The following is a 57,671-nucleotide window of genomic DNA, read 5'->3' as shown; positions in this document are numbered from 1 at the left end:
TTCTAATAAGTGCTCAAATGTATAGCTTTCTTTCTGATCCGAGAGATAAAGCGAAACATGACTTTCAGGGTAAATTGAACACAAGTGTTCTGCTAATGTTTCGAGTTTCTCAGTGTGGTGTTGAGTGGGAATAAAATGAGTATTTTCGCCATGATCAATTACAATCACGTTTAAGTGATGACACAACAGGTGGTGAGTAATATTATCCAGTGCAATTGCATATTGAGTTTCAAAATCTATTTCGTCATCATCTTCAAATAAGCTGTCATAATTAAATTCTGCAGCAGAATCGATTTGATCGAGTTCCAAATTTTCTTCAAGATTTTCATATTGTTCAAAATAATTGAAAATTTTCTCTAAAATGATCGAGATATCATAGTTCGCGTCTTCTATTACATTTAAGTTTTTGAATTTTTTCTCTAATAACCAACTAAAATTATTAAACTCGCATCCAGCTAAGATAGAATTTGAAATTTCGAAATCTGACATCCATGTCATCATCCAATCTGAAGCTGATTCTTGTTCGTTAATTTGGGGGAAGTCTGTGAAATTAAGGGTTGGAAAATTCTGGATAAAGAGTGTTCTTAGTTGTTCTTGTGCATTCATTTCTATATCTCATGCTCATAAAAATATATAATTTTAAGCTTATATTTAACATTCAAAGGTTTGTATGGCAAATAAAAAAAATCTAAGTATTGGTGTGGCGTTGGTAATAATTGTGGCTGCCTTTTTGGGCTTAGATTTAACTACCAACAAGCCATTGGAGCAAGCGACCAGTTCGGCAACGCAAGTTGAGCCAAGCCAATCAACTAAACCAGCGAAGAATAAAGCCGAGATTGAAGTTGGATTGGATTTAATTCGAGAGGCTTATGATCGCAAGCAAAGCAATGTACAGGTCAAAGCATATGGTGGTGTTAGAGCGGTATTACCTGATGATCATGACGGCTCACGGCATCAAAAGTTTATTTTAGGATTGGAAAATGGGCTGACCGTATTGGTGGCGCATAATATTGATCTTGCACCTCGAATTAAAAATATTCAAAAAGGGGACAGTGTTGAGCTTTATGGTGAATATGAATATACCGATAAGGGTGGCGTGATTCATTGGACACATCATGATCCTCAAAATCGTCATGTGGGAGGTTGGTTAAAGCACAAAGGTCAAGTCTATCAATAGAAAAATCCCTGCAGGGCTATTCCACTAAGGCGCTACAATCATCTTGCTGCTGGGAAGGGGATACTTTGCAGTGTATGAATCAAGAGTTTAAGGAGGGGTAAGTTGATTTAATAAATCAAGCTGTTTAAATGCTTTTGAAACCAGGAAGTCAGCATGTCCCACCTCATTCGAGAAAATAATTTTTTAAAAATTTTAGAAATAAATCTATCGGTTATTTTGATTTGTTTTAATTGTATCCACGTATATTTACCATTCCACGATTCGAAAGGTATCAATGGCTTTATTCGATATTTAAAGTGATGAAAATTTTTTTATGCGAAGTCTTATTCATCACTTTAAAGTAGATCGTATTCTAAATGCTCGTCATTTGCGTTTTTTGGCGTGATTTCCAGCTTGGGACAACTTTACCGATATAAGCATCAACACACCATAGCGGTCCAATCAGAAGAAATTGGAGGTCTTTGAAGAAAGAAGGTTTTTTACCTTCAACTTTGTGTCCATAAAACTGTCCAATCCATGCAATAACAAATACACCAATATAAAAACCGACGCCAACAGGTAGAACCCAAATTAACCATGCCATGATTAAAATCAAAGCAGACATTGCTACGGCTAATACAAGATCTAAACGAGCATAGAATACTAAAGTGAGGATGATCAGTAGTGCAGTGAGTAATGCGCTAAAGTGAGCCAGCATACCAATAATCGAAAATAGAATTGCGGGTACGCAAACCCAGTGAATAGATTTATTGGTTGGATCTTGATGGCTTTCACTATATTCATCTAACCATTCAGAAATCGTCTTCATCAGCCACTCCTTGCATACAGTGCTTATTTTTAAATGTAATTAGTTTTATGTTTATCAATATAGTTTAGATTTTATATTTGGTCAAAACCCAAATGGGTTGAAATGAACTCAAAAAGATCAATGGGGGAGAGGAGAGTTTGATTTTAAAAAAGCTCAAGCATTGATTAAATCGAAGCCATTAAAAAAGCCACTGTTAAGTGGCTTTTCCGTATAAATGCATGCTTCAAAATTGATTAAGAATTTGGACCATCTACACGTTCAATACTTACACTTGCTGTACCAGCATTGGTAATACCAAGTGATTTAGCTGCGCCATAAGATAAATCAACAACACGGTTACCATGGAATGGACCGCGATCGTTTACTTTAACGATTACGCTTTTACCATTGTTCTTGTTTGTCACGCGGATATAACAGTTCAATGGCAGGCTACGGTGAGCAGCGGTTAATCCATTCATATCGAATGTTTCACCACTCGCAGTTTTGCGACCGTGGAATTGACGACCATACCATGACGCAACGCCAGTTTGGCTGAAGCGACGAACAGTATTAGAAGCAACGTCATTTAATTTATCAATAACTGAAGGTTCTTCTTTAGGGACTTGGATTTTCGCAGCGATTGTTTCACGACGAATTTTGTCACCTGAGCGCTCAGTGATTGCTAAACTGTTCAAGTTTGAAAAGTGTGAGTTAAAGCTACTGGTGTCTTTACTAATGACACGAGAAGCAAGACTCGAGTTTTCAGCATCATTATTTAAATATGATGACTGAACAAGTTCTGCATTTGCCTGAGTCATACTCAGACCAATCGTCAGAACAGATAAAAATTTAAGCGAAGCATGCATCGTTTAACTCCTTGGAACCACAATCTAATCTTCTAAGTCGCTGAAAATTAACCACTATGGTCTGTAAATTCACTTGTGCAACTGCATTTAACGGTAAAGGATAATATTCATGGTGGCATAAAGGTGTCTAGCTTTATTTTAACTTTAGTTACAAAAACCACAAATTATCACAAAAAACGGTTATAAAATAATCAATATTGTAACATATTATGTAAAAAGTACATTTTGTGATCTTATTTGCAAAAATAAATATTGACTTTTGTATTTTATTTGAAATAACCAGTCTTAACGACTGGCAATTTCTGTCCCCAAAAGCCATAAAGCGGTGGCATACATACGGCTTCGATTATAGGTAGTAATCACTTGAAAGTTAGGGTAGGTGATATAGTAGACAGATCCATAACTCTCTTGTAATTGAATGACATTGACCATATCCAAGTCATCAATTTTGACAATTGGGTTCATTGGACTGATGCCTTGAGTCTTAAGTGCACCATAGGGTGTTGGTAAGGCTAAATCTTTAGCGATCACTCCTTCAGGATTTGATCCGCTATAACGTGCTGGAAAGGCAATCGGCTGATTACGTTGCCAACCGTGTTGTGCCAAATAATTTGCAATTGAGCCAATCGCGTCTACAGCTGAATTTCTAAGGTCAATATGACCATTACCATCGTAATCAACACCAAATTTAGGAATATTACTTGGCATGAACTGAGGATAACCTACAGCGCCAGCATAAGAACCAACCACTGAATTAGCTGGAATTCCATCTTTATAAGACCATGCAATCAGTGCGCTCAGTTCGTCTTGGAAATATTGTGCACGACGCTCATAACCAAAACCAAGTGTGGCTAAAGCATCACGAGTCACGAAATTACCTTTATTTGCACCAAATCCAGTTTCCACACCCAGAATCCCTAGAATGATCGACTGTGGTACACCAAACTGTTGTTCTGCACGATTCAGCGTATCTGCATATTGTTGCTTAAAGCGAACACCACGTTGAATCGTCCCCTCAGCTAAAAAATTCGTTTTATAGCTATACCATGGCTTGCTTTCACCCGGACGGTTCATAATATTGATGATATTGGGGATATTTTTGGAGCCATTCATAGCCCAATCGACTTGTTCTGCGGTCAAGCCATAGGTCTGCATGGTTTTTAATTTGAAATTGTTATAATTGGGATCAGCAGCAAAATCATTCGCTTGGCAAAAACTTGTAACTGTAAAAGCACCTAAAATTAATGAAAGTCGCTTAAATTTGCTGAGAAGATTTGGTTTTAACATAAGGGTAGATGTTCCAAAATTATTATCGATGCGTATGTCTTAACATAATAAAGCCAAAATTGGCTTTTAAAGTAGATTTGGGATTGAAACCATCAGGTCAAAATGGAAGAGAATTTCTATACCTATAAGATATCATTGACTCTACTTATATTTACAAATGCTTAAACAAAAAATCATAAAGCTTTTTGTACAGTAAAATTGATTCATCAAGTACAAACTTAATGAGATAAACAGTGTACGCAAAAACACATCTGAAATACATGTGCAATACATCAATTTATTCATTTTCCATATGATTCTAACTTAATCGATAATCATGAATTTTCGATGAATATTGATCATTAAAAGCTATGTTTTATTGAATTTTTTCTAGATTTTAAATGATGCTAAAGAATCATTTGTAGATTTGGGGAAAGTTAGATTAAAAAACATATTTAAGTTCACTGAGACATAAAACGATTGGTGCAACTGTATATGGCATTATTGTAGTGATTTAAAAGCGTCAGGAAGGGTTAATATGCTTGATTTCGGATGTGAAAAAACATTTTGGGGCTTTTTCTTTTTGAGTAGAGGAACTTCTTTACTTTACTTTTATTCATTTCAAACAACAATTTAGTGTTATGACATATCTATATGCATGGACTAATTCATTAAAAATAATTTTTATCTTGATGCATAAAAAAGCCTTACTTCGGTAAGGCTTTTTAGACGAATCATATTTTACAGCAATCATATGAGATTATTGAATAAATAAAGTATCATGATACTCAGAAGCTGCGTAGAGCTCTTCTTTGGTAAAGTTAGGAATGAGTTTATCAATCGCGATATGAACAGCTTTTATCACGGCAGATGAGCCTAAATCTGCAGCTTTACGTTTGATCATGCCTAAATCAAGCGTCTTATTAAAGTCATTCATAAAGTGACGAACCAATGCTTCAGCAAATTGTTTGTAATATTCACTGAGCAATGTACGATTGATTTCATTTCCAGCTTTCACTTCTGCAAATATATTCTTAATATTTGTCACAAGCTCAGGTTTTAGCGCTGCCCCAACACGATAATTACCTTGCGGATCTTTAAATAAACTTTTCTCTGAAAATTCAATGGAGTGACGAACAACATCATTCGGTGATTTACTGAGTAATTGTTTAAGCAAAACAGCAACAGTTGACTTGATATAACCAGCCAACTTTTCAGCAGTATCTCGTTTGTCACTTGCTGGGAAGCGACGAACAAGTTCAACTAAAATTGCATTAATGATTTCTTCATTAATCGCAAGCGCAGTTTGATCACGTAAAGGATAAAGTGGCTCGTTAGAGTTTTTTTTCTCTATTCCTGTTTGAATGCTTTTAAGGAGTGCATCAGAAGGAATAAAACCAAAATAGGACATCGTTAAAACCTCTACATTTATTCATTTTATTGTCGTGCCAATCGAATTGGCTTAGGCATCCATGCTAAGTCAGATACACGGCAGGGGTTAATGTCTAAACCACCACGTCTTGTATAGGTCGCATATACCATGAGTTTCTCAGGATTAAAGGTTCGCCACAAGTCTGCGTACATTTGTTCAACGCATTGTTCATGGAAGCCATTATGCTGACGAAATGAAATAATATAAGCTAAAATGCTTTTATAACAAGGCTTTTGACCTTGATATCGGATGAACACTGTTCCCCAATCGGGTTGACCTGTGACTGGACAGTTACTTCTTAATAAATGTGAATATAGTTCGATTTCAACTGATTCAGGATTTTCCTCTAATTTAAGTAAACTCGCGTCAGGATGATTTTCTAATCGTTCTGGCACTAAGTCATCTATACATAATCCTTTTGGTATACTGATCAATAATTCATCTGCTTGGAAAAGCCTGAGTTTTACATCGGCTTGAGCTGATTTTGAAAGATCATTTTCAACAGTCTGTATAAAAGCTTCTTTGGACTCGAACTTGGTAAAGTTCATACTATTAAAGTAGAGCTTTAAAGATTTTGATTCGATTAAATTAGGCGAAGTCGCAGGTAACTCAATACGTCCAATCGCAACTTGAGGAATCCCTTTCGCATTTAACCAAGAGATTTCAAAAACATGCCACCAGTCTTTACCTTGGTAAATGCCTTCGATATTCGCATAATTTTCACGCGCTTGAGCACGAGAAATAGGGAAAAGAATACTGGGTTGATATTCAGTTGGGTAATGGGTGTCTTTACCCAATAAAGATTGTTCTACACTCATTATTCACGCATTCCTGAACCACGAGAAAGTAAATAGTAGGCGATCGCATAGAGAATGCCACAGCATACTGTTACAAAGATTAATGAAAGAGTTACGTTTACATCGCTATGACCTAAAATACCGTAGCGGAACGCATTGACCATATACACGATTGGATTGATTAAGGATAAGTTTTGCCAAAATGGGCTAAGCGCACTGATGGCATAAAAAACACCGCCTAAATAAGTCAGGGGGGTTAATACAAATGTAGGGATAATTGAAATATCATCAAACGATTTGGCATAAACTGCATTGATCAAACCACCCAATGAGAACAATAATGCAGTCACAACCACGGTGTAGATGGTAATAAAAATATTGTGGATCGCGAGATCTGTAAAAAATAGGCTCATTAACGTGACAATAAGACCGACTAAAACACCGCGACAAACACCACCAATCACATAGCCCCATAAAATAAGGTGTAATGGGACTGGGCTCATCACCAGTTCTTCAATACTTTTTTGAAACTTAGCACTAAAGAAACTTGAAGAAACGTTTGAATAGCTGTTAGTGATAATCGCCATCATGATCAAACCTGGCACGATAAATTGCATATAGCTAAATCCACCCATTTCACCAATACGCGAGCCCACTAAGTTACCGAAAATCACAAAGTATAGGCTCATCGTGATTGCAGGCGGTAACAGTGTTTGAGGCCAAATTCGCATAAAACGACGAACTTCTTTTTGCACTAAGGTGAACAGCGCAACTTTGAGCTGGTTAAAGTTCATTGTGCAGTACCTTCCAGATTTTTTTCGACCATTTTTACAAAAAGTTCTTCTAAACGATTCGATTTATTACGCATGCTTGAAACTGTAATACCTTGAGATTCAAGCAATTGGAATAAATCATTCATGGAATGAGATTTGTCTAAAGTGACCTCGAGAGTAACAGGATCAATCAAATTGAAACGTACCCCAATGATCTCGATGTTGATTGGTTCAATTGGAGATTCTAAATCGAAAATAAAAGATTCTTCATTGAGCTGATTTAAGAAAGACTTCATTGAGGTGTCTTCTTTAATCACACCACGATCAATAATGGCAATACGACGACAGAGTTGTTCTGCTTCTTCTAAATAATGCGTTGTCAGAATAATAGAGGTACCGTTATTGTTCATTTCAGTTAAGAAATCCCACATTGAACGACGTAATTCGATGTCCACACCTGCCGTGGGCTCATCTAAAATCAAAAGCTTAGGCTCATGCATCATCGCACGTGCGATCATCAAGCGGCGTTTCATACCACCAGAAAGCATACGCGCTTGTACGCCGCGTTTGTCCCATAAACCCAATTTTTCTAGATAATGTTCAGCACGTTGTTCAGCGAGTTTCTTCGGAATGCCGTAATAACCTGCTTGTGTCACCAAGATATCAAAGGTCTTTTCAAAATGACCAAAGTTAAATTCTTGAGGAACAATCCCAAGGCATTGCTTTGCTTCTGAAGGATGGGTATCTAGATTATGTCCAAAAATCTCAACTGTACCTGACGTCTTTTTAGTCAATGAGCTGATAATGCTGATCGTTGTAGATTTCCCTGCGCCATTTGGACCCAATAACGCATAAAATTCACCTTCAGGTACACTCAAGTCGATACCTTTTAATGCCTGAAACCCATTTTTATAGGTTTTGGATAATTCCCGCAACGTCAAAGCTTCAGTCATAGAATTCTCTTGGCTTAAATAATAGGGATATTGTGAGCGATCTACTCTAATAAACCAAGTAATTGCATAGGAATTATGTGTTGCATTTTTGGGATGTTGTATAAAGTCTAAGCAATGAATTGAAGGTCTGAGATATAGTTGCTTTACCTATTGGTTTTTTTTGTTATGATGTGCGCAATCTAAAATGCGCTCATAGCTCAACTGGATAGAGTACAGGTCTCCGAAGCCTGTGGCGTGGGTTCGAGTCCCGCTGAGCGCACCAATATTTATTCAAAATAAAACAAAATATAGATATAATGTATTGAAAATCAAATACTTAATTAAGTACACATGCCAAAATATACCTAATCTTATCAGGATATAGTTGTAAGAAATAAGGATACAAATAAGGATATAATGGATTCGATAAATTTTTGTATCCTTATTTGATATGGCTAAACAGATTACACCTCTAACAGATTCGAAGTGTTCAGGCGCAAAACCGAAAGAAAAAGACTATTCTTTATATGATGGGAATGGCTTAATTTTGTTCATTCGAAAATCGGGTACTAAGGTTTGGCGTTACAAATATAAAAAAACTAATGGCAAAGATGGACTAATGACTTTAGGTAATTTTCCATCTTTGACCTTAAAGCAGGCGAGAGATAAACGTCGTGACTATGAAAAGTTACTTGCTCAGGACATAGACCCCATTGAACATCAAGCCACTCAAAAAATTAAAAAGAGTGATGCTTTTAGTTTTGAGGCAGTAGCTAGAGATTGGCATAAGGAATATACCAATACAGGCAGATGGATTGAACATACTTCTTTTAAGGCTTTACGTGTTTTAGAAAGCTATGTCTTTCCTTTGATTGGTGATACACCAATTGATGAAGTGAAGTCGAAAGATTTAGTTGTTGTCTTGCGTTCAATTGAGGAAAAAGGCTTAACTGAAGTCTTAAAAAAATCACGCCAGCGTTTTAATGCTATTTTCGCCTATGCCATTTCTAGAGGTTTGATTGAAGACAATCCAGCATATTTCTTAAAGGATGTTTTTGTGCGCACTAAAAAGACAAAGCATTATCCTCAATTACCTTTAGAGAAATTGCCTGAATTACTGCAAAGACTGAAAGTAGATAATGGCTATCCTTTAACAAGGTTATGCACCGCATTTACTTTGCATGTGTTTGCTCGTTCAAGTGAAATACGTTTTGCACGTTGGACAGAGTTTGATTTAAAGAATGCAATGTGGACGATTCCAGCAGTGCGTAAACTGGTCAAAGGACAGCGTTTTTCTGATCGCGGTGCAAAGATGAAAACTGAGCATCTTATTCCTTTGTCACCTCAAGTTATTTCAATTTTAGAAGATATTAAAGTTTATAGCGGAATGACGAACAATGTGTTTCCTAAGAATGGTGACCCTCAAGGTTTTATCTGTGACAAGGTTGTAAATGATACTTTGCGCCGTATTGGATATGACACTGAAAAGGATGTTTGTGGGCATGGCTTTAGGGGAATGGCTTGTTCTGCTCTGGTACAAAGTACATTATTCCAAAAGGAAGCTGTAGAGAAACAAATGAGTCATCAAGAGCGTGATCAAGTACGTTTGGCTTATACCCATCAAGCAGAATATATGGAAGAAAGAAGGGCTATGTTGAATTGGTGGAGTGATTATTTGGATGCCAATAGAGAAAATTATATAAGTCCTTATGATTTCACTCAAAAGTTTTTAAATGAAGAGGTTATAAATTTTAGATATGCAAAATTATTAAAATAAGATCGAGTAAAAATTTAAAATGTTAAAAATAATTTAAGTTTATCTTAATATTTTAAATTTCATTAATTTTATTTTGTTTAAACCATATATTGCTAAAAAAAGATATTGACAAATTTGTCCATGGGGTTGTTTTGTCGAATGCTTAAAACAACCCTGATTTTTGAAATTATTTTAGTTTGGTGAGGTAGTGTGATCAAATTTTCTTCAATATACTGTTTAGTAAATCTTAATATTTTTTTGATTTATATTGATTTTTAATATTTAAAATATGTGATTTTTAAATAATAAATATAGCAAAATATAGTTTATATTTTTATGCCTTTATTTTTTTGTAAGTCAATGCTCTATGTTTATGTTTTTAGGAATCAATCTAAAAAAAGAAGGTATTCAAAAAATGTTTGAATACTTTAAGACAGCCATTGATGACTGTGAGTCAATTACAAATACAATCGAAAAAAAATATGCTCAAAAACATGTAGAGAAATTAAATGGTCAAAATGATGATGGAACGTATAGTTATCAGATTGGAGTTTTAGTCTATACGGAGCAATACAAGCTAATTAGAGCTAAGCAATTATTGGAAGATGATTTACAGAAGTATTTAGGACGTAATTTAGATTTTTATTCACCTATGCTTGATCTTGTTTTCGAACCTGATGCTTCTGAGCAGATTTTAGAAAAAGAATCTGAATTCCTTCAATCTTTAGGTGATCCTAATAAATATATTTATAGTCAAAATCTGGCTGTTCATGTTGAGTATTTATTCAGAATTTTGATAGCTGTTCACTTCCTAAAAGTGATTGAAATAGAATTGTTTAAACCAGATGTTAAAGATATAGAAATTCACAAAGTGGCTTTGTATTTTGATTTTTATTATCGTTTATTGCCAGCATTTAAAGGGGTGGATGAGTATAAGAGTATTCGAGCTAGAATGAATAAATATAAACAAAATATAAAATTATTTTTAGCTGAAAAACTTCAAAAAGACTATGTGCTAAATGAATATCGAAAAGGTGTATGGAAAAATAAAGCTCAATTTATAGATTTTATATTAACGAAAATTAATCATGATCTAGCTGATGAAAAAGATCATATTAAAGAATCGACTGTAAAGCGGTGGTTACGCAAACAAACCTAAGTTTTTTTAGGTAGTTTGCTAGCAACGTGTTTTACTCAAAGATTCACGTTATACAAAATGAACCCATATTTATGTATCTATGGGTTTTTTTATGTCTATTCAGCCAATGCGTGTGCAATTCAAAAATGTTTGCAAAATTTTAGATGTTAGTCGTGAATCACTACGACATATTATTCGAACTGACCTTACTTTTCCTCGCCCAATTAAAATGGGTGAATCTAAACAATCACCAGTCTATTTTGATTATGCCGATCTAATGGAATGGCATAACAAGCAAAAAGCCAATGCGCTTTCTGAGGCTTGATAATGCAACAACACAGTAATCACGAAAAAGCAGGATTTATCAATCCTGCTAAGGGGAACGTTTACCCTACAATTTCACTCCAAGAACAGCTTAATCAGCTTTATCTTGAATATAGCTTCTCCTCACATTGGGCAAGCATAGCAGCGAAAACTTTACGTCATGAGGGGCAAATACGTAAACCATATTTAAAGAAGAAAATAGACAGTTTGAAAGAGAAAATTCAGCTACCACTTGAATTTACTGAGGTGAAATAGATTGAAAAACATCCTTTTAAACCTCGTTAAGCTTGTCTCTATATGGTTTATCACAGTGTTGCTTCTTGCAAGCTGTGGTTTACCTGCTTATGCTAAGCACGTTCATCAAAAAGCAGATGAATTAGCTTTGGTCGGCTATAACTTACAAGGCGTACAACTCAGCAGAGTGATTGTACGTAATATCTCTATGCGTTCGCATTTTATGGTGAGGCTGGAGAGGGACACGCTTGCGTGTGCAGGAAACCTTGTAGTCCTGTCGACCAACCCTTTTCAGTTTTGCCACCATCATTTGGTCGTGATTGGCAAAGCTTCTTATCAACTACAAGGAGCACAATTTATCGTGCCTATTTCTAGCGATTACGCAAATAAAAAGGCGGTGACATTATGACGAATGCCACCACCTTAGAACCTAAATTAATTATAGCAAATAGTGTGCTCAGCCAAAATCCTAATGATCTTGAAAATAATGGAATTTTTGAGAGATTTGGCTTTTCTGATCAGCCTTTCTATTTTGATCCTTATAGTATTGATATCAATGGCTATAAGATTTGTCACCCTTTAAATATGCCTGTCGTAAATGGACATTTAGAGTTGATCCAATGTGCTGTTTTAGAGAATGGTAAACGAGTTCAGGTCATACCAGATGGTGTAGTACATGGCTTTGCATACTACGGCGAACTTAAAAAAGATCAGCCTGTCATAGTGACCTATGGTTTGGAGGCTTTTTTTAAAGTCGGTCAAACAGGTTACGCCGTGGTTTTAGTGATTTTACCTCACCTATGTTTGGGTCATTTACCTGAGTTGGGCAAGGCAGATTTTAAGCAAGTGGAACAATGTATTCAGCAACTTGAGCAAGCAGGTTATGAATATATTTATTTGCCAATTCGACCAGAGCATAAGCGATTGATAGAGGATATAGAGCACAATACACATGCTCGAATTATTGATCAATATACGCATGACTACTCTATAGATTTATCTCAGTATGATCTAACAGAGGAGGTTTTATACTTTTTAGATCAGGCGACTACTTTAAATCATAGCCCCGTAGATTCATGGGAAGAGCCTTTAAAAATCACCTCTGAATTATTGCCTGTAAAGCTTTTAACATCTGATATGTTGCCACTTGATCTAGATATGTATTGTCGGGATGAAGCGAAACGTGCGGATAATATGACGCCTGATTTTGTTGCTGTTTGCTTACTAACTTCATTGGGTGCATTGATTGGAGCGAGAGTTGCGATAAAGCCTAAGCAGTTAGATGACTATGCTTTAGTGCCAAACTTATGGGGTGGCATTATTGCACCACCAAGTAGTAAGAAAAGCCCAGCGATTAAAGCAGGAACACGTCATTTAGACCGTTTGGTAAGCCAAGCTCAGGAACAGTTTAAAGAAGCTAAAGCAGAAAGCTTTGCGAATGAGCTTGTGGCAAAGGCGACAGAGAAAGAGCTGTCTAAGCAACTCACTAAAGCAACTTCAGATGATGAACGAAAAAAGATTGCTTTAGAAATTGCCAAATTGCAGGAAGAGATAAATACACAACCTGTATTAAAGCGGTATTTTACTAATGACTCGACACCTGAAGCACTTGCGGAGCTAGAACGAAGTAATCCGAATGGTATTTTGGTTGTTCGTGATGAATTGGTGGGTTGGCTGAGTTCCTTAGATCAAAATGATACAGATACTGGTCGAGCTTTTTATTTGGAGGCTTGGAATGGTACAGGAAGTTATCAATTTGATCGGGTAATGCGTGGATCAGGGCTGATTGAAAATCATTGTTTGTCTGTACTTGGTGGTATTCAACCAGATAAGTTGATGAGTTATCTAGAAAAGACCATTAAGGGAATGGGGAATGATGGTTTATTACAGCGTTTTCAGTTGCTTATTTACCCTGATGTTTATGATTGGCAATACGTAGACCAAGCTAGCGATAAAGAGGCTAGAAATGCGGTATTTAGCTTGTTTAAAGCCATAGATGAGTTAAATGAATATGAACTAGTGAAATTGGGTGCACAACCGACAGATGAGTTTAATGGCCGTCCTTATTTCAGGTTTACGTCTAAAGCTCAGGAACTTTATAAGGCATGGTCAGAGAATATGAATGGGCACATTATTCCCAATGAAGAGCATCCGATCATTCAAGAACATTTAACTAAGTATGGAAAGCTAATGCCGTCATTGGCACTGATTTTTCATTTGGTTGATGGTGTGCAACTAGGAAGCCGACTAGGCGGTATTAGTAAAAGAAGCACTGAAATGGCGATACAGTGGTGTGAATATCTAGAGAGTCATGCACGGCGCATTTATGGGCTAGTATTGCACGCTTCATCCTTTAAGGCAGGTTTACTTGCAAAGAAGCTTAAAGCTTTAAATGAAAGCGATGTATGGCGTTTAAATGGTTTTAAAGCACGGGAGGTACACCGTAAGAATTGGAAAGCACTCACAGATATTGAATCAGTTAATGAGGCGCTTGACATTCTAGTGGATCATTATTGGTTAAAGGTTCAAGAGATAGAATCGAGTGTTAAGGGTGGGCGACCAACGGTTTTATATGAAATCAATCCCAAAATTTTTAAATAACTTGAATAAGTACACCGACAAAACTGACAAAACCTAGTTCTGTCAGTTTTGTCAGTGCATATTTCGGGCGTATGAGAAAATAAAATAGTGAATCAGTGCATTGATTGGGTAGGGGGTTAATACATTGCTTTATAAATGATGATTACATAACAGAATATGCATGTTTCTAATTTTATAGGTAGGGTAATTGATGTACTAAAACGGGAAAATCGGTATACCGTTTTTTAAAATTATATAAATTTTAAATATATGAAAAATATAAATTAATTCAAGAAAACGGCACTATTAATTTTCAAAAAAAAGAGAGAAATCCGGCACTATCCTTCTGTATTTTAGGGCAAACCGCATATAGGTTTAGAATTTTGATGGGTTTGCTGTTTTTTTATTCATATTAGAGCTAAAGCATGATTGCTGATTTATTAAGAAAAGGTACTATAGTCCACTGATATATACATAATAAATTGTGGAACCCGATTCATGACCCAAGTGCAACTCCAACAACTCCAAAAACAGCTCTGGAATATCGCAAATACCTTACGTGGGAAAATGGGAGCGGATGAGTTCCGTGATTACATCTTGGGTTTTATCTTCTTTAAATACTTATCTGAAAAATCAGTTAACTTTGCCAATGAATTGCTTGACGGCGAAGACTTTAGCTTTTTAGAGTTAGATGAAAGCAATGCCGAGCATGTGCCGTATATCGAAGAAATTAAAAAAAATGCCATTAGCGAAGTCGGTTATGCCTTAACACCCAAGCAACTGTTCCATACGCTTGCTGAACGTGGTCGTCAGGGTGAGTTTATTCTGGATGATCTAACAGCAACGTTAAAAGCCATTGAGCAAAGTACTTTAGGTACAGATTCAGCCGATGACTTTGCCAACCTGTTTGAAGATATGGATCTTAACTCAAGTAAGTTGGGGAACACGGCGAGTGATCGTAATGAATTGGTGGCGAAAGTTCTTAGCCATTTAGATGATATTGATTTTGATATTTCCAATACAGAAGCGGATGTATTGGGTGATGCTTATGAATATCTCATTGGTGAGTTTGCCTCTGGAGCAGGGAAGAAAGCAGGTGAGTTCTATACACCGCAATCGGTTTCGACTTTACTAGCCAAGATTGTGACACAAGGTAAAGATCGCTTACGTTCAGTCTATGATCCAACGTGTGGTTCAGGTTCATTACTTTTACGTGTGAAGCGTGAAGTGAAAGATGTAGATATGATTTACGGTCAAGAGATGAACCGTACCACCTACAACTTGGCACGTATGAACATGATTCTGCATGATGTGCATTTTGCCAAGTTTGACATTAAGCAAGAAGATACCTTAATCCGTCCTCAGCATCTCGATAAACGTTTTGACGCCGTAGTGGCGAATCCTCCATTTTCTGCGAAATGGTCAGCCGATCCGCTATTTTTACAAGATGAGCGTTTTAGCAGTTATGGCAAGCTTGCACCAAGTTCAAAAGCGGATATGGCATTTGTTCAACACATGCTTCATCACTTAGATGAAAACGGTACGATGGCAGTGGTCTTGCCCCACGGCGTTTTATTCCGTGGTTCAAGTGAGGGCGTGATTCGTCAATACTTGATTGAGCAGATGAATGTGATTGATACCATCATTGGTCTACCTGCCAATATTTTCTATGGTACGTCTATTCCGACCTGTATTTTGGTGCTGAAAAAAGACCGTGAGCATAAAGACAATATTCTGTTTATTGATGCCAGCAATGAGTTTGAAAAGCAAAAGACTCAGAACAAGTTATTGCCTGAGCATTTAGACAATATTATTGGTGCATTTGAAAACCGTCAGAATATTGAGAAATACGCCAAAGTTGCCACTTTGCAAGAAGTGAAAGACAACGACTTTAACTTAAATATTCCTCGTTATGTCGATACCTTCGAAGCCGAAGCAGAAATTGATTTAGATGCGATTGCGAAACAGCTTCAAGCTTTGGAAGTGGAAAGCCAAAAAACTGATGCTGTAATTGCAGAGTTTTGTAAAGAGCTAGGCATTGATTCGCCTTTTGCGGAGGTGAAGTAATGGCTACACCTAAGTTACGCTTTGAAGAGTTTGCTGGGGATTGGTCTCTAAAATCCATTAATGATATTGCCTCTAAAGTGGGTAGTGGTAGTACACCTAGAGGTGGATCAGAAGCTTATGTCGATGAAGGCATAATTTTTATAAGAAGCCAAAACGTTAACGATAATCAGCTTATCTTGGATGATGTTGCGTATATACCTGACTCTACACATGCAAAAATGTCAGGTAGTAAAGTATTGCGTAGAGATATCTTACTAAATATTACAGGTGCATCTATTGGGCGTAGTTGCGTTGTACCTGAGAACTTTTCAGAAGGAAATGTAAATCAACACGTTTGTATTATCCGCACTCCAAATGATAATCCTATTTTTGTCCAATCATTTTTAAGTTCTGACAATGGACAAAATCATATTCAATCTAAACAAGTTGGTGGTGGGCGTGAAGGCTTAAATTTTCAGGCAATCCGTTCAATTGATTTTGAGATGCCAACGAAAGAAGAACAAACTAAAATTGCTTCTTTTCTTTCCGCAGTGGATGAAAAGATTAGCCAACTAACCCAAAAACATGAACTGCTCAGCCAATATAAACAGGGCATGATGCAAAAGCTCTTTAGTCAGCAGATTCGTTTTAAGGCGGATGATGGGAGTGAGTTTGGAGAGTGGGAGGAAAAGGTCTTAATAGACTCGGTTGATACTAATATCAAATGGAGTTTCACGGGTGGTCCGTTTGGTTCTAATCTAAAATCTGATGACTACACTGAGTCAGGTATCAGAATTATTCAACTTCAGAATATTGGTGATGGTTTATTTTTAAATGACTATAAAATTTATACGTCATTGAAGAAAGCAGATGAATTGCTAAGCTGTAATATTTATCCAAATGAAATCCTAATTTCTAAAATGGGTGATCCAGTTGCTCGGTGTTGTATTGTTCCTAACCATCATGAGCGTTATGTAATGTGCTCGGATGGAATACGTCTAGTCGTAGATAAAAAAAGATACTCACATATCTTTATGTTTTATCAAATTAATTATCAAGATTTTAGGCAGAGTGCTTCCGATGTTAGTACGGGGTCAACAAGAAAACGAATTGGATTGAGTGATTTAAAACAGTTACCAATCAAAGTGCCGTGCCTAGAAGAACAAACCAAAATCGCTAATTTCTTATCGAGCATCGACCAAAAAATTGAAGTTGTGGCACAGCAAATTGAACAAGCGAAACAGTGGAAAAAAGGCTTGTTACAGCAGATGTTTGTTTAAGTTTTTAAAGTCAAATCTTATAGGGAGGTTTGGCTTTTTTGTATTTTATAGAGGGTAAAAATGAAAAAATTATTCATAAGTTTAATACTTTGTAGCAGTACATTATTTACTGTACCAATGGCAGTCGCAAATACAAAATTCTCAATTACAGAGATGGCAAAGGTAAAACTGGATACGCTAAGTTTTAAAGAAATTATGCGCCAGTTTTATAGTGGGCAAATGAGCAGAGCATTTTTAGACGACGAAGAATTAGAAAAAATGCCACATGTTGCTTTGGGGCAAGCTGATAAAGATCAATATTCGACAGTAGCACTCATGCACCCATTGGTTGAATATAAAAATAATGCCCATGAAACGCGCTATTTGATCATGATCGAAAAAATAAAAGTTAGTAATGAAGGCGGTGTTGTAAGTTGTCATGCCTGCACAGGTGAAGCTGATTTATTTAGTTTTAAAAAGCTAAAAAGTGGTCAGTATCAATTAGTCAGTCGCAATACTAAAAATGCTGAGTTCTCTGGCAGTTGGGGGCGTGTAGGACTTGATCTAAAAGAGATTGTTAAAAATATACAACCGCTAGGAAAAGATTTGGTAGGTAGTATTTTTACAAATGGGTATACCAGTACCGGAACTACAGAAACATGGTGGGAAGCCCTACATCTTCCTGAAAATGACTTTATTAATAGTTATGGTGTTGCTGATGCAGGAGCAGATAATGGCGGAAGTTATGAGGAAGACTCTCCTCTACACTATAGTTATGAAGGTCACTTGAAAGTGATTAATAATGGTGGTGAATACTTCCCCATAAAATTAACTTACGTGGGTGATAAGCCTACAGAGGATTATGAACATATCCGAAAAGTTAACTATTCCAAGCAAGTTATATTTAACCCAGTGAAAAAAGAATATAAGTAACTGAAATTGTAAAATCAGAGAATAAAGTATGAAAAAATTATTCATTATCTTATTGGTTCTAATACCTAGTTTAAGCCAAGCACAAACATTTTATTATGGTGAACCCGCAACTATTTCAGGCAAGCTTCTGAGAATCAAAAGCCTTCATCCAAATCAGGAAGTTTTTGGCGGTAATCAGATTGCGGTAACTTTGAATCAACAAATCAATGTTGATGGTGAGGAAGGTTTAGTTAAAACCAAACTCATTCAACTTGTTGATTATAAGAATAATCGCTATCAATCACTATTCAAAAATGAAGGAAAACAAGTACAAGTTAAATGTGAAGAGCTATTTAGAGGACATACAGCACATCACACGACTAAGGTTTTATGTGTTGTCGACTCAGTGAGTTACAAATAATTAGTTTTAATTTTCCCTTTCTGTTTTTGAGATGGTTAGGGAGAGGTAGAAAAATAAAATGGCAAATTGGTTGATAAGTGTTAAATACGAAGAATTTGATTTAGAAAGTGCATATGAAGAATTGCCCATCATTTATTGGAGTAATCATGCAGAAAATCAAAATTCAGGTTTTCAAGTAGGTGATCTAGTTTATATCTATGTGACTCAACCTGTTTCAAAAGTAATGTATCAATTTAAAGTTATTGATCAATCAGGCACGAATTATTCAATTGAACAACGTAAATATTGGAAAGACAAAGAGGGAATTGATTCATATACAGGAAATTTTTCAGTTTTACAGAAAATCTGCAAATTAGATAAATCGTCATTGTCTCGTTATTATTTTATTCAAATCGGATTATTGCCTAAAACGGATACGTTGCAAGCGAGACGAACAGACCGTAATAAAGCTCTGAATCATCCGATTAAATTATTACTGGATTTTATTGCTGAGCAATTTAAGACAGACGGTGTTGAATACGATTATCCAGATGAAGCTGGTTTAGAAAACGAAACCTTTCCTGAAGGTGCTAAGCAAACGGTTTTTGTGAATAAATATGAACGTAACCCTGAAGCAAGGGCTAAATGTATAGAAATTTATGGAACACGTTGTTATGTCTGTGGCTTAAGCTTTGAACATATGTATGGCTCATTTGGTAAAGATTTTATTCATGTACATCACCTAAAGCCTTTACACACGTTTGGTGCTGAGTATGAGGTAGATCCTAAAGAAGATCTACGACCTGTTTGCCCAAATTGTCATGCCATGCTCCATAAAACCGAAAATGGTATTCCAATGACGATTAAAAGGTTAAAACTTTTATACAGCATTTCTTTAAATAATCCACTTAGACAAACTTTTGAAGAATAAAAAACTCGAGATTTTGAATGCAACTTTATCAAAGCCAAACAAATAACTTAGTTGAACTTATTGAACGCCCTTTCCGTTTAGAACGAGAGATTCAGACTTTATTTGAGCAGAATTTAACTGAATTTACGGGGCTGATATTCGTAAAGTCAGAATTTACGATTAAAAGTAATCGAATTGATACGCTGGCATTTGATCCTGAAAGTCAGGCATTTGTGATTATTGAATATAAACGTGAACGCAATTACAGCGTGATCGATCAAGGAGTGTCGTATCTGAATCTGATGCTCGAGTACAAGGCGGACTTCATCGTTGAATATAATGAAACGCAAGATAAGCCACTGAAACGCCAAGATGTTGATTGGTCACAAAGCCGTATTATGTTTGTTTCACCAAGCTTTACAGATTTCCAAAAGCAGTCCACAAACTTTAAAGACTTAGGTATTGAGCTTTGGGAAATCAAACGTTATCAGGATGGCATTATCTCAGTAAATCCTTTGCAAAAAGCGAAGTCAGCGCCGTCGATTAAGCAAGTTAAAACGTCTGAATCTGAAGATATTCAAAAGATTGCCAAAGAAATTGTTCAGTATGATGAAGACTATCATCTGGCAAATAAATCAGATGATATAAAAGAGTTGTATGAGCAATATAGAGATTCAATTATTAGTTTGGCACCTGATTTAGAAGTTCATTCTAAGAAGATGTATATCGCATTACGTAAGGGTAAACGCAATTACGTTTATATGAATATAAGTGCCAAGCAAATTCGTATTTGGTTGAATATGCCATTTGAGAAATTAGATGATCCTAAGAAGTTAGCAAGAGATGTAACAAACGTAGGTCACTGGGGGAATGGTGACTGTGAAATCGTAGTCAATGATACAGAGAATTTGGAATATATTCTCAGCTTAGTGAAGCAAGTATTGAAGTAATGAATACAAGAATTGAGTACTTTCAAGAATTACTTGAGTTAGCGAAAAAATTTAAGCAACAACCTCGTGAAAAGACGTTTTTTGACACGGCGATCCGTAATCATTATGAAAATCCAACGACTGAACTATTAGAGTTTTTCTTAAATCCTCAAGAATCGCATGAGTTGGGGGAGGTCTTTTGGAAAGGCTTTGCCGATGTCGTTCAGGCGGAACTCAAGCAGGATGCAGGTATTTCAATTGGTCAGATTGAGCGATTAGAGCGTGAATGTGTAACGCATAGCGGTAATCGTATTGATCTGATGTTAGAGACTGACACACATTTATTGCTTGTTGAAGCAAAGATCTATCATCACCAAAACAATCCATTTCATGACTATATGAAATATGCAAAAACTCGGACAAATGATAAAGAAATTTTAGGTCTAATTCTGAGTATTCCGGGTAAAAGTGAGGCACAGAATTGGTATGGTATTTCTTATCAACAATTGGTGAATGCGGTACGACCATACTTGGCAGAGCAGATGCTGAGTTATCCCATGAACAAATGGAACCTCTTTGCTCGTGAATTTTTACTTCATCTTGAAAGCTATTACAAAATACAGAACTTAGATATGAACCGTGTCCAATTTATTTTTGATCATTACCAAGAGATTCAAGAATTACAGAAGCTGAAGACAAATACCATTAAAGAAGTTGTTGAAAAAATCAGTCAGCAATTGAATCTCATGATCGATAACTATGACTCCTACAATAAATATGAGTCATGGGGCGGTATACGTTTTTATAATGAATCATGGGGGAATACTTCAAATACAACGTTATGTCTTCATGAGAGCAAAGGCGAAACCGTATTCGGAGTCAATACATACATTCTGAACTTATCTAATGATTTGTATGACACAGTCTTTGAAATTTTAAGATGTAACTCTGATTCACGTTATGTGAGATGGGATATTGAGAAATATAGAAAAGGTGAGGAAGTCTGGTTGTGTATTTATTGGCATGCATCTGAAAACACGTATGAGGCACTAGAAAGTTTAATACTGGAAAAAGTAAGTTTATTAGATCAAATTGAAAAGACATTGCGATAGAAAAAAATTTTTAGCTTAGCAAATAGAACTAATCTAACAGTGAAAAATAGGCCTGAGACAGCACATACTTATTTCAAGTTGAATCTATTCTAAAAATTCAAAAGATTGATACAATTTGCATATTTCTGTGATTAAAGCCTTGTGTTTAAATTATAGTGTTTATTCATAATTAACAATAAGAAAATGAAAGCATTAATCACAGTAGGTTGCAAAACAGATCATGGAGGAATCATTGTACTTGGTGATTCCACTTTCTTAGTTGAGGGTAAAGCAGTTCACTTAGAGGGAATGACACACTATTGTCCTAAGTGTAAAGTCACTTCAACGGCGATATCTTCCAACTCTGGTTTTATGAAGGTGAATGGCAAAAGTATTATTGCTGTAGGCGATACATCAACTTGTGGTTCTAAATATTTAAAAATCTCTGATATGGCTGTGTTGAGTAGAGGGGCTTCACAAGAAAAATCTAGCGCCTCGCAATCATCATTGCTATCGAATTTGATCAATGAAAAAAAAGAAAAAATAATCAATAAGATATATTGGAGTTATGGAGACCAATTTACCCAATTAGAGCAGAAATCTAGATTTTTTGATGACTTAAATCTACATGTAGAAACATCGGGGTATGAAGTCGGAGAAACTGTGAATGTATCAGTAAGCCCAGAGCAAAGCGAAATTGATACTTTTGAACAATTTAATGTTTCAGTCACAATTGATAGCGAGGGTAAAGGTTTAGTCAAAAATGTTTTCCGCGATAAAACAATAAATATAGATACGGAATTTTAAATATGACAGGTATAACAGCAACAGCAGGTAATCAATCTGCAACAGTACAAGCAAAAAGACCTTTGTTTTCGACTTTATGGTCAAATTACCCTGTTGGCATGAGGGCTTCTGATGTATACGCTTTAGTAGGAGGGCAAGCTCTAGCGTTATATCAAGAGAATCCTACAGGCTATGCAAATGCATGTGCATTAAGATTAAGTCGGTCTTTTAATTATGGCGGTATGCCAATTAAGCAATCAACCAGAGGTTACAAAGTTAAAGGGAGCGATGATAAACCTTATCTATTGCGAGTGCGTGAGATGATTAGCTTTGTAGAGCTGAATTTAGGTAAGGCTGACATTACATTCAAACCAGCAAATAACGAAGATGTATCGTCTCAGCTGAGTGGAAAAAAAGGGATTATCATTTTTAAAGTTTCAGGTTGGGGTGATGCTTCGGGACACGTGACTTTGTGGAATGGAAGTGATTGTGGTGATAGTTGCTACTTTATTCATGATCGTCCAAATGTAAGAACAACAGATATCCTTTTTTGGAATTTAAGATAATGAAGTTTTTTCTAATTTTGATGATGAGTCTAGCAACTAGCGCATGTTATGGGAAAACCTCTAGCACTTCGACACTTACAACGGATCAAATCAATTTAAAGAATTTTGGGTTTACGTATTGTCTAGCCAAGAGTAAGGATGAATCTTTAAAGTCAGAAGCTTCTTTAGCAATGGGAGGATATTTTCAGAACGGCAACTATGAAGAACCAGCGTATAAAAATATAAAATCTTTCGTAGACCAATATAGCAAATCAAACACTGATGTATACCAGAGTACGGGAGATTCAGCAGTATTGATGAATTGTTTGGATATGTATAACGATGCTGAATACCAAAAATACCTTCAAAAACTTGATCAATATTTAATAAAATAGAGTATGTTTTGAATTATCGCACGAGTATAAGTGAATAGTCTTTTGGAAATTATATAAATACTTTATTTAAAAAGATAAATTGATCTTTCCATTTGTTCAGACTAAATTTATAGCATTAAATAAATGAAGTAAAAGGCATTAGTGTGTCCGTAGAAACAGAACAACAACTTGAAAATTCATTAATTTCACAGCTGACAACATTAGGTTATGAACGAATCAAAATCAAGGATGAACTAGAACTACTGTCAAATCTAAAAAATCAAATTGAGCATGCAAATGGTTTGACTCCACTTTCAGAAAACGAATGGAAACAGGTCATTAGCTTCCTAAATACAGGAACAGTATTTGAACGTGCTAAAAAGCTCCGTGATCAGTTTCCAGTGAAGTTTGATGATGGTACTAGTAAGCATATTTATTTCTTATCGGATGATCCAAATAAAAACCACTATCAAGTCACCAATCAAATCACGGTTGATCATCGAGATCATAATGGGCGTACCAGTCGCTTTGATGTCACGCTCTTGGTCAATGGTTTGCCTATCGTACAAATTGAACTGAAAAAACGAGGTATGGAGATTGCCGAAGCGTTTAATCAGACTCAACGATATACCAGAGAAGCTTATTGGGCAGGACAGGGCTTATTCCACTTTATCCAGCTTTTTATCATCAGCAACGGCGCAAATACTCGTTACTATTCCAACGGCACAAAACATATTGATTTCACTTTCCCATGGGCAGATATCAAGAATCAACACATCAATGAAGTGGTCGACTTCGCTGATGTTTTTCTAAGTAAACAGCACCTCACCAAAATGCTGACACAGTTTATGGTGATTCATGAAACTTCTAAAGAACTCATGGTTTTACGCCCGTATCAAATTTACGCCGTAGAGAAGATTGTAGAGCAGGTTAGAAATACCAAGCAGAACGGCTATATTTGGCATACGACAGGTTCAGGTAAAACGCTGACCTCATTTAAAGCCAGTCAAATCATCATGCAGATGTCTGATGTCGAGAAAGTTCTATTTGTTGTAGACCGTAATGACCTAGATACGCAAACAGCAAGGGAATTTAATGCCTTTAAAGCTGAAAGTGTAGATAGTACTGATAATACCTCGACATTGGTGAATCAGCTCGATCAACGTCACGACAAGCTCATTGTCACCACAATCCAGAAACTCAATAAGGCAATCAGTACAGACCGCTACTTGGAATATATTGATTATCTTAAAGAGAAAAAAGTCATTTTTATCTTTGATGAATGCCATCGAAGCCAATTTGGTGAAACCCATCAGAACATTAAAAAGTTCTTTAAAAATGCTCAGATGTTTGGCTTCACAGGTACTCCAATTTTTGAAGAGAACAGCTTGTCTAAAGCAGGGTTAAAGCTCACGACAGACTACTTGTTTAATGAGTGCTTGCATAAGTACGTCATTGTTGATGCGATTCGTGACCGTAACGTGTTGCAGTTCCAGATTGATTACCGTGGCAAGTACACGGCGAAAGGTATGCAGACCAATGATCAATACGATGAAGATGTAGAAGGTATTGATACCAAAGAGCTGTATGACAATCCAAAGCGTTTGGAAATGATTGCGCGTTATATCGTGAATACATACGACAAGAAAACCAAAGATCGTGAATTTACGGCAATGTTCTGTGTCAGCTCCGTGGATACTTTGACTCAATACTATGAGCTATTTGAAAAAGTCCAAGCGGAAAAGAAAATTGAAGATGAAGAACAAGGTCGATTATTTAAGCCTTTAACCATTGCAACGATTTTTTCATATTCAGCCAACGAAGCTGTACCTTTAGAGGGACAGAATGGGCTGATAGATGAAGAGAGTGCTGATATCCCATTACAGGTGAATCAATCAAGCAGAGACAAGCTAGATCGCTATATCAGTCAATACAATGAACACTTTGGCACGAACTTTAACTCTGGTGATCGCTTCTATGCGTATTACCGTGATATTGCTGATCGAGTGAAGAAAAAGCAGATTGATATTCTGCTTGTGGTCAATATGTTCTTAACAGGCTTTGACTCAAAGCCATTGAATACGCTGTATGTAGATAAGAACCTTAAATACCATGGTCTGATTCAGGCTTTTTCACGTACCAATCGAGTATTCAATGATAAGAAACCTTTTGGCAATATCGTGTGTTTCCGTAATCTAAAACGAGCAACCGATGAAGCATTGGCTCTGTTTTCAAATAAAGATGCTAAGAAAATTGTCCTTGTCCCGAGCTTTGATGAGATCAAAAAAGATTATGAGGATGCTGTCGCTAAGCTATTGGCTTTGACACCAGACTATAAGTTGGTTGATATGCTGATCACAGAAGAAGCTCAATTAGAGTTTATTAAGGCATTCCGTGAGGTGATGCGTTATAACGCTCAATTACAGACTTTTGTGGATTATGACCAAGATACCACGGCGTTAGATAAACAGCATTTTGCGAATTTTGCGTCCAAGTATAGTGACCTATGCCGTGAGGTCAGAAAGACCACCAAAAAAGAAAAAGTCTCTGTATTAGATGATGTCGATTTCCAACTTGATTTATTGCACAGTGATCGTATCAATGTAGGGTATATCCTGAATCTGCTCCAGATGATGGTCAATGCCGATACGGATGAAAAACGTCAAAAATATAAAGCTCAGATCCATGATCTGATTGGTGGGGATGTGACCTTACATGACAAGCAAGAATTGATTAATAAGTTTATCGAAGAAAACATGCCAAAAATGCTCAATGGGCAAAGTGTCAAAGATGCCTTTGCTGAGTATTGGGATGTGCAGAAAGAACAGGCATACCAGCATTTGTGTGAACAAGAAAATCTAAAGCCCGAAGTAATGAAAACAGTTTTAGATAACTATGAGTTCACCAAACGTTTACCAAGAAAAGAAGAGCTTAGAGACCTACCAAACTTTAAGGTCAAGTTGTTTGAACGGGAAAATGTCTTCAACCAATTGTGGGATAAGACAAGAAAGTTTATTCAGACGTTTTATACGGGGCTTTGAGACAATTGAACAAGTTTCACACTTTCTATTAAATGGGGATTTTTGATTCTTACACCAAGAATTACTGAATCTGTTTAATCATTAAACAATGGTTCATGTTGCTCACTTTTAAGACCTAGACTTAGATGTAGTTTTATAGAAAATATGCCGTTGTGATTAATACCTTTCTTTAAAACTACATGCTAACAATCATTGCTTTAATTCTTGCTATTCCAACCTACGGTCTATCACTGGTATTACTTGTTGCATACTGGTGGTATCGACATAATCAACTTGAAAAAAACTTAAAGTTGGCAATTCAGTACATGTTGAGGGATTCTTCCGTTCTTGGGGTATGTTTTGATGAAATTAACTATAAACATGCAGCAACTTATCTAAGTGGAAAGGCATCTAAAGTTAAAACTCAACGTGGGCACTACATTGAGTATGAGTTTAATTTAGATCAAGGTCTGATGATTGTCACACTAGATAAAGAACCTAATGGTTTGAAAGCTATTCTCAATGCGAGATTGGAGAATAAAGAAACTTACATTCAAACGTCAAAAAGTAATGTGACTACGAATGATGATTGGAGAGTTACAGGTGCTAATTGGTTAAATCAGTTTAAATATCACTCCAATAGAGTTTCGGTGGCGGAATTTCCAAGACTTAAAGAAATCATTTTAGGTTCAGCAGCCTACCCAGAGTATTCTAAAGATATTCAATATCTCCCTAAAGAAATATGCAAACTTAAATTGCTCGAAGAACTCCACTTGCAGAATTGCAACATGAAAGCATTGCCAGATGAAATCGGTAATTTAACCGAACTGAAAGAACTTAAGTTAGGCGGGAATGCATTAGTAACTATACCTGATACGATTGCTGCACTTCCTAAGTTAGAAATTCTAACAATGTGGATGAATAAGATTGAATTTTTGCCAGAAAATATAGGTGATTGTAAAAGTCTTAAAGGCTTGGATTTATCCTACAATCCAATTTCATATTTGCCTGATTCGATTGTACGTCTAACTGAATTAACGGACTTGTATATGAGTTCGGTTCCAAATTTAAAACTAACAGATCCACAAAAAGAATGGATAAAAGAGTTGCGTGAAAATGGCTGTGAAGTTTATATAGATTCAGCACTACTTAATTAATGCAAGAACACCGCAATAAATGCGGTGTTTTTGCTAAAGGTAGACCATCACATGATTTCGAGCTCTTCAAAGCATAACTTGAATTTCTAATTTGATTAGAAAGTGATCATTTGGTGTGGATTGAAAAATAAGGATATGAAAGGGGATACAATAAAAAAATATTTTTATAAAAATTAATAAAAAACAATATATTAGTTGGTTTATTCGATCCCCGCTGAGCGCACCATTATTCAATAATAAAATGGATTGAAATCCAATTAGTTAACTGTATTTAAAATAATTTTATAAATCATGTATTTTGATGTGACTATCTATGCATCTGAATGATTATTACGTATCTAAAAAATTCTATTCTTAATTTTGATATCAACAGTTCACATACAGCATATTTTATTTATTTTTAAACCTTTCGTTTCTCTAAATTAAAAAAGTTAATTTTCTAGCTAATTTGATAGTTCTGTATTACTATGCGTATAAATCGAAACGATACGTATCGTTTCGATTTATTTGGGTGTTATAAATATGTTTAAAAGAGTGTGAGATGACCATTGAAGATAAGCATTCACGCAAGAGGCTAGAGATATTGAATGCAGTCTCAGATGCATTATTTGAAGTTGAATATCATCAGCTGACAGTGGAAGATATTGCTTCGAGAGCAGGGGTCGGTAAATCTACAATCTATCGTTGGTGGAAACATAAGGCCGATTTGGTTCTTGACGCTTTTAAGCAACATACCTTGTCAATTTTTGATTTAGATCAAGAACTCAATTTAGAAGACAACTTAGTGTCGCAGTTACTTCGACTATCTTACGCTTTAGATCATCATGTGGGTCGAGCACTGTTAGTGGTTTTGGCGAATCATCGTGAAATGGCAGCCTCATTTTTTACACAGTATTTGTTACCACGTCGCGAGCAGATGCATCAACTGATTCAGCAATCGATTCAATTGGGTGAAATCCGATCTGATTATCAGTTTGATCTGATGCTCGATAGTCTGTATGGACCGATCCATTATCAAATTATATTTTTCAACAAGATGCCAGATGAAGATTACATTCGTAAATTAGTTCAAATGGTACTTCTTCCAGTGCGTATTTAAGGCGAGCATTTGCAAGCTAACTTAAAAGTGGGTCAATATGTCTACAGCTACTGAGCAATTGTGGAACCGCTCATTCATTTTATGCATTTTTAATAATCTATTTTTATTTATATATTATTTCGCATTACTGACAGTTTTGCCGATTTATATCATGAAAGATTTAGGCGGTTCAGTTCAGGATGCAGGACTGGCACTGACACTATTTCTGATTTCTTCAATCGCAATCAGACCTTTTTCAGGCTTAATCGTTGAAAAGCTCGGGAAACGGTTTTCGATGCGAAGTGCGGGACTAATCTTTGCACTATTCGCATTTAGCTATTTACTCATCGACAGTATGTGGTCGCTACTATTGATCCGGTTTTTACATGGGATTTGGTTCAGTATCTTGACAACAGTTGCAGTTCCTGTTGCCAATGAATTTATTCCTGAACAGCGTAAAGGTGAGGGCATGGGATATTTTGTCATGTCAACCAACTTAGGTGTGGTTTTTGGACCACTTTTGGCACTCACCATTATTCAATTTGCAAGCTTCCAAGTTTTGTTTGGTGTACTCGCCATTCTCATTTCTATTGGTCTCATATTTAGTTGGTTATTAAAGATCTCTGAAGAACCTAAAATCCTTGAAGAACCCAGAATCTCATTATCAGACTCAAAGTCAAAACAAGATTATGCGACACAACGGAAATCAAAACTCGGTATACATGACATTATTGAGATTAAAGTTGTCGCTGTTGGATGTGTCGCTCTACTCACTGCTTTTTCATACTCAAGCGTGATGACTTTTATCACCGCATTTAGTGAAACCAAGCAACTGTTAGCCTATACCAGTTTATTTTTTATCGTTTTTGCTGCATCAATGCTAATGGTACGCCCATGGGTGGGTAAGTTTTATGATCGTAAGGGTCCTGATGCAGTGATTTACCCTTCATTTATATTCTTTGCGATTGGATTAGTTATCATTACCTTCATATCAAATCAATGGATACTTTGGCTTTCTGCTGTGTTTATTGGAATAGGTTATGGTTCACTTTTCCCTTGTTTGCAAACATTAGCGATTCAATCTGTTGATAAAAAGAGAATGGGGCATGCAATTTCAACATTCTTTACTTTATTTGACATTGGATTGGCGGTGGGTTCGGTGATGATGGGCTTGCTCATTGCTTATTGGGGCTATGAGAATACTTATTTATTCTGTTCAGGCATGGTAATGTTGACATTGTTGGTTTATAAGAAATACGTTTCTAAGCCTAAAAAGTTCTTGGTCTAGACAAATTTTGAAAAGTACATCTGCATAATCGCAAAATAAACTGCATTTTAGGTGGAAATAAAGGTAGCTACGACTATTGAATGGGATGTTGAATAGTTTAGTTTAATTATTTATCAAAATAATCAACATCAATAGAGTGCTTTCAAAAATCAAAAAATGATCATTGACTCGTATCTGAATGATCAATGAAAGTCCCGTCTCCCTCTGGGAGAAGGTTAGGATGAGGGCTTTTAAACATAAAATAACATCTCTTTAATCCCTTTCCTGAAAGGAGAGCGAGCTTTAATTTTGAATTTTAGTGTTTAAAAATGAGTTACGAAAGAAGTCCAATATAAGAATAAGTGATGTTTTTTTAGACTATGATTTGATTTTTATTGAAGCACATTATTCTAAATTAAAGAAACGGATATTCAATCATGATTTAGCTATAAAAATGTGCTGAAATGTTAAATCGATTGAATTCATCAAGTCTCTGGTTTATTTTGAAAATACAGTAGGTCGTGATGACGCTACAAAGAAGTTGGACGGATCAATGACAGCTCGTTGAGTTTGATCAGGCGATCATACAAGAAATCAGCACTAGCCTTCCAACATAAAAGCCCGTAGAAATACGGGCTTTTCTAATGGACAAAGATATTGTTCACGAACAAAGTAGAATCAATTCATCCAATATATAGATGAATTAGAGCATCCAATTTTAATCAGATGAAAAACGACCTGACAAATAAAAAGTGACCGAAAATTTTCGATCACTTATGTGTATTATTCTGACCACTTGAATTTATTGAGCTTACTTTACTTGTTCATCAAAGTGATTCAATACAGTTGCTAACAAATGATAAAGCATATGTCGGCTTTGATTCGCAATTGCTATATCATTGTTCTCAAGGCGAAATGCTAATCCAGCTTTTGTTTCATTTTCAATAATAGTGTGATGCTGGGAAATCGGATCTACATAAATAGAGTAACGATTTTTAAAATCAATCAGTTGTAGTCCTGCGATGCTGTCTTCTACATTTGAATAAATGTTAGAAAGAATGGTTGCTTTGTGATTGGGCTTTTGATTGAAGATAATTGACATTTTCAAGTCCTATTATTTATGGTTATTCTGAAGATACAGTTAATAATAGATTAAATTATACACAATGTAAAAGGGTGGATATGTAACAAATCCGATACTTAAAATATCATTTATGTTAAATTCACAAGAATAGTAAATTATTTTTGATGACTATTTATTTTGCTATTTTCGCTACATATACGACACTTTCAAATTCTCATTTAAGTTTAAAGCGTATTGATTCACTTAATTTAGAGTGGATTATTAATACATAATGACTCGTAAAAGGCGATCAAATTTAAAGCTCTTACATTTTTTTTGATGAATATTATTTTTGGTGTAGAAAAAAGCCTTTAGATTTAAACCTAAATTGAATAAAAAAATCAATTTTAATCAACTATTTTAATGAAGCAGTCAATATGTAAAGCACTGGCTTACATCAAAAAATACGACTAGCTATGCATAAGTTGATGAATTGAATAATTAATTTGCTGTAAGTACTGATTGAGTAGTGTCGGTGCGATTCGAGACTCTTGTAAATGTGTAATCCATTGAATTTGGCACATTTTCAATGTTGAGAGATTTTGAGACTTTTTAATTTCAATGATGAGAGGTTTTGCCATAAGTCCGCAGTATTGCTCAAGCAATTCAATCATTAATGTCTGTATTTGATGAATATTTAATTCATCGAAGTGCTTTTGAGATTGAATATTCGTTTGTACCTGTTGAGTTGGTGGTGTTAAGGGGTTTAGTTCAATCACTTCATTTTTAAGATTGGCGTGTAATTCATTTGATTCAGCGCTGTTTTTAAAATTTGCTTAAGTCGTATGGTTTCAACTTTAACTTGAATTTCTGAATGCTGTGAGATCTGATCCAAATGTGAGCTAGAAATTAGCCCTAAAGAACTCAGTTATTCTAATAATTCGGGTGTTGCAATTTGTTGCTTAAATTGGTCAGTCAGTAAGTTGAAATCCTCTGTAGCGATCAGGACCAATAATCGGCGTTGACGAGCATTCAAGTTTTTTGATCTTGAATGTAGTGTGTCTATACCTAATTGAGTTTTGTAGTATTGATTCATCCCTAATCGACCGCAAGTATGAATTAGGGATGAAGATACTATGTGATAATTACACTATTGTTACATAAGTTATTTTTAAAATAACTATATAAAACAGTAATTTAGAATGTGATTAGATTCTCAATTCTAGTGCTTTTCTTAAGTATGGATCTAAGTCTTCTTGGCGTAATAACCATTGCACATAGTCCGATGGTAAATCCACGATTGCTGTACCACGGTGTTTACCAAAATTAATTGAGCGAGGAATACGTGCATCTTCAGACGCTTCATAAAGCTCTTCAATATTTTGGATATTTAGCTTATGGACAATATGCATCAAAATATTAGCCGTTAAAATGATATCTGCATCAGCACGATGTGCACCTTTTAACATTTCACGGGCTTTTTCACTGCCTTTACTGATCATGTAGATGAGTGCTGAAATGTTGTGTGCTTCAGCATCAGGCCAAACGAGTCGAGCAAGGGCAAGTGTGCAAATGGCTTTGATATGCGAGGTGTCGACACCACAGGTCTGAATCGCACGAATATCATAATCAATGTTATGGCCAATGATATAAATAGTCTCAGCAGGAAGGGTAAAAGTACTAAAATTGGGTTGATGGACAATATCAGCTTCTAATATATGATGCACAGCCATGGCTGCAAATGAAATTTTTTCATCACCAATACTATAAAGTTGATCAAACATTTTTGAACGATCAAGACTGAGTTTACCAGCTTCAATTTCTATCGGTGCATATGCAATCTCGATGGGTAAACCATTCAATGTATGCGTTTCAGTATCGAGAATGATGGCTTGCATGCTGTTTTCCGTCAGTGCAAATATATTTGAAAATAATTTATCATTTTCACGAATTCACGCACAGGCAAATTTGTGATCAATCTGCAATTTTTTAAACTAAATCCTAGATTAGCGATGAGTTTGAGCAGAAATGATACTCAAACGATCTTGTCTAATCGCATCAGTTGAAATAAGTCCCTTATATAGAAAGAGAGGAATACCATCTTCGCGATCGATAAGTTTCATAGGTTCAGTTCCATCTCGATATTCAAAAATGGCTCTAGGCATACGATCTTTGTCTAAAATAATGAATCTTTTATTCTTAATCGCAATTTCATGTTCTTGAAAATTTTGTTTGAGCTGTCTTAAAAAAATACTTTGATTGGTATCTAAACGATTTAGTTCACGGATGCGATCACTATCGCTTTGATGATGAGCTTTCATATGCAATTTGTGCTGAAAGTTCGGATGACTAGCTGAAGGTTTTGTTACATAGCTCTTAAGGTTAATTTTATATTTATACTTTGCAACAATATAGCCTAAGCTAAAACCTATGATAAGTGTAATAAATGCCAGCATAAGTTAATAAATATCATTATGTTATATTTTTGATAATTTACACTTTTTAATGAATTTTTCAAGATCACATCATAAGTAACCCGAATCCTGCTTAAGGAAATGAGATCATTCATCTTGAGACTTATCCATCATTTTGAGCATAAAAAAGTCTATGCTTTGGTCTGATAACACTAAAAACTAATCATAAAATTACATTTAGCTTATGATTTTAAAGAAAAATCCTTATCCGCGATTCGGGTTAAGTAACCCAAATCCTGCTTAAAGAAATGAGATTATTCATCTTGAGACTTATCCATCATTTTGAGCATAAAAAAGTCTATTCTTTGGTCTGATAACACTAAAAACTAATCATAAAATTACATTGAGCTTATGATTTTAAAGAAAAATCCTTATCCGCGATTCGGGTTAAGTAACATCCAAATTTTCATTAAATCGAATTCTAGAAATATGCTCAAAAATATAAAGAACACATTATTGAAGGGACTTAAATGAGTTGATCATCATATTTAAAGTGGTGAAAGCGTTAAATCATTTATAAATATTAGACTTATTAAATCTTTCATCATATTTCAAAGGCTTGTTTTGAACATTTACTGAAACACCATCTCTTAAAATGAATCATATTTAATGCAAACTGACTAAACTTCATTCTCGAAATTCATAAACTTCGTGCTACAATACGCGCCAATCTTAGCACGGCTTAAAAGCCCTAATTTAATAGGACCTCGCTAATGTTTGCCAATATCTCAATTGCTGAATTTGATCCAGAAATCGCGAAAGCAATCACTCAAGAAGATGCACGCCAAGAAGCGCACATCGAGTTAATTGCTTCTGAAAACTATTGCTCACCTGCAGTAATGGAAGCTCAAGGTTCTAAACTTACCAATAAATATGCGGAAGGCTACCCAGGCAAACGCTATTATGGTGGTTGTGAATACGTAGACATTATCGAACAATTGGCGATTGACCGTGCTAAAGAACTCTTTGGTGCTGATTATGCTAACGTTCAGCCACATGCAGGTTCACAAGCAAACTCAGCGGTTTACTTAGCGCTACTTAACCCAGGCGATACAGTTTTGGGTATGAGCCTTGCTCACGGTGGTCACTTGACGCACGGTGCAAAAGTAAGCTTCTCTGGTAAAACGTATAACGCGATTCAATACGGTTTAAACCCTGAAACAGGTGAGATTGATTACGAAGAAGTTGAACGTTTAGCTGTAGAACACAAGCCAAAAATGATCGTGGCTGGTTTCTCTGCGTATAGTCAAATCGTTGATTGGCAGCGTTTCCGTGACATCGCGGACAAAGTTGGCGCTTACCTATTTGTAGATATGGCTCACGTTGCTGGTTTAGTTGCTGCTGGTGTTTATCCAAGCCCAGTTCAAATTGCTGACGTAACAACAACGACGACTCACAAAACACTTCGTGGTCCGCGTTCTGGTTTAATCCTTGCAAAAGCAAACGAAGAAATCGAGAAAAAACTACAGTCTGCTGTGTTCCCAGGTAACCAAGGCGGTCCATTAGTACACGCTGTTGCTGCTAAAGCAATCTGCTTTAAAGAAGCAATGGCGCCTGAATACAAAGCTTACCAGCAACAAGTGGTGATTAATGCTCAAGCAATGGCTGAAGTACTCATTGCACGTGGTTACGAAATTGTTTCAGGTGGTACGAAAAACCATTTATTCCTATTGTCTTTAATCAAACAAGACATTACAGGTAAAGAAGCGGATGCTTGGTTAGGTGCTGCTCACATTACTGTGAACAAAAACTCTGTACCAAACGATCCACGCTCTCCATTTGTCACTTCTGGTATCCGTATTGGTACACCAGCAGTAACTACACGTGGTTTTGGCGAATCAGAAGTTCGCGACCTTGCAGGTTGGATTGCTGACATCCTTGATGTTAAAGGCGACGAAGCTGTTATTAATGCGGTTAAGGCGAAAGTTGAAACCGTATGCGCTAAATTTCCAGTTTACGCATAAGTTAAACGTTGAAAGGAGCCTCCTTTAGGGAGGCTTTTTTTATGAATACATAAATAGTTATCTAAGGCTATATTTTCTGTTATAAATGATGCACAGATAAGAATGAAAAATACGCAATTTATAGATTTGCGTGAATAAGGAATTGAATAAATGGATAAGCCCAATATTATTGTTTCAGAACAAGATCTACATCGTTTAGAAACGATGCTAGAACATCAGACGAAACTTACACCGACCATGCAACATTTGGAAAATGAATTGGCGCGTGCAGAAGTCGTTGCACCACAAGATGTTCCGAGTAATGTCGTCAGTATGAATGCCCGAGTGATGATCACGATTGCCCCTGCGGTTGAACCCACAGAAATTGTTTTGGTCTATCCACATGAGTTTTTAGGTGAAAAGGGGCAGGTGAATGTGATTGCGCCGATTGGTACAGCCATTTTAGGTTTGGCAGAAGGGCAAGAAATTGAGTGGCCACAACCAGATGGTCAATTGATGAAAGTGAAAATTGAAAAGGTGATTTATCAGCCTGAGCGCGAAGGTCATTATTTATAGTATTTAGAATTTGAAAATATTTTATTTAAACTAAATAACCCGAATCGCGGATAAGGATTTTTCTTTAAAATCATAAGCTCAATGTAATTTTATGATTAGTTTTTAGTGTTATCAGACCAAAGAATAGACTTTTTTATGCTCAAAATGATGGGTAAGTCTCAAGATGAATAATCTCATTTCTTTAAGCAGGATTCGGGTTAAATAGGATAATAAAAAGCCTAAGCGATGATCGTTTGGGCTTTAATTTTCTTGAGCAAAGTATAAATTCATTAAGCAATTTAAAAGTTATGAATTACTTTTGCATAATAGCAATCTCTTCAACATATTTAGAGAAATAACTTTCACGAATTTCTTTACGCTGTTCACTTGTCGTTGCTTTTTGCATTTTTCGGCGGAGTTCATTACGCTCAGAAGAACTCATTTTTTGCCATGCTTCACGCATTTGAGACTTTTCTTGCTCAGGCAGTTGAGTAAACCAATCCATTTTTTGTTGAAGTTCAATACTCTGGCTTTCTGGAATCTCTTTTAGATTTTGATAGCGTTTAATAAGTGCACGTTGTTCATCATCTGATAATGCATCCCAAGTTTCACTTACTTGAGTATCTGCATCTTTAGAAAAAATCCAAAAACGCTCGTAGCCTGCAAAACTGGTTTGCAGGAAACTAAGCGCACAAAAAGCCAAAACTAAATTTTTAGCTACCATGAACGACTTTATCCTCACCAAATACAGAAAGCATCTCTAAATCTTCCATCATTTGTGGAGATAGTTTAGGGCTAACAACCACTTGTTGGGTATTGGGTTTTTCACCTAAATCAACAGCATTTGGCAGTACAACAAAGCCAGTGATTGCTGCAGCTAAGGCGAAGCCTGTCATTTTCCAAGTCATCAATTGAGAAGCGATGGACTTCGTTTGAATCTTTTCTAAAACATGCTCCATCACCACAGCTTTATTTCTATGGTTGTGCGCAAGTTGGTCGAGCTTAGCCGTTACTTGTTTTGCGAATTCATCATTATTCTTCATCAAATGAACCTCCTGAATGAGGGTTTAAATGCGATAGAGAATTTCTTAAACCTTGAATAGCTCGGTGGTAATGAGTTTTAACCGATCCATCCGAGCAGTTCATAATCTCTGCAGTTGTATGTGTATCAAAACCTTCCCAGGCTCTCAGCATAAATGCTTGTTGTTGGCGGACAGGAAGTTTTGAAATAGCAGACTGAATTTCTTCCATGGTGAGTTCTTGCGATAGAAACTGTAATGGATTAGGTGTGGACTCATCCACAATGTCCAAAGTTTCATCTTCATCAGAATCTAGATCAGCTTTTTTGAAAAGTGAAAATGGAAAAGCACGTCGCGATTCCTTACGACGCCAGTCTTGTAATTTGTTATTCAGAATGGTGTAGAACAGGGGATACCATTCTTCAGTAGATTTATCTGAATAGGATTTATGCAGTGAAATAAAAGCTTCTTGCACTAAGTCCATTGCAATCCCATTATGACCTTGGGTTGCACTTTCCATCATCACTAAAGCACGTCCAGTGACTTCTCGCATGAAATTCTTCAGGCGTTGTTCAGCCGTGCTCACAAGAACACTTGAATCATCAATCTTTGATTTTTTCGGTGCTAAATCCATAGAGATGGAAAATCCCGTCATTGGGTACCCACCATTATTGTTAATGTCATACTTATATAACGTATAAAAATAATGATAGGTTGACAATTAAAGCAACTATTTTTAGCAGTTTAAATGATTTTCCCAGATTAGGGAGAGATGGTTAATATAAATTAACCATTTAGATGCGTTGGCGAACCATTTCAAAGAAGCAGATCGAACCCGCAATGGCGACGTTCAGTGATTCTTGACCACCGGGTTGAGGGATAGAGACTGCAGCAGCATTGGCAAGTGCATACTCTGATACACCTTGACCTTCATTGCCTAGAACCCAAACGCTAGGTTGGCTGAGATCTTTGCTGTATAAACTTTCTGATTCGTGTGAACTGGTGACATACACTGGAATCGTAAATTTAGACAAAATCTCTTCAATTTCAACATTTTCATAGGTGTTTACAGCGAAGTGTGCACCCATGCCTGCACGTAGAACGCGAGGAGACCATAACGATGCTGAACCTTTTGTAGAGACAATTTGTTTGATCCCTGCTGCTGCAGCTGAACGAAGAAGTGTACCAACGTTCCCTGGGTCTTGAACATTTTCAAGCACTAAGGTATCTGCATCAAAGTTTAGCGAATGCGTTGATGAGGGAATATCAACAACTGCCAAGCATGCTAAGCTTGTACCAAGGGTACTAATTTCTCTGTAAAGCGATTCGCCAATCACAAAAACAGTACCCGCATAAAGTTCTGCAATTTTGTCGAAATCTGGATGTTCAATCGCTTTTTCTGTGGTGAAAATCGAAGTAATTTGACGTTTTTTCTCAAGCCAAGCGAGACATAAATGCGTACCTTCAAGAACGGTTTGTCCTTGTTTTTTACGATAGGTATTTTGCTCAATTAAACCACGTAAGTGCTTAATTTTAGGGTTGTCTTTTGATTCAAGATAAATCATTGCCATGGTTTTATAAATCCATAGACGCTAGATAGATGATCTAGCGTCTACTATAGGTAAAAAAATATACGTAAAAATTAATATAACTAAAAATTAATTATGGTATTGAGTAACGAGATCAACTTCGTTCTTAGACCCAATGATCACAGGAACACGTTGATGCAAGTCAGTCGGTTGGATATCTAAAATACGTACACGACCTGTTGTTGATGCACCACCAGCTTGTTCCATCAACATACTCATCGGGTTTGCTTCATACATTAGGCGTAAACGACCTGCCTTTTGAGGGTCTTTGGTATCGTATGGATACATGAAAATACCTGTACGGCAAAGGATACGGTGAATATCTCCGACCATACATGCAACCCAACGCATATTGAAATCTTTCTCACGAGGACCTGTTTTTCCTGCGATTAATTCATCAATATAGCGTTGAACTGGTGCTTCCCAATGACGCTGATTGGATGCATTGATTGCATATTCTTTGGTATCTGCGCCAACTTGAACATTTTCAGAAGTCAGTAAAAATTCTTTTGATTCAGGATCAAAAGTAAAGAATACAGTGCCAGCGCCTAAAGTTAGTGCCATCATGGTTGATGGACCATACAATACATAACCTGCTGCTACTTGTTGTGTACCTGCTTGCATGAAGTCTTCAGAAGTCGTGACTGCATTTTTTGCAGGAAGAATTGAGAAGATGGTACCGACACACATGTTGATATCGATATTGCTTGAACCATCAAGTGGATCAAACAATACAAGATATTTTCCATTTTCTTGCGCTGGGGTAAAGTCATCGAGTTCTTCAGATGCCAAACCGCCAACATTCGGATTGATTTTTAATGCATCGATTAAATAATCATTTGAAATAACATCGAGTTTCTTTTGTTCTTCACCTTGAACATTTTCATTTTGGGCACTCCCTAAAACACCTGCTAAAGCGCCCTTTTGTAGTAAAAGATCAATGCTTTTGCATGTCGTAGCGATTGTATTGATTACATCTGAAAGTTCAGGTGTAAGATTCCCTTGTTGTTGTTCTAGATATTGGGAGAGGGTGCGGTATGACATAGCAAATGAGCTCCAAAAAGCGTTAAAAATATAGCAATACAGTGATTGATGTCTATTTTAGAGAGTTCGAATCAAAATAGAAACCTTATTCGAAAAATGTGGTGATTTTAGGCTTGAAAGAGTTTTAGAACATGCTATGTTGATGGTAGGGATGTTTAGAATACAAGGAGCACTAACATGACCATTCAAAAGTTTGAGGCGACTCCAACCGCGGGTGAAGCTTTCGATGTTCAAAGTGTGAGTACTGAAAAATCGAAAGAAGCTTGGAAGGAATATGAGTCTAAGCCTGAATATAAAAAATTTAACAAGCATGACATGATTGAGTCTATGCAAGCCCATCCCATGCCAGAGTCATAAAGCTAAATGTACTCGATGTATGAATGAGCTATTGCTAGGTTTAAAAATGATCAATAAAAAAGCGCTCATCAAATGGAGCGCTTTTTTAAGGTCTAAAATAACCTAAAAAATCATTATTTTAGAAGGGGTGGAACAGCTTCGTAGTTTAATTCTACACGGCGGTTTTCTTTCCAAGCCGCTTCATCATGTCCAGCATTAATCGGCATTTCTTTACCGTAACTGACCGCTTCAAGCTGAGTCGCATTTACACCATTGGTGATTAAATAGCTTTGAACTGCTTTAGCGCGACGCTCACCCAAAGCCATGTTGTATTCACGTGTGCCACGCTCATCCGTATGACCTGTTAATGCAATTTTAGAGTTTGCATTGGCATTTAAAAATTGAGCATGTGCTTGTAGCGTTTGATAATCTTCATTGGATAATTCACTGCTGTCATAATCAAAATGCACAACACGTTTTGCTAAAAATGCTTTATTTGCTTCAGTTACGCCCTTAGCTGAAGCACCAGCTAGATTTTGAGCGTTTAATGCAGCATCTTCGCTTAAACCAGACGTATTCACTGTCGTTGATGTACTTGGAACATTGCTCGATGGATCATTGTTAAGATCGGTCGTCGGTTTGCGTGTTGCACAACCTGCCATGATTAAGCTGACAGTGATCAGTGGTAAGGCGAAAGTCTTCATAGCATTCATGTTCATTTCCTTAAAATTAAAAAATCAGTTATTTGGGTGCCCAAGCCGGTTCGCGCACTTCACCTTGTTCACTTGGTAAATTCATACGGAAGCGACCATCGGTTGACATGATAGAGAGCAAACCACGGCTATTTTCACGTGTTGCATAGACCACCATTTGACCGTTTGGAGAGAAGCTTGGGGATTCATCTAAGCTGGTCGGTGTCAAAATATTGGTAATACCCGTTGAGATTTCTTGAATCGCAACTTTGTAATTGCTGCCCGATGGACGATGTACGAGTGCCACGTATTTGCCATCTGCGCTTAAAGAACCACGTGCATTAAATGCACCACGGAAAGTTAAGCGTTTAGTCGTACCATCAGCAAAGCTATAGCGATAAATTTGAGCTGAACCACCACGGTCAGAGGTAAAGATAAAGCCTTTACCATCGGGTGTGTAGCGCGCTTCTGTATCAATTGCACTGTCGTTGGTCATGCGCTTAACTTGACGTGTACTTAAATCCATTTGATAGATTTCAGGGTTGTCATGCATAGAGGCAGTAAACAACATACTTTTACCATCTGGTGAGAAGCTTGGTGCACCGTTTAATCCACGGAAACCGGCTAATTTTTCACGCTGACCTGTTGCCAAATCCTGTACATAAATCGCAGGGCGTTTGGTTTCAAATGAAACGTAAGCGATTTTCTTGGCATCGGGTGTCCATGCAGGAGATAGAATCGGATCACGTGAACTTAAAATAGTCCGTGGCTGTTCGCCGTCTGTATCTGCAATTTGAAGTGTATAACGTGTATCTGGCGTTGCAGGATTACGTAACACATAAGCAATACGACCACTGAAATCACCTTTAATTCCTGTAATCGCTTCATAAATCGTATCACTGATCATATGACCCGCAGAGCGAAGGCGAGAAGCAGGGACAGTGAGTAATTCATTCAGTAAATATGTTTTTTTCTCTACGTCATACAGTTGGTAATGAACGTTCAAAGAACCATCAGCATTCTTTTTAACATCCCCAGTCACCACATAAGGAACACCTGCTGACTGCCATGCTGCACCATTGGCATTGTTCATGGTTGCCGTTGCAGGTAAATTTTTAGATGCACTGCTAAAACGACCCGAACGATTTAAATCTTGCTCAATAATGGGATAAAGAGAAGGGTCATTAGCAAATGGAACAATGGCAATTTTAGGGGCTTGTTCGGGTGCTTTTGCAATTTCCAAATGCAATTGTGCATTTGCCGTTGTCATAGAAGCAGGAATAAACGTCGCAATAATTGCGAGACTTAAAACGTGTTTAGAGATGATCTTCATGGTGTGTCACGTACTCAAAATACTAATTTTTAGAATGTTGTAGCTTTGTAGCATAATGACATGATTTTAATCTATATAAAGCATGTAATTATAAATATTCAGTGAATTTTAAATAAACACCTTACCGAAGTAGGGTGTTTATAATTGAATGATTTCAAAGTGATTATTTGGCGATAGATTATTTGACAGTAAAGGAAGCGGTAAAACTACGTGCTTGACTACGTGCTTCCGGGTCTGAAGGCATTGGATAGGGTGCAGCAGCACGAACCGCTTGTTCAACACTCGCTTTCACGTCTGGATCAGATGCATTGACCACTACACTGGTGACTGAACCACTATCACTAAGGTTTACGCGAGCTGTCGCTTTTTGACCTGAAGAATTGAGTGGCATACGCCAAGCTCTTGTGACTTTTTCTGTAAATTCTCTTCTAGCTGAAGAAGCAATTTTCTTAGCTTCTGCTTTTTTATTAGCAGCTTCTTCCTTAGCTTTTTGAGCAGAAGACGCTTTCTCTTCGGCAGCAGCACGTTCTTTAGCTTCGGCATCCGCTTTGGCTTTATTGGCTGCATCGTTTTTAGCTTTTGCAGCGGCATCCGCTTTGGCTTTATTGGCTGCATCGTTTTTAGCTTTTGCAGCGGCATCCGCTTTAGCTTTATTGGCTGCGTCAGTCTTCGCTTTCGCAGCGGCATCCGCTTTGGCTTTATTGGCTGCGTCAGTTTTAGCTTTTGCAGCGGCATCCGCTTTGGCTTTATTGGCTGCGTCGTTTTTAGCTTTCGCAGCGGCATCCGCGTTGGCTTTATTGGCTGCGTCAGTTTTAGCTTTTGCAGCGGCATCCGCTTTGGCTTTATTGGCTGCATCGTTTTTAGCTTTAGCTTTAGCAACAGCATCAGCTTTGGCTTTATTGGCTGCGTCGTTTTTAGCTTTCGCAGCGGCATCCGCTTTGGCTTTATTGGCTGCGTCGTTTTTAGCTTTCGCAGCGGCATCCGCTTTGGCTTTATTGGCTGCGTCGTTTTTAACTTTTGCAGGGGCATCCGCTTTGGCTTTATTGGCTGCATCGGTTTTAGCTTTCGCAGCGGCATCCGCTTTTGCTTTATTGGCAGCATCAGTCTTCGCTTTTGCGGCAGCATCAGCTTTTGCTTCACGCTCTTTTTGCAGCGCATTTGCTTTTGCTTGTTCAGCAGCTTTAGCAGCTTGAACGGCTTTTTGCTCTGCGGCAAGGGCTTGCTTTTGGGCAGTATCCACTTTAGGTAAAGGAGGAACTACCGTTGGTATATTGGGTGCATCTTGCACTGGTTCAGCCGTTTGTTGAATATCAGGCTTAACATTCTCATGCGCTGTTTCAGCACTATCCGATTCCACGAGAGGTTTAGGTTCGGGTGGGATAGGTTTTAGGTCTTCGGGTTTGATCAGTACGGTTTTAATTTGTTTTAGTGGTTCAGGTGGTTTGGTTAAACCTAGAAAAAGCAAGCCTGTAATCGCCACAACATGGACTGCAACAGTAAACCCTAATGCAATCTTCGTTTCTTTTGACAAAGGCTTTTTAGAATCGTTCATAGCTTATTTTTCAGACTCAGCAGTAAGCAGTCCAACTTGGGTTAAACCCGCATCTTGCAGACTTGACATTAAAGCAATGACCTGACCATAAGGACGAGTTTTATCACCCTCAATAACGACAGTCAGTTGCTTATTTTCAGCTTGAGCATTTTCTTGTGCAGTGCTTAAAAGAGATGTTAACTCACTTAGGGTCAAGGGATCTTTTGATGTGTTTTCTTTATGCTTTAGGAAATAACGTCCATCGGCATCAATGCTGACCATCGCAGGAGTGTCTTTAGATTCAATAGGCGTGCCATTTGCTTCAGGCAAGTCCACCTTGATCCCACTGGTAATCATGGGTGCAGTCACCATGAAAATCACTAAAAGCACCAACATGACGTCGATATAAGGCACGACATTCATATCACTTTTAAGTGGTTTTTTAACGCGATCAAAACGTCCTGAACGTTGAATAGCCATTATTCAGAATCCTGTGTAGTTCCCACAGATTGACGTTGTAATAACGCCACCATTTCTTCTGCAAATAAAGCACGGTCTGAATACACTTCTTCGCTTTTCGAGGTGAAATGGTTAAATGCTAAAACAGCAGGGATTGCAGCAAATAAACCAATTGCAGTCGCAATCAATGCTTCGGCAATACCAGGTGCAACCGTTGCAAGGGTCACTTGATCGACTTGGGCAAGACCAATAAAGGCATTCATGATGCCCCACACTGTACCAAATAGACCGATATACGGTGCAACCGAACCAATACTTGCCAGTGCGCCTAGACCATTTTCCATGCGACCTTGATCACGGCTTAAACCGACACGTAAAATACGTTCTGTACCATCAATGGTATGGGTTAAATCTGCTTTGGTTTTCTTGAGTTTAAGGAATTCACCAAAACCATTGTAAAAGATATCTTCTAAGCCATCACGTTTAGAATTGACTTGGGCATTATTATAAAGCGTATTGAGCTCAGCGCCTGACCAGAATACTTTTTGGAAATGCTCATCGCCTTGTTCGGCTTTTTTAAAGGTCATATGTAACTTGGCAATAAGGTACCAACTCAAGAGGGATGCCAGTACCAAGACCAGCATGACCAATTGAACAACAGGGCTCGCCTGTAAGATAAGATCTGAAATGTGAAGCGAAGATTCTAGTTGTGTTGCCATAGTTACATGTGCCAATAGTATTTTTATTCGTGATTCAATTCTCTTTGGATCAAATCACGGATTTCATTCGGAATTCTGAGCGGTCTCATTTCAGCGCTAATACACGCTAATTCAACCTCGCCAGAAGCTAGCATGATTTCACCACGATAAATATTTTGTTGCAACACAAAAGACGTGGCTTTACACGAAACGACACTCGCTGTAACAGTAATTAAATCATCCATAAGGATTGGGCGTGAATATTTTAGTCCAATTTTATGCACGACGAAGTTGTAGTCTTTTTGATGCCAGTAATGAGAAATGCCTGAAGCACGTAACCATTCTGTACGAGCACGTTCCATAAAGCGGATGTGATTGGCGTGATAAACAATACCTCCTGCATCGGTATCTTCTATATATACACGAATTTGAAATTCAAATTTGTTCGCCATATTCATTTCCCATGTCTAGCTTTGGATCTTGGATTTTTGGTGATTTGATTGTTCTTATATTTTGAACATGATGCACAAAATATTTGCTGAGAACAATGTACTGCAAAGGCCCGCAGTTTATCACTCTCAAGTTTCAGTCCAATGGCACAAGGTTTCAATTATGCTGTAATTGAATTCGTTGATTGGCAATGATAAAACCTAGATAAGAAATTAGCTTTATTAAATTATTTAAATCAGGTATTAAACTTGAGAGTATATGTAATACCAACTAAAAATTGGCTAATTCAGTATAGGGTTTTAAATGTCAAATCAAGAGTACAAAACATTATTACATATGACTAATGAGCAAGCTAAAGAGTTTTTTTTAAAAAGCCATGCTTATTGCAATATCAATTTACCAACATACTTTTGCTTTAATAATGTCTTGAAAGACATTTATAAATATATCCAAGAGAAACCAATTAACTTTAAGGAGAACAAACCTAAGATTTTTGCAGATGTTAATTATAAAATTAGAACTAATAAAGATGGGTTGTATGATTGGAGACTTTTTGAATTAATTAATCCAATATTGTATGTGGACTTAGTGATATATTTGACAGATAACTGGGAATATATTATTGAAAAAATTAAGAATCACATTAGTTTTTCAAATGTTGTCTGCGAGAGTTTCCCTATCGTTACATTAGAGAATGATCAAAAAGAGAAAACTATATCAAGATGGGTGGAAAGAGTTGAGAAGGAATCGATAATCAAGTCAATGGAATATGATTATTTATTTGTTACGGATATTTCAAACTGTTATCCAAGTATTTATACACATGCAATTGAATGGGCAATTGAAACAAAGGAAGCTGGAAAATCTGGAAAAAATTTTACTATAGGAGCCATGGTTGATACCAAAGTTAGAAATATGACTTATGGTCAAACTAATGGAATACCTCAAGGCTCAGTTTTAATGGATTTTATAGCAGAATTGGTTTTAACTTACTCAGATAGTGAACTTACAAAAAAAATAATTGGACATGGGATAAACAAAAAAGATTATTATATTTTAAGATATCGTGATGATTATCGTATTTTTTCAAATAATAAAGATTATATTGATATTATTTCTCGCGAACTTGCTATAACTCTACAAGAACTAGGTATGAAAACAAATCCATCTAAGACATTTTTTACAGAAGATGTTGTTCTAGGCTCCTTGAAAAAAGATAAGTTACAATCCCTTTTATTTTTTGATGCTGATTATCAAAAAGAAACCATCCAAAATAAATTAATAAAAATTCTTATTTTTTGTAAGGAGAATAGAAATTCTAATCAAATAAATTCGAAAATTTCTAGAATATGTAAAAGCATTGAAGAAAATGGATTATATGGTGAAAGTCCTAAGGTTTTAATTGGTGTTGTTGTTGAAATTTTAAAGAAAAACCCATGTGGTATAGAAGTTTGTGCTCAACTAATAAGTTTACTTTTAAACTGTATTGAAAATTATGAGGAAAAAAAAGATATTATTGAACTAGTAGAGCAACGTTTGAACATAAAGCTTAATACAGGATTAATTGATATATGGATGCAAAGAATTACATTCCCAATATTAGGTGATAATAAGAAATTTAAAGAAAAGCTTTGTGATCAAGTTAAGTATGATAATAGTATTTTTGAAGAAGAATTATGGAATAATGAGTGGGTTAAAGATCAAAAACTAAGGAGTATTGTAAAAGAATCGATTCTTTATAATTTTGATACTTTAAGTGAGTTAGAAAATGTAATACAAGATGAAGAAATCTTTGTGCCAAATACTCAACAATATTAAGAATGGGAAGGGAGAATAATCCTCCCTCCTTAATCACTTCTCTTTCGGCTCTGGCGGTGTCATCCCAAACTGTAAATAAGCTTGATTGGTTGCAATACGACCACGAGCAGTACGCATCGCATAACCTTGCTGAATCAAATAAGGCTCAATCACATCTTCAAGTGTGCCTGAGTCTTCCGCCATGGCTGCCGCCAAAGCTTCAACACCAGCAGGACCGCCATCAAAACGCTCAAGTAACATCGACAAATAACGACGGTCTAGCGTATCCAAGCCATCTTTATCAACATTCAACATATCCAATGCACGTTGCGCCATTTCTTGCGTCACTTCACCTGTGCCTTTGACCTGAGCATAGTCACGCACGCGACGCAGCAAACGATTGGCAATACGTGGTGTACCACGCGCACGACGTGCAATTTCTAGCGCACCATCAGCTGTGGTTGGTACATCCATTAAGTTTGCAGAGCGCGCCACAATATGCGTCAAATCTTCAACAGAATAGAACTCTAAACGCTGAACAATACCAAAACGGTCACGCAAAGGCGAGGTGAGGAGTCCGGCACGAGTGGTGGCTGCCACCAAAGTGAATGGCGGTAAATCCAGTTTAATCGATCGAGCACCCGGCCCTTCACCAATCATGATATCGAGTTGGTAATCCTCCATCGCAGGATAGAGAATTTCTTCAATCACAGGTGACAGACGATGAATTTCGTCAATAAATAAAACGTCACCTTCCTCTAAATTGGTCAGCATGGCTGCCAAATCACCTGCACGTTCCAATACAGGACCAGAGGTAGATTTGAGGTTGCCACCCATTTCACGCGCAATAATATTCGCAAGCGTGGTTTTCCCTAGACCGGGAGGACCAAAAATCAAGGTATGATCAAGTGCTTCACCACGACCACGAGCAGCACCAATGAAAATTTCCATTTGCTCACGTACCACAGGCTGACCAATATAGTCTTCAAGTGAGGTCGGGCGAATGGCACGATCAAAATGATCTTCGGGTTTTTCAGAACCACTGATAATACGGTCTTGCATAGTTGAGCTGATTTAACCTATTTATTCATTGATTTTAAAGCCGCGCGAATGATATCGGCTGCTTCAGTATATTCTGCTTTGACTGCATTAATCAGTTTTTGTGCTTCGGCAGGTTTATAGCCTAAAGATTGTAAAGCAGCTTCAGCTTCAGCAACCGCAGAATTGCCTGTAAATTGAATTTGTGAAGTATTGGTATGGGTCGAACCACCTGATACAGCAAAGTTTTTAAAACGATCACGCAGTTCGATCATTAAGCGTTCCGCTGTTTTTGCACCCACACCCGGAACTTTAACCAATGTTTTTACATCGCTATGTTCAACCGTATGGATCAGCATTTCTACGCTGAGGGTTGAAAGAATACCCAAAGCCATTTTAGGACCGACGCCGTTTACTTTTAAAAGCGTTCTAAAAATGATTTTTTCTTGTTGATGCATAAAGCCATAAAGCAGTTGGGCATCTTCACGCACGGCTAAATGCGTCCACAGGGTAACTTTTTGACCTTTTTGTAATTGGCAAAATGTAGACAGCGGGGTGTCAATTTCATAACCCACACCATTTACATTGAGTAGAACTGTTGGCGCTTCGAGTGCAAGCACTTCACCAATTAAACATCCGATCATTGAATTTATTCACTTCTTTGTTGATGGTTGAATAGTAATGAGAGTTTATATTATTGGCAAAATAATTTATGGGATATTTATTCTTACCAACACGGTTCACCTTTCACCACAAATTTGACCACTCCGTAATTAGAGTTTTCATTTACATGTTTATCAATACAGCTTTCATTTTTTGACTGTTGATTTATAAACGTGAACTTATATTCTTTTTCCTCAAAGTTCCAATTATGTTCCAAATAACGATTTAAATAGATTGATTTTAAGTGTTGATCACTGAATCGCTCGATTGGAATTCATAGTTCAAGTTTTTTGGTCTGATGTGTCCAATGAAAATCAAATGACTCAGGTTGATTGAGCTGTTCAGGAAAAATGAGTTTGGCTTCATCACTCAGTTGTTTTGCAGAATCCGGTAGCATTTTAAGTCGTTCTTCGAGTGGCGTTTTCACATGAGGTTTGGTGTATTTTACTTCAAAACTACTTAACAGCTTTACGATGAGTACTAGAAAACCAATGATGAATCCAATGAACAATAATTGAATAATACCAGCCCAAAAATCATCTTCAGTTTGATTCATAACCATCACACACGACTATAATAATTTGTTCGAAGCCATAAATAATTCATAGAAACCCCACCTTATTGCCTTGTAACTCTTGCGCCAAGTTATAAGCCTGATGGTCTGAAAGTTTCGAAATAATATCCAACACTTGCATGATATTGTCATAGTGATCATCACTAAAACGAACGCCTAATCCTGAAATAATCGAAAGTAAGCGACCTTCTTTAAAACTATGCACTTTGTCTGGTGTCGTGAGTGGAATAAAGGCATCCAAAATGTGTTGCAAGCTTTGATGCGCAATAATTTCCAAACCAGCTTTTTGCGGATGCTCAAAAATTTTTTCACGAGCTAAGTTCTTCGCTTTATCAATACCTTGTTCAATATCAGGTGAACAATACTGCAATAAACTGCCTTTCAGTTGACCTGACAAAATTTCAAAATGATGTTTAGAAAATGCTGTGGTGACTTCATCGACTAAGCGTTTCATCACACGTCCGCGAAGTGCAGCGATTTTCTGTTGCCAAGTGGTGTAAGGCGTTGCTAATTCTGATGGCTTACCATAATCACCAATGAGATCGAGAAAGATCGGTTCAACTTCTTCATAAGACAGCATATTTAAAATAATGCCATCTTCTAAATCAATTAAAGCGTAGCAAATATCATCCGCAGCTTCTAATAGATAGGTCAGTGGATGACGGCAAAAGTGGTATTCACCATACTGAATTAAACCAAGTTGCTCACCAATTTGTTTTAATATTTCTTTCTCTGCTTGATAACACCCAAACTTCGCGCGTTGATTTGCAGGTGTATTGCCTTGAGAGTCGATGGTTTTAGATAGCCATGGGTACTTTAAGTAAGCCCCTAAGGTTGCGTAAGTGAGGCGCATTCCACCGTCATTTGGGTGGTAGTCAATTTTGGTGAGTAGTCTTAAGCCTTGTGCATTGCCTTCAAACTGACGTACATCGGCTTGCTGTTCTGGAGACAGAGCTTTAAGGAAATCCCCATGGGAGGCGTCATCAAACCATTCACGAATGGCGTATTCACCTGCATGCCCAAAAGGAGGGTTGCCTATGTCATGCGCCAAACAAGCCGCTTGAATAATCGCACCCACATCCGCGGGTGAAATCCAGATTGGCAATTCATTACGGATTTTTTCAGCAGCGAGCATACCGAGTGAACGACCAATGCAGGACACTTCTAATGAGTGCGTCAAGCGTGTATGAATACCATCATGTTGAGTCAGTGGATGAACTTGGGTCTTACGATTCAGTTGACGAAAACTCTGAGAAAAAATAATGCGGTCATAGTCTTTGTGAAATGGGCTTCGAGCCTGTTCAGAACTTTGTTTAGTACTTCCAATTCGAACTGTAGAAAGCAGTTCTAACCATCGCATTTGAGTCATTGATGCTTATTCTTTCATTATTTGAGTTGATCATGCCAAAAATTACATTAAATCACTAGGCTTGTGCGACATAATTTGTCTTATTGCCGCTACAAATCATCGTCTCTAATCTTTGCAAATTCTCTTATTTAACGCTAACAATTTTAATCAATGGATTTGTTCGGATACGATTGAAAGGAAGCTGAATTGTAAATGCTGTACCAAGAATATGTATAGTTGCTATTGAATTTTATTTGAAATGACCTCATCTTAAAACCATAAATAAATATTCTAGAGAATTGAGCTTTATGTTATTCCATTTGCCAAAGTTAACTGCAGAAATTCGTGTCACCCATCTCAATACACGTATTAACGAGCAACGGAAGAAAATCGCTCAAAATACAGCATCAAAGTTCGAACTTTTACAGTTGTCTCAACAATTTTCAAAAGAAGCGAAGACGCGTAAAAAGAATAATCAAAAAGTTTATGTGCTCGATTTTAAAGGTGATATGGCAGCATCAGCTGTTGAAAATCTTCGTGAAGAAATTACGCTGATCCTCGCGACAGCAAAAGCGGGTCGTGATCGTGTTGTACTACGTCTTGAAAGCCCTGGTGGAATGGTGCATGGCTATGGTCTTGCAGCTGCACAATTGGTTCGTTTACGTGATGCAGGCTTTAACCTGACCATTTCTGTCGATAAGGTTGCGGCGAGTGGTGGTTACATGATGGCATGCATTGCCAATGAAATTGTATCGGCGCCTTTTGCAGTTTTGGGTTCAATTGGTGTTGTAGCGCAAGTGCCGAATTTTAATCGCCTGTTGAAAGAACATAATGTTGATTTCGAGCTGTATACCGCGGGTCAATATAAACGTACAGTGACTATGTTTGGTGAAAATACGGAAGAGGGCAAAGCCAAGTTTGAAGAAGAACTTCAGCAAACGCATAAGTTATTTAAGCACTTCGTTGAAAAGTACCGTCCGCAGTTGAATGTGGAAAAAGTGGCAACAGGAGAGCATTGGTACGGTGAAGATGCGATTGATTTGAATTTGGTGGATAAGCTACAGACTTCAGATGAATATCTCTTAAGTTTATTGATGCAACATGATGTCTATCTGATTCAGACTCGCCGTAAGCCAACTTTAGGTGAAAAGTTAGGTTTACAAGCTGCACAAATGGCAGATAGTTTCATTCCAGCAGTGATGAATAAGGTGATGGAATCGCTCAGCAAAGCGAACTCAAATTTAGTTCAAATGCGTGATCCGAAATTATGATTTGCCAGTGTTAAGTTAAATAAAAAGCCAATCTAATGATTGGCTTTTTTTGTTTTCATGTTTTCTTTTCGTTAGGTTTTTCAGCCACTTTAAATAGCAGAATGAATCCTGAAAGGATTGAACCGATGGTGGCTATCCACATATCTTTATGTGCATCCCAAATATCGCCTTGTTGACCATTATAGTTTTCAGCTTCTTCGGGAGATAAGCCAATCGCGATCAACCATTCAATCCATTCATAAACCAAACTTGTCGCCATCACGAATTGAACCACCAATATAAATAAAATTTTTGCCGAAAGTTGAGGTAACCAAACTTGAAATAGTCTCAGAAAAAAAGGATAGAGCAGTAATCCATAGGCAAAATGAACCAAGCGATCATACATATTGCGAGTCCAGCCCAGCGCTTGATTTAAATCGAAGTTAAAAATAGTTACGATCCAATCATTGTAGGGAACATAAGAATATAAATAATGTGCGCCTAAGATATGTATCAGTAAAAATCCAATATAAAGCGCAAATGACCAAAAACTTAGACCTACTTTTTTAAGGCAGTAAAATAAGAAAACGAGCATGATTGCTGTACCGATTTGATGTAAGCCATAAGAGGCGTATTCAAGCGGTTTTATACTGGCGATGATTAAGGCAATGATGAGTAGAGTCAAAACAAAATAATGTTTGCTCGTTAAAGAATGGTAAATCATATTGTTATTGGCTTTATAAGAATTATCGGCATTATATAAGAAAAATAAATCAGAAAATATCGATTCATTTGCACAGTCGCGTTTAAACAAAAATTGAACGAGTTGCTTTGTTTGAGGCAAGTTTGACAGTTTTAAATACTGAAATCCGATAAAATATTTTTATTTGCTTTTAGGTTAGATGATGGCAGTAAAAGAAGCATTTTTAGCAACGCAAAATTGCTATTTTAATTATGAGTTTGAAGAACTCAATTTAGGCGATGATTTCCCCGAAGAGCTTTCAGTGTCACTACGTGGCATGATGTATCGCCATGAAATTCAATATCCAGATGCGATTTACTACGTATATTTTAGTGAGTTGTTAACGAACTGCGAATTACAAAGAATGAAAGATGATTGGGCGAAATACTGTCCAATGGAATGAAATGATGGTTATTCCAAGATGTGAATCTTTCACATCTCCCTTGCGCACTCAGAATATATTCTGAGGATGCTCATCTGCTAACAGGAAAGGAAATTAAAGATTTAAAATAAAAAAGCGAAGCCTGAGCTTCGCTTTTTTATTAAAAATCTAATATCTATAAAGTTTAGATTTTAGATTTTAGATTTTAGATATTAGGTCTTTGATTTGTTTTGCTTGATCAGCAGCATTACCTGTATAAGTCGCAGGTGTCATTTCTGCAAGACGTGCACGGTCAGCAGCAGGAACCACTTCAAGTTCATTACCATTCACGAAATTCACCATCATGTCACGAGTCATTGCTTGACCACGAGTAAGCGCTTTAAGTTTTTCATAAGGCTTTTCAACATTGTAACGACGCATCACGGTTTGAATTGGTTCAGCCAATACTTCTTGCGCATTGTCTAGGTCTTCAAGAATACGGTCAGCATTCAATTCAAGTTTACCAATCCCTTTTGAACATGCTTCAAAAGCGATCAAGCTTTGTGCAAAACCAACACCCATGTTACGAAGAACAGTTGAGTCAGTTAAGTCACGCTGCCAGCGAGATACAGGAAGTTTCTCACCTAAGTGAGCAAGAACTGCATTTGCTAAGCCTAAGTTACCTTCAGAGTTTTCGAAATCAATCGGGTTTACTTTGTGTGGCATGGTTGAAGAACCAACTTCACCTTCTTTCAAACGTTGTTTGAAGAAACCAAGTGAGATATAACCCCAAACGTCACGGTTAAAGTCGATCAAGATGGTGTTGAAACGACGTAGTGCATCAAAAAGTTCCGCCATGTAATCATGTGGTTCGATTTGCGTGGTGTACGGGTTAAACTCTAAACCTAAAGATTCTACAAATGCTTGAGAATGCGCAGGCCAGTTGATGTCTGGATAAGCAGAGTAATGCGCATTGTAGTTACCGACTGCACCATTGATTTTGCCCAATAATTCAACATTTTTAAATTGTTTGATTTGACGTGCAAGGCGATATGCCACGTTCGCCATTTCTTTACCCAAAGTGGTTGGGCTTGCCGTTTGACCATGTGTACGAGACAACATTGGTTGTTCTGCATGTTTTTCAGAAAGTGCAACGATTGAGTCAATGATTTGCTGCATCGCTTGAACTAGCACTTCACGACCGCTTTTGAGCATTAAAGCATGTGACAAGTTGTTGATGTCTTCAGAAGTACATGCAAAGTGAATGAACTCACCTGCATTTTTGAGTTCATCAATGTGCGCAATTTTTTCTTTAAGGAAATATTCAACTGCTTTCACGTCATGGTTCGTTGTGCGTTCAATTTCTTTAATGCGGTTTGCATCATCTTCAGAAAAATCAGCAACAATCGCATCTAAAGCTGCATTGGTTTCGTTCGAGAAAGCAGGCACTTCTGTGATTTCTGGACGATTCGCAAGGGCTTGTAACCAGCGTACTTCTACAGTCACACGAGCATGGATCAAACCAAACTCAGATAAGAAAGGACGAAGAGCATCACATTTGCTCGCGTAACGTCCATCAAGTGGAGAAAGTGCAGTTAAAGCGTTCATAACGATTCCTTAGACATTGGAATTAAACGAAAAACAGTAAGCTCGTTGAGCATCAGTTAAACCACCTGAAACTGTAAACGAGCCAGATCTTGAATATCTTTGAGTAGCTTACGTTTGGTGAAGATCATTGACCATGAACTTCCACCCGACTGACGCCATAAATGCGCCATTTGTAAACCTGTAAATAGGGATGCACGAATGCGATTGGTATGTGCAGTATCTTTAAATGCTTCAGCACTGCCTTTGACCATAATCCGTGGGTTAATCGAACCCGCAGTTTCGACATAGGTTTGAGCAAGATTGGCAATGATACTTGGATGCAGATAATTGTTATCGAAGAAAGACAGTTGTTTTAATATTTTTTGTTGTGATTTTTCAATGATGTCTACAAACTTCGGATTGCTATAGACTTTCTTTTCTAAATGCAACAATGCCATGGCATAAGACATGGGCAGTTTAGCATTGGCAAATTTGGGAATTCTAGATTTTGGGGAGGTTGTAAACGGTTGGGTAATGCTACTTTCTAATGTTTTGAGTCCGAGGGAAATGTCGGCAAGCTGATGAAAGAAATCTAAGGTCTGACAGTTTTGATTGGTATCAGGGCGAATATTTAAACTCGCCTTGATTAATTGTTCTAAATAGAAGTTACCGTTTTCACCGATACTCTGTCGTCCTGAGAGGGCAGTCATGTGGGTGAGCTGTGCAGATTGAAACACAGCAGCCAAAGCCAACGCTCTATTTTGACGAACATTCAGAGTTTGAGGCTGTTGAAACGGTAACTCTGTCATGACCGATATTCCTTTAAATAAAATCAGGTTTTGGCGCATTGGTATGATGAATCACACCCCCACCTAAACAAACTTCATCTGCGTAGAACACTACACTTTGTCCTGGGGTTACAGCACGTTGTGGTTCATCAAATTCAACACGAACACCATTTGGCATTGTATCATCATTGAAAATTACACAGGCTTGATCAGGCTGACGGTAACGGGTTTTGGCAGTACAGCGGAAACCTGTTTCAGGAATCGCTTGCTCACCTGCCACCCAGTCAATCGCTTCTGACCATAAAATGGTACTTTGCATCAGTGGATGTTCATGACCTTGACCAATCACCAAACGATTGTTTTCAATGTCTTTATATAGAACAAACCAAGCGCCTTCAGCAGCACCTTTTAAGCCGCCCATACCAATACCACCACGCTGACCGAGCGTATAGTACATTAAGCCGTGATGTTCACCAACCTCTTTACCATCATCCAGCACAATTTTTCCTGCTTGCGCAGGCAGATACTGTTTGAGGAAGTCATTGAAGCGACGTTCACCAATAAAACAAATGCCTGTCGAGTCTTTTTTCTTGGCAGTGGCTAAACCTAACTCTTCCGCAATACGACGCACTTCAGGTTTTTCAATTTCACCGACAGGGAATAAGGTCTTGTTAATTTCACGACCATGAACCGCATGTAAGAAATAGGTTTGGTCTTTGTTTTGATCTACACCACGAAGCAGAGGTGCATATTCTTCACCACGTGAATTTTTTAAGGTTTCACCACGACGACAATAATGACCTGTCGCAATAAAGTCTGCGCCTAAATTCATAGCATGGTCTAAGAACGCACGGAATTTGATTTCTTTATTACACAGAATATCTGGGTTTGGCGTACGACCCGCAGCATATTCTGCTAAGAAATGTTCGAATACACGATCCCAATATTCCATGGCAAAGTTTGCAGTATGCAGTTTGATCCCTATCTTGTCACACACAGCTTGTGCATCAGCAAGGTCTTCCATCGCTGTACAGTATTCTGTACCGTCATCTTCTTCCCAGTTCTTCATGAAAAGCCCTTCAACTTGATATCCTTGTTGAAGTAAAAGCGCTGCAGAAACAGATGAATCTACACCACCCGACATACCGACGATGACACGTTGTTGCATAGGATTAGGCATCCAAATTTGAAATTAAGGGAGAATTTTGGTGCTCATAAACGAGCGATAAAGGAAATTTTTGACCTGAAAGGGCATCTTTGACCGCTTTGACTACGAGTGGACTGCGTGCGCGAGCTGAATTTTCAAGTTCATCGAGTGTCATCCACACTGCACCAATGATATCTGTATCAAGCTGAGCATCGACATGATGCTTAATCTCTTTGGCTAAGAAACAGAATCTGTAATAGGTACGATCAGGAAACATCGGTGGCGTATAAGTATATATACCAAGCAGAGATTGAACTTCAACCTCATAACCTGTTTCTTCCATGGTTTCACGAATGGCTGCTTCAATAATCGTTTCACCCACTTCAACATGTCCAGCAGGTTGATTAAAAACAGTATGCGTCACACCTTCTGTATGTTCTTCGACAAAGAGGAATTTTCCGTCTTTTTCAACAACAGTTGCGACGGTGACATGAGCAGTCCAAGCGGTCATAAAACAGCACCAGGGATAAGGATGCACTATTGTATAAAATTTTGGGGTGTGTGGCTATGTGGATTTTCTTATCAAATAAACGGTAAAATATTTTTATTTATCAGATGGTAGGAGGGTGTTTGAAAAAAATAGTAAGCAAATTGGATAGTTTTTTATATAGTAAGGCACAAATAGGCATAGTTTTTCTGCTTTTAGTACTGATTTTATTACATTTACCAAGTGCGATTTATGGAAGTATTTTTTTTGTACCTATAACTCAAAATGAAGTTGACTATTATGCAAAATTTGGGGCATGGTTTACTGCTATTGGGGCGATATTTACTATTATTAACCCGAATCCTGCTTAAGCCGATGAATCAATAATTTGAATTGTTGGCTTATTTCGATGGGTTAATTGATATGCACATAACGAGGCGTAAATTCCACTGAGAAATCCACGAACACTGCGTGCTTTACTCGTCACTAAATTGTATTGACCTTTCAATAGGCTGAATAACGTTTCTATTTTATTGCGCTGTTTTAAGTGATATTCATCTGGCACACTGAGCTCAACAGACCGCATGTTCTTCCGATGATAAGTAATCAAATCAATACCTTGATCTTTTAACTTAATTTTTAAATCTTGACTAATATAACCACGATCCGCATAAAGCTTTGCCTCGAACCCCTCGACCAACTGCTCCACCATTTTGATGTCAGCAACATGTCCATTCGACAAAGCAGAACAAGCAATTTCACCAAATTGATTCATCGCAATATGTAATTTACAGCCATAAAACCAGCCCATTGAGCTTCTACCACGTGATGCAATTTGGACTAATGATTTATGACGCTGAATACGTT

At 37.2% G+C, this 57,671-nt stretch carries 61 protein-coding genes, 1 tRNA gene and 2 pseudogenes (1 of these 64 running past the window's edge); 30 read left to right on the top strand and 34 right to left on the bottom strand.

Annotation, left to right across the window (positions count from 1 at the left end):
- Positions 1-606, bottom strand: partial view of a hypothetical protein gene (locus AC5YCE_RS00320; RefSeq protein WP_496170310.1) — the 5' portion only. Its footprint begins 9 nt before the window's first position; only the first 606 of its 615 coding nucleotides appear in the window; its start codon is at positions 604-606; the stop codon falls past the left edge of the window.
- A gap of 64 nt (positions 607-670) precedes the next feature.
- On the opposite strand from AC5YCE_RS00320, the gene AC5YCE_RS00315 reads away from it, so the two are divergent.
- A complete protein-coding gene (locus AC5YCE_RS00315; RefSeq protein WP_496170308.1) occupies positions 671-1,177 on the top strand; it encodes a DUF3465 domain-containing protein in 507 nt (168 codons plus the stop codon).
- 352 nt (positions 1,178-1,529) lie between these two features.
- Here AC5YCE_RS00315 and AC5YCE_RS00310 read toward each other — a convergent pair whose 3' ends face one another.
- The 7 genes from AC5YCE_RS00310 to AC5YCE_RS00280 all read right to left on the bottom strand — a co-directional run bounded on the left by AC5YCE_RS00310 (position 1,530) and on the right by AC5YCE_RS00280 (position 8,051).
- The gene (locus AC5YCE_RS00310) at positions 1,530-1,985 is read right to left on the bottom strand and encodes an Mpo1 family 2-hydroxy fatty acid dioxygenase (protein WP_496170306.1); all 456 of its coding nucleotides are present in this window, start codon (positions 1,983-1,985) and stop codon (positions 1,530-1,532) included.
- 233 nt (positions 1,986-2,218) lie between these two features.
- Entirely contained in the window at positions 2,219-2,830 is a 612-nt protein-coding gene (locus AC5YCE_RS00305; RefSeq protein WP_496150893.1) for a septal ring lytic transglycosylase RlpA family protein, read from the bottom strand.
- A 285-nt stretch (positions 2,831-3,115) separates the two neighbouring features.
- Positions 3,116-4,117, bottom strand: a complete 1,002-nt coding sequence (gene mltB, locus AC5YCE_RS00300) for a lytic murein transglycosylase B (RefSeq protein WP_496170304.1) — start codon at positions 4,115-4,117, stop codon at positions 3,116-3,118.
- Positions 4,118-4,856: 739 nt separating this feature from the next.
- Positions 4,857-5,507: a hypothetical protein gene (locus AC5YCE_RS00295; RefSeq protein ID WP_496170302.1), complete on the bottom strand. Its 651-nt coding sequence runs from the start codon at positions 5,505-5,507 to the stop codon at positions 4,857-4,859.
- A gap of 26 nt (positions 5,508-5,533) precedes the next feature.
- The gene (gene queF, locus AC5YCE_RS00290) at positions 5,534-6,346 is read right to left on the bottom strand and encodes an NADPH-dependent 7-cyano-7-deazaguanine reductase QueF (protein WP_496170300.1); all 813 of its coding nucleotides are present in this window, start codon (positions 6,344-6,346) and stop codon (positions 5,534-5,536) included.
- Complete coding sequence (locus tag AC5YCE_RS00285; protein ID WP_496170297.1) at positions 6,346-7,119, bottom strand: ABC transporter permease; 774 nt, start codon at positions 7,117-7,119, stop codon at positions 6,346-6,348. Before AC5YCE_RS00285 ends, queF begins: the two co-directional genes overlap by 1 nt.
- Positions 7,116-8,051, bottom strand: a complete 936-nt coding sequence (locus AC5YCE_RS00280; protein ID WP_496126966.1) for an ABC transporter ATP-binding protein — start codon at positions 8,049-8,051, stop codon at positions 7,116-7,118. The genes AC5YCE_RS00285 and AC5YCE_RS00280 overlap by 4 nt, the downstream gene beginning before the upstream one ends.
- 186 nt (positions 8,052-8,237) lie before the next feature.
- Here AC5YCE_RS00280 and AC5YCE_RS00275 point away from each other — a divergent pair.
- The 22 genes and pseudogenes from AC5YCE_RS00275 to AC5YCE_RS00170 all read left to right on the top strand — a co-directional run bounded on the left by AC5YCE_RS00275 (position 8,238) and on the right by AC5YCE_RS00170 (position 29,857).
- Positions 8,238-8,313: transfer RNA gene (locus AC5YCE_RS00275), tRNA-Arg, on the top strand.
- A 168-nt stretch (positions 8,314-8,481) separates the two neighbouring features.
- Positions 8,482-9,807: a tyrosine-type recombinase/integrase gene (locus AC5YCE_RS00270; protein WP_496170295.1), complete on the top strand. Its 1,326-nt coding sequence runs from the start codon at positions 8,482-8,484 to the stop codon at positions 9,805-9,807.
- Positions 9,808-10,159: 352 nt separating this feature from the next.
- Positions 10,160-10,945: a hypothetical protein gene (locus AC5YCE_RS00265; protein ID WP_496170293.1), complete on the top strand. Its 786-nt coding sequence runs from the start codon at positions 10,160-10,162 to the stop codon at positions 10,943-10,945.
- A gap of 91 nt (positions 10,946-11,036) precedes the next feature.
- On the top strand, positions 11,037-11,249 hold the full coding sequence (locus AC5YCE_RS00260) for a helix-turn-helix transcriptional regulator (RefSeq protein WP_496170291.1): 213 nt from the start codon (positions 11,037-11,039) through the stop codon (positions 11,247-11,249).
- A gap of 2 nt (positions 11,250-11,251) precedes the next feature.
- On the top strand, positions 11,252-11,503 hold the full coding sequence (locus AC5YCE_RS00255; RefSeq protein ID WP_496170289.1) for a hypothetical protein: 252 nt from the start codon (positions 11,252-11,254) through the stop codon (positions 11,501-11,503).
- 55 nt (positions 11,504-11,558) lie between these two features.
- Complete coding sequence (locus AC5YCE_RS00250) at positions 11,559-11,891, top strand: hypothetical protein (RefSeq protein ID WP_496170287.1); 333 nt, start codon at positions 11,559-11,561, stop codon at positions 11,889-11,891.
- The gene (locus tag AC5YCE_RS00245) at positions 11,888-14,083 is read left to right on the top strand and encodes a YfjI family protein (RefSeq protein ID WP_496170285.1); all 2,196 of its coding nucleotides are present in this window, start codon (positions 11,888-11,890) and stop codon (positions 14,081-14,083) included. The genes AC5YCE_RS00250 and AC5YCE_RS00245 overlap by 4 nt, the downstream gene beginning before the upstream one ends.
- A gap of 477 nt (positions 14,084-14,560) precedes the next feature.
- Positions 14,561-16,129: a type I restriction-modification system subunit M gene (locus AC5YCE_RS00240; RefSeq protein WP_496170283.1), complete on the top strand. Its 1,569-nt coding sequence runs from the start codon at positions 14,561-14,563 to the stop codon at positions 16,127-16,129.
- Positions 16,129-16,632: pseudogene (locus tag AC5YCE_RS00235) on the top strand (restriction endonuclease subunit S); the annotation flags it as partial. The gene AC5YCE_RS00240 and the pseudogene AC5YCE_RS00235, both read left to right, overlap by 1 nt.
- Positions 16,612-17,388: pseudogene (locus AC5YCE_RS00230) on the top strand (restriction endonuclease subunit S); the annotation flags it as partial. The pseudogenes AC5YCE_RS00235 and AC5YCE_RS00230, both read left to right, overlap by 21 nt.
- A 60-nt stretch (positions 17,389-17,448) precedes the next feature.
- Complete coding sequence (locus AC5YCE_RS00225) at positions 17,449-18,300, top strand: hypothetical protein (RefSeq protein ID WP_496170281.1); 852 nt, start codon at positions 17,449-17,451, stop codon at positions 18,298-18,300.
- A 28-nt stretch (positions 18,301-18,328) separates the two neighbouring features.
- Positions 18,329-18,700, top strand: a complete 372-nt coding sequence (locus tag AC5YCE_RS00220) for a DUF4431 domain-containing protein (RefSeq protein ID WP_496170279.1) — start codon at positions 18,329-18,331, stop codon at positions 18,698-18,700.
- 58 nt (positions 18,701-18,758) lie between these two features.
- Positions 18,759-19,610, top strand: a complete 852-nt coding sequence (locus AC5YCE_RS00215; RefSeq protein ID WP_496170277.1) for an HNH endonuclease — start codon at positions 18,759-18,761, stop codon at positions 19,608-19,610.
- A gap of 17 nt (positions 19,611-19,627) precedes the next feature.
- Positions 19,628-20,539, top strand: a complete 912-nt coding sequence (locus AC5YCE_RS00210; protein ID WP_496170275.1) for a DUF5655 domain-containing protein — start codon at positions 19,628-19,630, stop codon at positions 20,537-20,539.
- Positions 20,539-21,630, top strand: coding sequence for a PD-(D/E)XK nuclease family protein (locus tag AC5YCE_RS00205; RefSeq protein ID WP_496170273.1), 1,092 nt, complete (start codon positions 20,539-20,541; stop codon positions 21,628-21,630). The genes AC5YCE_RS00210 and AC5YCE_RS00205 overlap by 1 nt, the downstream gene beginning before the upstream one ends.
- Positions 21,631-21,813: 183 nt before the next feature.
- Entirely contained in the window at positions 21,814-22,416 is a 603-nt protein-coding gene (locus tag AC5YCE_RS00200) for a PAAR domain-containing protein (RefSeq protein ID WP_496170271.1), read from the top strand.
- Positions 22,417-22,418: 2 nt separating this feature from the next.
- Positions 22,419-22,961: a type VI secretion system amidase effector protein Tae4 gene (locus AC5YCE_RS00195; protein ID WP_496170269.1), complete on the top strand. Its 543-nt coding sequence runs from the start codon at positions 22,419-22,421 to the stop codon at positions 22,959-22,961.
- Positions 22,961-23,335: a T6SS amidase immunity protein Tai4 family protein gene (locus tag AC5YCE_RS00190; RefSeq protein WP_496170267.1), complete on the top strand. Its 375-nt coding sequence runs from the start codon at positions 22,961-22,963 to the stop codon at positions 23,333-23,335. The genes AC5YCE_RS00195 and AC5YCE_RS00190 overlap by 1 nt, the downstream gene beginning before the upstream one ends.
- 143 nt (positions 23,336-23,478) lie before the next feature.
- On the top strand, positions 23,479-26,355 hold the full coding sequence (locus AC5YCE_RS00185; RefSeq protein ID WP_496170266.1) for a type I restriction endonuclease subunit R: 2,877 nt from the start codon (positions 23,479-23,481) through the stop codon (positions 26,353-26,355).
- A gap of 179 nt (positions 26,356-26,534) precedes the next feature.
- Positions 26,535-27,491 (top strand): leucine-rich repeat domain-containing protein, encoded by a 957-nt coding sequence (locus AC5YCE_RS00180; protein ID WP_496170264.1) that lies wholly within the window; start codon positions 26,535-26,537, stop codon positions 27,489-27,491.
- Between the two features lie 541 nt (positions 27,492-28,032).
- Positions 28,033-28,590, top strand: coding sequence for a TetR/AcrR family transcriptional regulator (locus tag AC5YCE_RS00175; RefSeq protein ID WP_496126967.1), 558 nt, complete (start codon positions 28,033-28,035; stop codon positions 28,588-28,590).
- Between the two features lie 37 nt (positions 28,591-28,627).
- Positions 28,628-29,857, top strand: a complete 1,230-nt coding sequence (locus tag AC5YCE_RS00170) for an MFS transporter (protein ID WP_496126968.1) — start codon at positions 28,628-28,630, stop codon at positions 29,855-29,857.
- 790 nt (positions 29,858-30,647) lie between these two features.
- Here AC5YCE_RS00170 and AC5YCE_RS00165 read toward each other — a convergent pair.
- From AC5YCE_RS00165 to AC5YCE_RS00145, 5 genes are all read right to left on the bottom strand, one after another.
- On the bottom strand, positions 30,648-30,938 hold the full coding sequence (locus tag AC5YCE_RS00165) for a hypothetical protein (protein WP_496170262.1): 291 nt from the start codon (positions 30,936-30,938) through the stop codon (positions 30,648-30,650).
- A gap of 431 nt (positions 30,939-31,369) precedes the next feature.
- Positions 31,370-31,678 (bottom strand): hypothetical protein, encoded by a 309-nt coding sequence (locus AC5YCE_RS00160; RefSeq protein ID WP_496170260.1) that lies wholly within the window; start codon positions 31,676-31,678, stop codon positions 31,370-31,372.
- A 149-nt stretch (positions 31,679-31,827) separates the two neighbouring features.
- A complete protein-coding gene (locus AC5YCE_RS00155; RefSeq protein WP_496170258.1) occupies positions 31,828-31,995 on the bottom strand; it encodes a hypothetical protein in 168 nt (55 codons plus the stop codon).
- Between the two features lie 112 nt (positions 31,996-32,107).
- The gene (locus tag AC5YCE_RS00150) at positions 32,108-32,797 is read right to left on the bottom strand and encodes a putative quorum-sensing-regulated virulence factor (protein ID WP_496170256.1); all 690 of its coding nucleotides are present in this window, start codon (positions 32,795-32,797) and stop codon (positions 32,108-32,110) included.
- Between the two features lie 108 nt (positions 32,798-32,905).
- The gene (locus tag AC5YCE_RS00145) at positions 32,906-33,355 is read right to left on the bottom strand and encodes a hypothetical protein (RefSeq protein WP_496126973.1); all 450 of its coding nucleotides are present in this window, start codon (positions 33,353-33,355) and stop codon (positions 32,906-32,908) included.
- 731 nt (positions 33,356-34,086) lie between these two features.
- Between AC5YCE_RS00145 and glyA the strand changes: the two genes are divergently transcribed.
- Together glyA and rnk are read left to right on the top strand one after the other, a co-directional pair.
- A complete protein-coding gene (glyA, locus tag AC5YCE_RS00140; RefSeq protein ID WP_496170254.1) occupies positions 34,087-35,337 on the top strand; it encodes a serine hydroxymethyltransferase in 1,251 nt (416 codons plus the stop codon).
- 150 nt (positions 35,338-35,487) lie between these two features.
- Positions 35,488-35,892: a nucleoside diphosphate kinase regulator gene (gene rnk, locus AC5YCE_RS00135; RefSeq protein WP_496170252.1), complete on the top strand. Its 405-nt coding sequence runs from the start codon at positions 35,488-35,490 to the stop codon at positions 35,890-35,892.
- Between the two features lie 292 nt (positions 35,893-36,184).
- Here the strand turns inward: rnk and AC5YCE_RS00130 are convergent, their stop codons facing one another.
- The 5 genes from AC5YCE_RS00130 to AC5YCE_RS00110 form a co-directional block, all read right to left on the bottom strand.
- Positions 36,185-36,595 (bottom strand): DUF3106 domain-containing protein, encoded by a 411-nt coding sequence (locus AC5YCE_RS00130; RefSeq protein ID WP_496170250.1) that lies wholly within the window; start codon positions 36,593-36,595, stop codon positions 36,185-36,187.
- Positions 36,585-36,914, bottom strand: a complete 330-nt coding sequence (locus AC5YCE_RS00125) for a hypothetical protein (protein ID WP_496170248.1) — start codon at positions 36,912-36,914, stop codon at positions 36,585-36,587. Before AC5YCE_RS00125 ends, AC5YCE_RS00130 begins: the two co-directional genes overlap by 11 nt.
- Positions 36,904-37,524 (bottom strand): RNA polymerase sigma factor, encoded by a 621-nt coding sequence (locus tag AC5YCE_RS00120; RefSeq protein WP_496126988.1) that lies wholly within the window; start codon positions 37,522-37,524, stop codon positions 36,904-36,906. Before AC5YCE_RS00120 ends, AC5YCE_RS00125 begins: the two co-directional genes overlap by 11 nt.
- A 160-nt stretch (positions 37,525-37,684) precedes the next feature.
- Positions 37,685-38,461 carry a TrmH family RNA methyltransferase gene (locus AC5YCE_RS00115; protein ID WP_496170246.1) on the bottom strand — a complete coding sequence of 259 codons (777 nt, stop codon included), beginning with the start codon at positions 38,459-38,461 and terminating at the stop codon, positions 37,685-37,687.
- Between the two features lie 87 nt (positions 38,462-38,548).
- On the bottom strand, positions 38,549-39,523 hold the full coding sequence (locus AC5YCE_RS00110) for a class 1 fructose-bisphosphatase (protein WP_496170244.1): 975 nt from the start codon (positions 39,521-39,523) through the stop codon (positions 38,549-38,551).
- Between the two features lie 177 nt (positions 39,524-39,700).
- Here AC5YCE_RS00110 and AC5YCE_RS00105 point away from each other — a divergent pair, with 177 nt between their 5' ends.
- Positions 39,701-39,880, top strand: coding sequence for an NF038105 family protein (locus AC5YCE_RS00105; RefSeq protein ID WP_496126981.1), 180 nt, complete (start codon positions 39,701-39,703; stop codon positions 39,878-39,880).
- A gap of 113 nt (positions 39,881-39,993) precedes the next feature.
- On the opposite strand, the gene pal is transcribed toward AC5YCE_RS00105, so the two are convergent.
- The 6 genes from pal to ybgC all read right to left on the bottom strand — a co-directional run bounded on the left by pal (position 39,994) and on the right by ybgC (position 45,024).
- A complete protein-coding gene (pal, locus tag AC5YCE_RS00100; protein ID WP_496170242.1) occupies positions 39,994-40,572 on the bottom strand; it encodes a peptidoglycan-associated lipoprotein Pal in 579 nt (192 codons plus the stop codon).
- Between the two features lie 28 nt (positions 40,573-40,600).
- On the bottom strand, positions 40,601-41,884 hold the full coding sequence (gene tolB / locus AC5YCE_RS00095; RefSeq protein ID WP_496170240.1) for a Tol-Pal system beta propeller repeat protein TolB: 1,284 nt from the start codon (positions 41,882-41,884) through the stop codon (positions 40,601-40,603).
- A gap of 178 nt (positions 41,885-42,062) precedes the next feature.
- A complete protein-coding gene (tolA, locus tag AC5YCE_RS00090; protein ID WP_496170238.1) occupies positions 42,063-43,436 on the bottom strand; it encodes a cell envelope integrity protein TolA in 1,374 nt (457 codons plus the stop codon).
- A 3-nt stretch (positions 43,437-43,439) separates the two neighbouring features.
- Entirely contained in the window at positions 43,440-43,895 is a 456-nt protein-coding gene (gene tolR, locus AC5YCE_RS00085; RefSeq protein ID WP_496170236.1) for a protein TolR, read from the bottom strand.
- Complete coding sequence (tolQ, locus tag AC5YCE_RS00080) at positions 43,895-44,593, bottom strand: protein TolQ (protein ID WP_496126986.1); 699 nt, start codon at positions 44,591-44,593, stop codon at positions 43,895-43,897. The genes tolR and tolQ overlap by 1 nt, the downstream gene beginning before the upstream one ends.
- Positions 44,594-44,616: 23 nt before the next feature.
- Positions 44,617-45,024, bottom strand: a complete 408-nt coding sequence (gene ybgC, locus AC5YCE_RS00075; protein WP_496126987.1) for a tol-pal system-associated acyl-CoA thioesterase — start codon at positions 45,022-45,024, stop codon at positions 44,617-44,619.
- 301 nt (positions 45,025-45,325) lie between these two features.
- On the opposite strand from ybgC, the gene AC5YCE_RS00070 reads away from it, so the two are divergent.
- Positions 45,326-46,840 carry an RNA-directed DNA polymerase gene (locus tag AC5YCE_RS00070; RefSeq protein ID WP_496170234.1) on the top strand — a complete coding sequence of 505 codons (1,515 nt, stop codon included), beginning with the start codon at positions 45,326-45,328 and terminating at the stop codon, positions 46,838-46,840.
- 33 nt (positions 46,841-46,873) lie between these two features.
- On the opposite strand, the gene ruvB is transcribed toward AC5YCE_RS00070, so the two are convergent.
- The 4 genes from ruvB to AC5YCE_RS00050 all read right to left on the bottom strand — a co-directional run bounded on the left by ruvB (position 46,874) and on the right by AC5YCE_RS00050 (position 50,463).
- The gene (ruvB, locus tag AC5YCE_RS00065; protein ID WP_496170232.1) at positions 46,874-47,881 is read right to left on the bottom strand and encodes a Holliday junction branch migration DNA helicase RuvB; all 1,008 of its coding nucleotides are present in this window, start codon (positions 47,879-47,881) and stop codon (positions 46,874-46,876) included.
- 17 nt (positions 47,882-47,898) lie between these two features.
- On the bottom strand, positions 47,899-48,501 hold the full coding sequence (ruvA, locus tag AC5YCE_RS00060) for a Holliday junction branch migration protein RuvA (RefSeq protein ID WP_496170230.1): 603 nt from the start codon (positions 48,499-48,501) through the stop codon (positions 47,899-47,901).
- Between the two features lie 293 nt (positions 48,502-48,794).
- Positions 48,795-49,076: a hypothetical protein gene (locus AC5YCE_RS00055; protein ID WP_496170228.1), complete on the bottom strand. Its 282-nt coding sequence runs from the start codon at positions 49,074-49,076 to the stop codon at positions 48,795-48,797.
- Positions 49,077-49,122: 46 nt separating this feature from the next.
- Positions 49,123-50,463: a deoxyguanosinetriphosphate triphosphohydrolase gene (locus tag AC5YCE_RS00050; RefSeq protein WP_496170226.1), complete on the bottom strand. Its 1,341-nt coding sequence runs from the start codon at positions 50,461-50,463 to the stop codon at positions 49,123-49,125.
- 287 nt (positions 50,464-50,750) lie between these two features.
- On the opposite strand from AC5YCE_RS00050, the gene sohB reads away from it, so the two are divergent.
- Positions 50,751-51,713, top strand: a complete 963-nt coding sequence (sohB, locus tag AC5YCE_RS00045; RefSeq protein WP_496170224.1) for a protease SohB — start codon at positions 50,751-50,753, stop codon at positions 51,711-51,713.
- Between the two features lie 55 nt (positions 51,714-51,768).
- Here the strand turns inward: sohB and AC5YCE_RS00040 are convergent, their stop codons facing one another.
- Complete coding sequence (locus AC5YCE_RS00040) at positions 51,769-52,416, bottom strand: DUF2238 domain-containing protein (protein ID WP_496170466.1); 648 nt, start codon at positions 52,414-52,416, stop codon at positions 51,769-51,771.
- Positions 52,417-52,597: 181 nt separating this feature from the next.
- On the opposite strand from AC5YCE_RS00040, the gene AC5YCE_RS00035 reads away from it, so the two are divergent.
- Positions 52,598-52,837 carry a hypothetical protein gene (locus AC5YCE_RS00035; protein ID WP_496170222.1) on the top strand — a complete coding sequence of 80 codons (240 nt, stop codon included), beginning with the start codon at positions 52,598-52,600 and terminating at the stop codon, positions 52,835-52,837.
- Between the two features lie 177 nt (positions 52,838-53,014).
- Here the strand turns inward: AC5YCE_RS00035 and purB are convergent, their stop codons facing one another.
- From purB to AC5YCE_RS00015, 4 genes are read right to left on the bottom strand one after another with little or no spacing between them, the layout of a single operon-like run.
- Positions 53,015-54,403: an adenylosuccinate lyase gene (purB, locus tag AC5YCE_RS00030; RefSeq protein ID WP_496170220.1), complete on the bottom strand. Its 1,389-nt coding sequence runs from the start codon at positions 54,401-54,403 to the stop codon at positions 53,015-53,017.
- Between the two features lie 56 nt (positions 54,404-54,459).
- Positions 54,460-55,191, bottom strand: coding sequence for a high frequency lysogenization protein HflD (hflD, locus tag AC5YCE_RS00025; protein WP_496170218.1), 732 nt, complete (start codon positions 55,189-55,191; stop codon positions 54,460-54,462).
- 13 nt (positions 55,192-55,204) lie between these two features.
- Positions 55,205-56,338 (bottom strand): tRNA 2-thiouridine(34) synthase MnmA, encoded by a 1,134-nt coding sequence (gene mnmA / locus AC5YCE_RS00020; RefSeq protein WP_496170216.1) that lies wholly within the window; start codon positions 56,336-56,338, stop codon positions 55,205-55,207.
- 4 nt (positions 56,339-56,342) lie between these two features.
- Positions 56,343-56,828 carry an NUDIX hydrolase gene (locus tag AC5YCE_RS00015; protein ID WP_496170214.1) on the bottom strand — a complete coding sequence of 162 codons (486 nt, stop codon included), beginning with the start codon at positions 56,826-56,828 and terminating at the stop codon, positions 56,343-56,345.
- A 119-nt stretch (positions 56,829-56,947) separates the two neighbouring features.
- Between AC5YCE_RS00015 and AC5YCE_RS00010 the strand changes: the two genes are divergently transcribed.
- Positions 56,948-57,175 (top strand): hypothetical protein, encoded by a 228-nt coding sequence (locus AC5YCE_RS00010; RefSeq protein ID WP_496170212.1) that lies wholly within the window; start codon positions 56,948-56,950, stop codon positions 57,173-57,175.
- Here AC5YCE_RS00010 and AC5YCE_RS00005 read toward each other — a convergent pair.
- On the bottom strand, positions 57,172-57,671 hold a 500-nt coding region (locus AC5YCE_RS00005), incomplete at its 5' end, for an IS982 family transposase (RefSeq protein ID WP_496170210.1). The two genes, AC5YCE_RS00010 and AC5YCE_RS00005, sit on opposite strands and share 4 nt — an antisense overlap.

This window comes from Acinetobacter sp. CY79, from assembly GCF_059515845.1.
This window is presented reverse-complemented; position numbering and strand designations above follow the sequence as displayed.

Coding starts and splice junctions, on each gene's coding strand:
- AC5YCE_RS00315 (WP_496170308.1), top strand. CDS start 671: ATGGCAAATAAAAAAAATCTAAGTATTGGTGTGGCGTTGGTAATAATT.
- AC5YCE_RS00310 (WP_496170306.1), bottom strand. CDS start 1,985: ATGAAGACGATTTCTGAATGGTTAGATGAATATAGTGAAAGCCATCAA.
- AC5YCE_RS00305 (WP_496150893.1), bottom strand. CDS start 2,830: ATGCATGCTTCGCTTAAATTTTTATCTGTTCTGACGATTGGTCTGAGT.
- mltB (WP_496170304.1), bottom strand. CDS start 4,117: ATGTTAAAACCAAATCTTCTCAGCAAATTTAAGCGACTTTCATTAATT.
- AC5YCE_RS00295 (WP_496170302.1), bottom strand. CDS start 5,507: ATGTCCTATTTTGGTTTTATTCCTTCTGATGCACTCCTTAAAAGCATT.
- queF (WP_496170300.1), bottom strand. CDS start 6,346: ATGAGTGTAGAACAATCTTTATTGGGTAAAGACACCCATTACCCAACT.
- AC5YCE_RS00285 (WP_496170297.1), bottom strand. CDS start 7,119: ATGAACTTTAACCAGCTCAAAGTTGCGCTGTTCACCTTAGTGCAAAAA.
- AC5YCE_RS00280 (WP_496126966.1), bottom strand. CDS start 8,051: ATGACTGAAGCTTTGACGTTGCGGGAATTATCCAAAACCTATAAAAAT.
- AC5YCE_RS00270 (WP_496170295.1), top strand. CDS start 8,482: ATGGCTAAACAGATTACACCTCTAACAGATTCGAAGTGTTCAGGCGCA.
- AC5YCE_RS00265 (WP_496170293.1), top strand. CDS start 10,160: ATGTTTTTAGGAATCAATCTAAAAAAAGAAGGTATTCAAAAAATGTTT.
- AC5YCE_RS00260 (WP_496170291.1), top strand. CDS start 11,037: ATGTCTATTCAGCCAATGCGTGTGCAATTCAAAAATGTTTGCAAAATT.
- AC5YCE_RS00255 (WP_496170289.1), top strand. CDS start 11,252: ATGCAACAACACAGTAATCACGAAAAAGCAGGATTTATCAATCCTGCT.
- AC5YCE_RS00245 (WP_496170285.1), top strand. CDS start 11,888: ATGACGAATGCCACCACCTTAGAACCTAAATTAATTATAGCAAATAGT.
- AC5YCE_RS00240 (WP_496170283.1), top strand. CDS start 14,561: ATGACCCAAGTGCAACTCCAACAACTCCAAAAACAGCTCTGGAATATC.
- AC5YCE_RS00225 (WP_496170281.1), top strand. CDS start 17,449: ATGAAAAAATTATTCATAAGTTTAATACTTTGTAGCAGTACATTATTT.
- AC5YCE_RS00220 (WP_496170279.1), top strand. CDS start 18,329: ATGAAAAAATTATTCATTATCTTATTGGTTCTAATACCTAGTTTAAGC.
- AC5YCE_RS00215 (WP_496170277.1), top strand. CDS start 18,759: ATGGCAAATTGGTTGATAAGTGTTAAATACGAAGAATTTGATTTAGAA.
- AC5YCE_RS00210 (WP_496170275.1), top strand. CDS start 19,628: ATGCAACTTTATCAAAGCCAAACAAATAACTTAGTTGAACTTATTGAA.
- AC5YCE_RS00205 (WP_496170273.1), top strand. CDS start 20,539: ATGAATACAAGAATTGAGTACTTTCAAGAATTACTTGAGTTAGCGAAA.
- AC5YCE_RS00200 (WP_496170271.1), top strand. CDS start 21,814: ATGAAAGCATTAATCACAGTAGGTTGCAAAACAGATCATGGAGGAATC.
- AC5YCE_RS00195 (WP_496170269.1), top strand. CDS start 22,419: ATGACAGGTATAACAGCAACAGCAGGTAATCAATCTGCAACAGTACAA.
- AC5YCE_RS00190 (WP_496170267.1), top strand. CDS start 22,961: ATGAAGTTTTTTCTAATTTTGATGATGAGTCTAGCAACTAGCGCATGT.
- AC5YCE_RS00180 (WP_496170264.1), top strand. CDS start 26,535: ATGCTAACAATCATTGCTTTAATTCTTGCTATTCCAACCTACGGTCTA.
- AC5YCE_RS00175 (WP_496126967.1), top strand. CDS start 28,033: ATGACCATTGAAGATAAGCATTCACGCAAGAGGCTAGAGATATTGAAT.
- AC5YCE_RS00170 (WP_496126968.1), top strand. CDS start 28,628: ATGTCTACAGCTACTGAGCAATTGTGGAACCGCTCATTCATTTTATGC.
- AC5YCE_RS00165 (WP_496170262.1), bottom strand. CDS start 30,938: ATGTCAATTATCTTCAATCAAAAGCCCAATCACAAAGCAACCATTCTT.
- AC5YCE_RS00155 (WP_496170258.1), bottom strand. CDS start 31,995: ATGAATCAATACTACAAAACTCAATTAGGTATAGACACACTACATTCA.
- AC5YCE_RS00150 (WP_496170256.1), bottom strand. CDS start 32,797: ATGCAAGCCATCATTCTCGATACTGAAACGCATACATTGAATGGTTTA.
- AC5YCE_RS00145 (WP_496126973.1), bottom strand. CDS start 33,355: ATGCTGGCATTTATTACACTTATCATAGGTTTTAGCTTAGGCTATATT.
- glyA (WP_496170254.1), top strand. CDS start 34,087: ATGTTTGCCAATATCTCAATTGCTGAATTTGATCCAGAAATCGCGAAA.
- rnk (WP_496170252.1), top strand. CDS start 35,488: ATGGATAAGCCCAATATTATTGTTTCAGAACAAGATCTACATCGTTTA.
- AC5YCE_RS00130 (WP_496170250.1), bottom strand. CDS start 36,595: ATGGTAGCTAAAAATTTAGTTTTGGCTTTTTGTGCGCTTAGTTTCCTG.
- AC5YCE_RS00125 (WP_496170248.1), bottom strand. CDS start 36,914: ATGAAGAATAATGATGAATTCGCAAAACAAGTAACGGCTAAGCTCGAC.
- AC5YCE_RS00120 (WP_496126988.1), bottom strand. CDS start 37,524: ATGGATTTAGCACCGAAAAAATCAAAGATTGATGATTCAAGTGTTCTT.
- AC5YCE_RS00115 (WP_496170246.1), bottom strand. CDS start 38,461: ATGGCAATGATTTATCTTGAATCAAAAGACAACCCTAAAATTAAGCAC.
- AC5YCE_RS00110 (WP_496170244.1), bottom strand. CDS start 39,523: ATGTCATACCGCACCCTCTCCCAATATCTAGAACAACAACAAGGGAAT.
- AC5YCE_RS00105 (WP_496126981.1), top strand. CDS start 39,701: ATGACCATTCAAAAGTTTGAGGCGACTCCAACCGCGGGTGAAGCTTTC.
- pal (WP_496170242.1), bottom strand. CDS start 40,572: ATGAATGCTATGAAGACTTTCGCCTTACCACTGATCACTGTCAGCTTA.
- tolB (WP_496170240.1), bottom strand. CDS start 41,884: ATGAAGATCATCTCTAAACACGTTTTAAGTCTCGCAATTATTGCGACG.
- tolA (WP_496170238.1), bottom strand. CDS start 43,436: ATGAACGATTCTAAAAAGCCTTTGTCAAAAGAAACGAAGATTGCATTA.
- tolR (WP_496170236.1), bottom strand. CDS start 43,895: ATGGCTATTCAACGTTCAGGACGTTTTGATCGCGTTAAAAAACCACTT.
- tolQ (WP_496126986.1), bottom strand. CDS start 44,593: ATGGCAACACAACTAGAATCTTCGCTTCACATTTCAGATCTTATCTTA.
- ybgC (WP_496126987.1), bottom strand. CDS start 45,024: ATGGCGAACAAATTTGAATTTCAAATTCGTGTATATATAGAAGATACC.
- AC5YCE_RS00070 (WP_496170234.1), top strand. CDS start 45,326: ATGTCAAATCAAGAGTACAAAACATTATTACATATGACTAATGAGCAA.
- ruvB (WP_496170232.1), bottom strand. CDS start 47,881: ATGCAAGACCGTATTATCAGTGGTTCTGAAAAACCCGAAGATCATTTT.
- ruvA (WP_496170230.1), bottom strand. CDS start 48,501: ATGATCGGATGTTTAATTGGTGAAGTGCTTGCACTCGAAGCGCCAACA.
- AC5YCE_RS00055 (WP_496170228.1), bottom strand. CDS start 49,076: ATGAATCAAACTGAAGATGATTTTTGGGCTGGTATTATTCAATTATTG.
- AC5YCE_RS00050 (WP_496170226.1), bottom strand. CDS start 50,463: ATGACTCAAATGCGATGGTTAGAACTGCTTTCTACAGTTCGAATTGGA.
- sohB (WP_496170224.1), top strand. CDS start 50,751: ATGTTATTCCATTTGCCAAAGTTAACTGCAGAAATTCGTGTCACCCAT.
- AC5YCE_RS00040 (WP_496170466.1), bottom strand. CDS start 52,416: ATGATTTACCATTCTTTAACGAGCAAACATTATTTTGTTTTGACTCTA.
- AC5YCE_RS00035 (WP_496170222.1), top strand. CDS start 52,598: ATGGCAGTAAAAGAAGCATTTTTAGCAACGCAAAATTGCTATTTTAAT.
- purB (WP_496170220.1), bottom strand. CDS start 54,403: ATGAACGCTTTAACTGCACTTTCTCCACTTGATGGACGTTACGCGAGC.
- hflD (WP_496170218.1), bottom strand. CDS start 55,191: ATGACAGAGTTACCGTTTCAACAGCCTCAAACTCTGAATGTTCGTCAA.
- mnmA (WP_496170216.1), bottom strand. CDS start 56,338: ATGCAACAACGTGTCATCGTCGGTATGTCGGGTGGTGTAGATTCATCT.
- AC5YCE_RS00015 (WP_496170214.1), bottom strand. CDS start 56,828: ATGACCGCTTGGACTGCTCATGTCACCGTCGCAACTGTTGTTGAAAAA.